Source organism: Streptomyces sp. NPDC006879 (genome assembly GCF_042869595.1).
Lineage (GTDB): Bacteria > Actinomycetota > Actinomycetes > Streptomycetales > Streptomycetaceae > Streptomyces.
In genome coordinates, this window is sequence record NZ_JBIAGC010000002.1 from 224,411 (window position 1) to 277,526 (window position 53,116).

Below are 53,116 nucleotides of genomic sequence, written 5' to 3' on the forward strand. Positions count from 1 at the left end.
GCGCTTCTTCTCGCCCTTGCGGGACTTCTTCTTGGCCTTGGGTCGCGGGTACTCCGGGAACTTCGGAGCGCCCTTCTTGCCCCAGTTGCCAGTCGCTCGCGTCTGCTGGTTCAGCGCGTCGTAGAGGTCGGCTGTCATGTGGCGGTCGACGCCCCAGCCGAAGTGGTCCCTGCCGCCCGACGCGAGGGCCATGGTCAGGGAGGTGTCGGGCAGCCTCCGCACCAAGAGGTGGACGAGTGCGGGCGAGGGGCCCCGACCGTCCACCACGTCCACGAGGTTGATCCCGTAGTAGTGGAGGAGGTCGGGGTACAGGCCCTCGCCGTACTCATCGATCAGGTGCGCGAGGCTTAGGCTTCCCCCGCCTGAGTGCCCGAGCTGTAGGTCTCGAAGACCTGGGCCAGGAGCGCGAGGTCGCCGTCGATGTTGTCGATCAGCTTCTCGGCGACCTTCTTGTCCTTGGCCACCAGGCGGATCGCGTCCGCCAGGACGTCGGCCTGGTCCTTGTCGCTGTCGCCGTCGAGGTTGTCCTGGAGCGCGGCCAGCTCGTCGCGCTCAGCCTTGGACAGACGCAGGGGGTTGCGGAGGACGACCGTGGTCTTGTCGTCGAGGGCGATGTCGGTCGAGCCGTACTTCGCGTCGGCGGCGGCGCGGATGTCGTCGAGAGAGAACTGGGCCATGGGGTGCGGACCTCCAGGGGGTAAGGGGTGAAAGGAAAGGGGGCGGACCGTCGGGGAAAGGGCCTCCGCAGGGGAGGCCCCCAGCGCGTGAGGAGGTCCGCACCACTCGCGCGCTGGGGGAGCTGGTTAGAGCGCTTCGCCGGCCTCGAAGGAGTCGCCGTCCCAGTAGGCGTGCGATCCGTCGCCGAGCACGACGTACTGGCCGGTGGTCCAGGCGGTCGCCGGGGACGCGGTCAGCTCGACCAGGTCAGCCAGGTCGTACGGGGTGGCTGCGCCAGCCGGGGTGAAGGAGCCAGGCGTGCCGGCGGTCGCGCCCGTCGCAGCGACGCCGCCGAGCGGAGTGATCGCGTAGGACCAGGAGTTGGCGCCGTGCGGCATCGGCTTCACCGACAGGGGCAGGCCGGCGAGGGACTCGGTGTCACCGAAGGATAGGTCGTCGCCTCGGTAGATCTCCGCCTTCGGGGCGTAGAAGGCGAAGTGGTTCTCACCGTCCACGAAGACGGCGAGGAAGGCCGCGGTGGTCGGGATCGGGTCGGTCGGAACACCAACGCTTCCGTCCGGCAGGACCGGGGCGTTCGAGCCGTAGTAGAGCTTGAGGCCCTCGACGTCGAACTGCTGGAGTGTGAAGCCCATCGACTCAGTTCGCGCGCTGTACTTGGTGCGCAGGCTCTTGTTCTGGAGCGAGCCGATGGTGGTGGCCTCGCCGCCCTCGGAGGTGATCGAGAAGATCTCCTCCAGCGACGTGTGACCCACGGCCTCCCACGGGGAGAGGGGGGTCAGGAGGTCGGCCGGCAGTTCGGTCCCGGTGGGGGCGGTCAGGTAGTTGCCACTACCGATGACGAGGGTTGCGGCATCGTTCAGTGCCACGAGCGTGTCTCCTTACTCGCGGTGTGTCTCACTATCACATCGAGCTATGGGGTGGTGGGGAGGGGGAAGGGCTTGGTGCGCGGCTTGCGGATCTCGACGTCGTACTGCGTCTCGTAGCGCCACACTCCGGTGGGCAGGTCCGCGTACTGCACGGGTCCGGTAGCCGTGGCCCAGTCGGTGGCCCGGCGAGGGGCAGAGGCCAGGTCCACGCGGGTCAGGTGACCCCGGCCGGGATAGACCTTCTGCTTCAGCCAGGCGTCGCGCATGACCACGCGGACCGCCTCGGCGAGGATCGCCGCGTCGGCGTCGCCGTCCGGGTCCTCGCAGAAGCACTGCACCACCACGCGGGCGGCGTCGGTGAAGCGGGTGTCGCCCGACCAGACACCGAAGCTCGGGTCACGGCGGACGAGGACGAACGGGAAGTGCTGGTCTTTCTCGATGAGGGACTGCACCTTGATGCCCGGCAGGCCGTCGCGAAGGACGGCCAGGAGCAGGTCTTCGACGGGGGACAGCTCGGCGAGCGCCTTAATCTCGGCGGGAAGCCCGGCCACTGGCGCGACCCCCCTTCTTCATGCGGATCTTCACGCGGCGCTTCACGCGCGCTCCGCCCTTGTCCTTGCGAGGGAGTCGGGCCGCGTCGGTCAGGATGTGCAGGCCGTCCATGGCGCCGACCGTGTACTCGTTGACGACTTCGCCCTCGGGGTTCAGGAGCGTCACGTCGTAGGCGTTGCGGCCCTTCTCGATGGCGAGCGCCGAGTTCGGGTTGCCGCCCTGTCTGCTGGAGGAGGTGTCCTCCAGGACCACGTAGCGGTCGATGCGGCCACGCTCGGCCTTGATGTGCGCCCGGCTCAGGTCGATGTCCTGGTTCTTCGCGAGGCGGCTCTTGGCGGCGTTCAGGTTCTCCTCGGCGCGCACCAGGATCTTGAACTGGGGCACTTCGAGGTAGCTCTGGACGCCGTCCATGCGGGCCAGGAATTCCTCGATCTTCAGGCCCTTGACGTTGTCTTCCCAGTCGACGCTCACGGGCGCTCCCGGATGTCGATGGACCAGTGCCTCGTCTTGCGGGTGCCGTGGTGGTAGGCCGGCGGCGTGACGATGTCCCACTGGGTGCCGAGCACCTCGACGCGCGACCAGAGCGTGACGCCCGGCATGTCGGCATCGACGATCATGCGGGTGATGTTGATCTGCTGCTGGCCGGGGACCTCCGCTTTCGAGGACCGCTGAGGGATGAGCGCACAGCGCACCTCGATGGGGCCCGCCGGGTCGGCCACGAGCACCTTGTTGCCCCGGCTGTCGATGTGCTCGACCGTCTTCCAGACCTTGGCGGATACGCCGCGTCTGCGCTGAAGGCTGCTCACCAGGGCTCCTGTTCGTCAGCGAACAGGGGGAAGTCCTTGCCGTGCTCGGTCGGCACGAGGCCGGCAGAGACGGGGCGGAGGACGGTCTGCCAGGCGACAACGCCCGCGGAGTAGAGGCCGGTGGATCGGCCGGCCAGGGAGGCGAGGAGCTTGATCTCCTCGTCGGTGAAGTAGACGGTGCCGGCGTTCTCGCCTGCTGCGTCGTTCCAGCCCAGGGTCTCGTCGCCCGCGCGGGACTGGGTGTAGCCGTCCGGGTTGGACATGTACCGCTTGCACGCCTTCAGGACGAGCGTGCGGACCATGCGGGGGACGGTGTCGTCCGGCCAGTCACGCCCGTAGTGGGCGGCCAGATCCGAGGCGTCCTCCAGGGCGGACGTCGCGATGCGCTCCTCGTCAGCGTCGAGCGTCCAGTCGAGTCGCCCCTTCAGGTCGTCGAGGGTGGCGTAGGCCACGGTGTCTCCTTACTCGCCGGGGCGAGCCAGGGCAGGGCGTGTCTGTTTATCACACCCTGCCCTGGCTCAGTGGACTCGCTTACGCGCCAGCGCCGTCAGCCGGACCCGCGATGCCGGTGATCGCGGCCAGCTCCTGAGCCTTCGCGTCCGGGCCATCCGGGTCGGGCAGGACGTCCTCGGTCGCGTCGAGGTCGAGCTTGATCGCGCGGACGAAGTGCTCGTGCTCGGAGACGAACGCCTGGCGGGTGCCAGCGTCGCGGCCGATGAGCGTGTCCTGGACGATGCGGAAGCCCTTGTAGGTGTTCACGATCGAGCGGTCCGTCATGCGGGTCGCGTCGTAGTCGCGAATCCAGCGCAGCGCCACCCCGTTGTAGGACGCGGCAGCACCGAACGGGACGGACTGCGGGACGGACGGGGCACCGGTCGCGAAGATGAACGCGGAGCCGACCAGAGCGACGGCGAAGTCGGCCGGCAGCTCGTTCGAGACGACGATGTTGAAGCCGAACCGGCGGCCGATGGTGGCCTCCTTCAGCGCGGAGACAGCCTCGGCGTCACCCACGTTGGAGGCGAGGTTGAGCTTGTCGTCCGACAGGAGAGCCGTCTCCCAGCCGGAACCGACCAGGAGGGTGCGCTGCTCGGCGGGAACGCGGAGCTTGTTCATGACCTCGCGGGCCCGGATGAGGGTGCCGCGCAGGTCGCGGCCGGACTTGGCGCCGGCCAGGGTGATCTCGTACGGGGCGTCGAGCAGGTAGTCGACGGCCTGGTACTCCAGACCCTTGCCCACGGCTTCGGTCTGCTTGGCCATGAGCTTCGCCCAGCCGTTGAGGTCGAACGCCTCCTGCTCGTCGGTGAGCTGGACGGCCGAGTAGATGTCCCCACCGAAGGTGACCTGGACGGTCTTCTCGCTGTAGGTGTCGAACTGGATCTCGGTCGACCGGTCGTTCCTCCAGCCGTAGGTCCGGAAGGGCAGGACGCCCTCGACCTTGACGTTGATCGCGTCGCCCTTGGCGCCCTTGAACTGGTCGACGCCCTCACGCTGGAAGACGGCAGGGACGACGAGGGACTCTTCGAGGGCGACCGCCGCGGTCGCGGCGAGCTTCTCCGGCTTGATGACGTCGTGCGGGGTGTAAGCCACGGGGGTGGTTCTCCTGTCAGTTGAGGAAGGGGGGGAGGCTCGGCGTGTCTCACTTACACACCTGGGCCAGAAGGAGTTGCTCAGTAACTGCGCCTGCGCGCAGCCCGAGCGGCCTTGACCGGGTCGAAGTCGTCGTTGCCGTCAGGCGGCGTCAGACCTCCACCGAGGGAGTCGGGGGCAGCCGGGGCGATGAGCTTCTGAAGCTCCTTCGCGTCGGCGTCCAGCTCCTCGGGAGTGGCGCCCGTCAGGCGCTTGGCCAGGGCCTCGGGCAGCTCGTACTTGGCTGCCACACTGTTGAGCAGGATCTGCCGCTCCAGCGCCTCGTTCTGCGCCTTCAGCTCGGCGACCGCAGCCTCGAACTCCTCGGTCGTCTTGGCGTCAGCGAACCGGGCCTCGACCTCACGGAGCTTGGTGCGGTAGTTCGCCGCCTCGGCGTTCGCCTCGGTCAGCTTCTTACGCAGCACGTCAGCCGGGACCGACTCATCGGCCGGCGTCTGCTCCGTCTCCTCGCCCTTGGGGGCCTCGCCCTCCGGGGGCGTCTCGACGGTCTGCTCGGTCTCGGTGCTGGGGGTTTCCTGCTCGGGCACGCTTACGCCTCCTGGACGCTTGGGGATGTCTGCCGCGCCTCCTGGGCTGCGGCCTTCTGTTCTTGCCGGATGAACCGGCGCCAGGCGGATACAGCCGCCTTGCCGGACAGGCCGCGTGTGACCTTCGGCCACAGCTCCTCGTACCGGCGGTTCAGCTCGTAGAGGTCCGAGCTTCCGTACTGCTCGCGCGAAAAGATCGGCTCGGCGTAGCAGTTGCAGTTGTCGTGGTACTTGTCGCCGTCCGCGTAGTCGCCGGACTCCAGGTCAGCGAGGGACGGGCCGGCCTTCTTCTGCGACCGGTAGACAGCGCCACGAGAGATGAGCATCGCGCACCACCCGCAAGGGGTACCGGTGCGCGAAAGTCTGATGTAGCCGACGACTCGGCGGTCCTTGCCCATGTGGTTCCACACCGCAGAGCGACCACCGTTGTTCACGATCCGCGCAGCCGCCGCGGCCTGCCTGGCGCCCGCCTGCCGGTGGGCTTCCTCGCGGGCCTGGTCGACGTCCTTCGCGGCCTTGCTCTCGTCGAGAGCTGAGGTCTTGCGCTCCAGGTTGGCCGGGCCGAGAAGGTCGAGGATGGTCCTCGCCTCGTCCTCCGCCTCGCGCTCGATCCGCTCCTCGTCCTCACGAAGGCCGGGCAGCTCCTCGACCAGGATCTGGTCGTCAGTCAGGTCGTCGTCGGCCTCCTGGGCCGAGTCGTCCTGGCCCTCCTCGCCGACTTCCGCGGACGCGCCGCTCGCGGCCGGCGAGGAGGTGTTGGGAGCGGGGGGCGCCGAGTCGGACCGCTCCTCCAGGGAGCCGTCTTCGGCATCTCCGACCAGCGCGGCGAACTCTCGCCGCAGGACGTCCAGAGTCACGTACGTGGGCTCTGGGTGGTACGGGTCAGCAACCGTCGTGCCGGTCCGCAGCGCGCGGACCAGACGGTAGTAGGCGCGGGCAAGGTCCCGGCTCATACGGCGCCGGGTCATCACCAGCGTGATAGCCCGGCGCAGCCACGCCGTGGATGTGGCGGCCCTCGCGGTAGCGGGGACCGTCTGCCACAGCTTCAACGCCTCCTCGACGGTGCCCGCCCCGATCTGGGTGAGCGCCGTCTGGAAGGCGACGGATGCGCTATCAGCCTCAGCCTGTCGGGCTGGGGTCGTCACGCGGCGACCACCTCGGGATCAGGGGTCGCCGGCACCGACGTCACGGACGGGGTGGCCCGCGTCAGCGCGGTAGCGAGCTGGCCCACGGAATCCTCGTCCTCCGCCATGTCCAGCCAGTCCTCATACTCGGACTGAGTGACGCCGGGCACGCGCTTCCACAGACCGCGCTTCGGGATGCCGAGCTGGTCGGCGAGCTTGCCGAGAGCGTCAGCGGCCTGCGCGAGGGAGCGCGACTCCATGTCCCGCCACTGCACTTCACCGTGGAAGTCGTCGGCGGAAGAGGCGTTGCCCTCCAGCTCGGCGGCCAGGCGGAAGACCCTCTCCCAGGACTCGCCGAAGGCCGAGCGGAACTCGGCGATCTTCCGTGCGAGCGCGGTCTCAGCAGCCAGGAGGGCCTCCGCGGAGAGGTTGGCGATCTGCCCCAACATGTGGTGCGGCGGGGTCTGCGAGATCGCGGCCCAGTGCCGGATGGACATGTCGATCGAGTCGATGAACCCGCCGAGCGGGGTCTCGTCGAGGGAGCCGAACTTGACGTCGGGGTCCTCGGCGAAGAGGAAGCGGCGCGCGTTGTGGAAGACGGCCGCAGGAACGGGGTTGCCCTGCTCGTCGAGCTTCACCGTCGAGCCGACGATCTCGCCGTTCTCGACGACGGGCTCGGTCTGCATGGGCGGAGCCATGCCGGTGACCGTGCGGACCTTCACCGAGGCGTAGGTCTGGGCCACGAGCAAGTCGAAGATCGTCTGGTTGATGCGGTTCTGGAGCGGGATCATCGGCTCGACGACGCCGACCGTGCGACCTTCGAGGTCGACAGAGGCGGCGAACCGGGTAACCGGACACTCGCTCGCACCGTGCGCCTTGCCGGCCGCAACACGTATGCCGTCCGGGTCCGTGAGCGACTTGAACGACACCGCGTACTCGCGCTTGCCGTCCCACATCCGAGCCTTGCCCGGCACGTCGGGCTTCGCCCAGGCCGTGATCGTCAAGGCCGCATACGGCGTCTCATCGTTCGCGGGGTCCTCGTACAGGGCTGCCGTCTTCTTCGCCGACAGGCCCTTCGAGACGACACCGCGCTTGGTCTTCTCCGTCAGCACGAAACTGTGCCCGTACGACAGGGCGCCCCGGTAGATCGCGGCCTGGCGCGCGTCGAGACGCGAGCGCTGCCAGTGCGACCACTCCACCGACGTGGAGGCCGGCGCGGTCGGCAGCTCGGAGTCGCCCTCGCCGGGGCGGAAGCCGTCAACGTACAGCGCCTGCGCGGGCGTACCGATCAGCAGGGGCATCCAGTTGGACACCGCCCGCTTCGCGAGCATCTTGTACTCGTCGTCAGCCTGGGGCGGCATGTACGGGTCGTCGTGCTTCCCGTGGACGTAGTTGTCGATCCGTTGAAGCCGATGCTCGTCACGGTCGAGGATGGCGAGGAGTTCCTTCGCCAGCGATGCTGGGCTGGTGTCGGCCATGCCTCACCACCTTCCTGTCTGTCTATCACACTGCTACATGAAGTAACCACGGCCCGATCGCTGCCGGACCTTCTTGCCGCGCGCACGCAGGTCGTACAGCGCCTCGTGCGCGAGCATCAGGGCCGCGTACACGTCGACCTTGCGGGGCGACTCGCGCGACTCCTTGCCGAAGCTGATGCCGTAGTTGTTCGTCCGGCGCCGGGCGTTCAGCGTGTGCCGGCGCAGCGCGAGGTCCCCGTCATAACGGAGCTTGCGGTCGAAGATCGAGCGCATCAGGCGCTCGTGCGCCATCGTCGAAGCCTTCAGGCTGGAGCGCATGTCCCAGCCGATCGCGTCCTTCGAGGCTGGCGACTTCACGCCCAGGCCCTCGCCGTACGTCTCCGACCACTCGGAGATGTAGCTCTCCCACAGGGCCACGTCGGCGTAGAAAGCCCGCACGTTGTGCACGCGGAAGGCGTCATGGACAGCGGAGTCGACCTCGGCCCGAGGCACCGACCAGCCCTCGCCGCGAGGACCGTCCGGCTTCTCCCACAGGCCCAGGACGAACGCGCACATGTCCTTGATCCGGATCGCGACCAGTGCGGTCGCGTCGTCCGTCTTGCCGCCGTCGAAGCCCATGACGATCTCGTCGCCGGGCGCCAGGACGGCACCCTCGTGCAGGATGTCGGCGAGCTGCTCGGGCCCGTACAGGGCGTCTTCCTCGGCGACGATCTGGTTCAGCCACATACGCCGCGACCGCGAGGCCGAGATCGTCGTGTCGAGAACCGACTGGATGATCGTCTCCGCGACCAGCCAGACCGCGTCACCGCGAATCTTCGGCAGCACGATCCGCAGCGCCTCGGGCGACAGCGGAGTCTTCGGGTGCGCCTCGATCGAGTCGTAGAGGAAGCCGATGTCGATGGCCTTGCCCTCGCGGATCTTCTCGAAGGCTTCACGCATCCGCTCGGCGACGGAATCCTCGCCGGGCAGGTAAGCGTTCGTGATCGCGAGGTAACGACTGTCCTGCTTGGTCGCGTTACCGTCGATCGTCTCGTACATCTTGTGGCCGGCGTTCCCGAGCACCCAGTGATGGGTTTCGTTGAGCAGGACGAACGTGGTCCGCTTGCCCTCCAGGGCGCGGTACGACGACGTCACGGCTTCGAGCCGGCACTTGCCACCGTTGGCGCGGATCAGGACCGCGCCGTCCTTGATGTTGTACTTCGCCTTGAACTCGTCGCTCATCAGCGACGGGATCAGGGCCATCGTGTTCGTGGTCTGCGACTGGTTGACGGCCGTGACCTGCACCCATGCGCGCGGGTGGGCCACGCCGACCGGCTCGCCGTTCTCGTCCCAGTGGGAGAAGCGCGACGGCCCACACAGCTCGACGAGGCACAGCACAGCGAGGAGGGGGTCCTTACCGGGGTAAGCCCCAACCCTTCATGCGCTGGAGAACGCCCTTGCGGTTCGTGAACCGCCCGTTCTCGTCTACGGCGTACCAGTGGAGGACGAAGCGGAGCTGCTCCTTGGTGAACTTCCAAGGCCCACCGTCTTCAGCACGCAGCCACTCCGCGGACCAGCCGGCGATCTGCCAGCCGAGCGTCTTACGCGGGAGCAACCACATGCCGTCAGGGGTCTTCTGCCACGTCGGGCCGATGAAGTCGGGCTCCAGGGCCTCGATGTCTTCCAGGGTCAGGGTTGAGACGGGACTCACCTCCTCTCACTCACCGGAGGCGGGCCCGAAGTCAGAGCCCGAGATCCTTCTTGTAGTCGGCGATGGCCAGGACCGCGGTCGGCGTCTCGTCCGGCTCGGGCTCCTGAAGTTCGATGCGCACACGGCGCCTATCGCCCTCGGCGACCAGGAGGCGCTCGAAGGCTGAGTAGATGGTCTGAAGCATCTGCCCGGACCTCTTGCCGGACTTCTTGTAGTGCGACAGGTCTTCGCACAGCGAGTACGCGAAAGCCCAGTCGGAGTTCTGGTAGAAGTCCGCTTGCCCGGAGGACTTCAGCGAGTCCCACAGCCGGCGCGCGATGGGGTGCCAGTCGCGATCCGCGTTGGGGATCTTGACCGGCTTCATCTCGCCTCTGGTCACCGACTGCTGATCGGTGCCCTTGCGCGACCGGGGGCGCGCGAGGTCTTCTTCACGGTTCGGGACGGGGCCACGAGCGCCCACCGGTCACCTCCTTTCATCGCAGGACGCTGAGCGCGTCCTGGAGTGAAGAACCGAGGAGTGCGCCGAAGCGCCTTACCTCCTCGCCATCCCGCTCGATGACGACGGTGGGCACTGCCACAACGTCGTAGATGGTGGCCGTATCCATGCCGGCCCCCGTTGATACGTCGATCTTCTCGGCCTCCACGCCGAGCGCCTCCAGCTCGGCCAGGAGCACGGGGCCGAAGCCCCGGCACGGCCGGCACATGGGGGAGGTGAAGTAGAGGATGCGCGTCACACCAGGCCGCCCGTCAGGAAGTGCGCGGACAGCCATGCCATGAAGGCGAGCAGAACAAACCGCCGCACACGCACTGAACCGGTAGCCGGCGGTCGCTTCTCTCCTGTTCGGCCGACGCCGAACCACTTCCAGACGTGCTCGGAGAGGGTGTCTCCTCGGTCGTCTCTGACAAGGGCTACTCCTTCGATGACTGCGAATAGCCCGAGCCACCCGACCCAGAGCCATGACCAGATATCCATGCACGCCCGGCAGGAGTCGAACCTGCTGGCTGCGGCTTTGGAGACCGCGCCGCGACCACTCGCTCGAACGCTCCTCAGCCCGCCGTAGCGGGAAGTCGAGCCCCTCGGGGTAGCGGTCCGAGGGGCGAGGCACGCGCCAGGGGAGAGGAGGCCCTGGGGGTGCCGGCTGGCGCTCTACGAGTAGGGGGAGGAACTCGGAGCTGCCAGGCTCACGTGAGGCCCGGATGGGCCTCGTCGCGTCGGAACCGCGCGTTGATCTGCCGGCGCTTCTTCGCGCTGGCCGCGGCCCCTTCTTGCGATGACTTCCGCTGGTGATGCCATCCGCAGAGCGATCTCAGGTTGGCTTCTCGATGATCGTCACCAGCGATGATGTGATCCACGTCCGTGGCCAGCTCGTCGCACCGCTTGCCGTACTGGTCTCGCGCGGTGCACTGGTGGCCGTCTCGCCGAAGGACTCTCGCCCGTATCCGCTCCCAGTCCTTCGGGAGCCGGGCTCGTCGGTCGGAACCTCGCCACTGGGGCAGGCGATCACCCCCTGAACGTGGAAGCTGATCCCCTCGACGACGTCCTACCTGAAGAGGTAGCTGCTTGAAGCTGTCGACCCGAGGGGCAGTCTGTAGGAGTACGTGGCTGCGTTCAGTGGGCGCTTCGCGCCCCAACTGCCAAGCCCGAACTACGTCAGTCGGAAGCGACTGGCGAGGCCCGACAGGGCCTCCAGCCTGCTAGTTCGCCTAGCCACTGACGCTTACATATATATACGGAAGATGATCTTGGTTATTTGCGGAGCATCTGGCGTGACCCCTGTCACACTTACACATGCCTGCCGGTTGACGACTGCGCCGCCTCGCGGCGGCGGTCCAGAGCTGGACTCGGCGGCGAGAAGATTCAGTGCGGCGAAGCCGCGGTGGCGCCCTACCGGGCGCGCTGAGCAGTGCCGGCTGACGAGGCTGGGGGCGGCGGAGCCGCCCGTGTAGAGCTGTCCGGCTGTACGGCCTGGCGCCGCGCGGCGGCGCAGTGATGCAGCCACTCTGTGCAGCGCTCGGGAGCGCTCTGCGGCGCCCTGATGCCAGCCCTGGCCTGCGCTGTAGCGCTCCGGGGCGATGCGGCCGGCACCCCTGATCGACCTTGAAACCGTGGCGCGATCTTGGCTGCTATCACAAGGCGATCGGGGTCCTCATGCGTAACGGGTCCTCCCCCACCCCACCCATTACCTTCGAAGCTAAAGACTTCAGCTCGCCGACGCTTGCGCACGCGGACTGTCTCGCCGCCGAAGAGTTCAACGCGAAAGTCTTGAGCCAAAGGCCAGGCAGGGGGGCGGCCAGCGGCCAGCACAGCGGCCAGCGCGGGCAGACAAGGGGAACGGGCCAGCACTACAGAGAACGACCCGGAGAGCGGCACTCAGACCCCTTCTGACCAGCGCAAACGCACGGCAGCACGGGCCAGGGACGGGCCGAACGTGAGAGACAGACCAACCAGGCCCGTGAATCCGGACAAGCCAGGACAGAACCAACGGTCTCGTTTCGGTAACGGTCGATGGACACAACCGGCCTAACCGGACACGCATAGGGCTATGTGACCGGCGTCACATTACTAGGTATCAGCGCAGGTCAGAGCGTTGCGGATCAAGGAATCCGGCCCGAATCCAGGCCGATTCCAAGGCATGGGATAGACAGACGAACTCAGCCCATGCTTTCGTTCTCCCATCACACCGACCGGCACGGAGCCGGACGGGACGGACGCAAGGGAGGCAGGACATGAACGCGACACACAGCCGCTACACATACGGGCCCGGCCCGTAGCGCACTCCGCACCGGAGTGATGCCGGGCCGGATGGGAGCCGGGGTGCCTTCCTAGGGGTCGAGTCCTAGGGCGCGTAGACGACTACGTGTGGCGGATGGCGAACGGACTAGCCAGCTTCACCAGGAAACGGAGCCTTGCGGCACCCGTGCGCGTCATGGCGGCGGGACACGTATGGCAAGCGAAGCAAAGGGGCGTCCCGTCTTTAGGGGCGCACCGATGGGGTCGACTCCCCGGATGCCTAGCTTCACCCATGCAGCCAACTAGGAACGGTCGTTTCCCGCTCCCCAGGGAGTGCCTTACCGCCCCTACGGAAGGGAGGTAGCCAAAGGGTCGACAGTCGGCCCCATGGCGGTAAGGCACTCCCTAGGGGGCGGGCACGGGGCCTAGTCCACCCCGTTCCGAAGAACGGACCGCAGTACCTAGCACCACCCGAATACGCACCACCCGCGCCCGGTAGGCGCACGCCGAATCTCTGACCACTGCCCGACGACGAACACGAGCGCGTCACTTCCCGATCCGGGGAGGTACCGCCGTGCTGCGCTCTGGGGACACGTTCACACCACGGCTTCTGTCGACCTACCGCACGCATCCGGTCGGGGCGGGGAGAACGGGACACACGCTGTGTTGCCGCCCCCGCCCCTGTACCGGCACGCCTTCAGGCTGGCCGGCCTTCGGCCAGTCCGAAGGGTGCCCGTACCCGAGCACCCCCTACGTTCCTGGGAGGAACCATGCCCGTTTCCCTGGACAAGGCGAGCGACACGCTCTGTCTGTCCGATGCCGCCCGCGAGTTGGGCGTCACCCGTGCGACCGTGACCAACTGGCACCAGCGTCGCGCCGACTTCCCGCACGTCGAGTCGCTCGGCGGTATGCGGTACGTCAACCGCACCGCGCTGTACCAGTGGCTCGACAAGGGCGACCGCTGGACCAAGATCCGTGCGGCGCAGGCCAAGCAGGCACCGGAGGTGCGCAAGCCGCGCGTCCGCCGTGACGTCGCCGAGCTGCGCCGTCTGATCGCCGAGCACGAGGCTGCCCTGGTGCGCCTGCACCGCGAGCTTCGCCGCTCGCTCGATGTGTGATAGACTTCCAACCAGAAAGCGAGACCATGCGTAAGCCGCACCACGAGTACGTGACCGTCGAGTTCGTCCACAGCTACGACGTCACCCTGTGGCACGAGGAATCCGGCGTGACCCTGAAGTTCGAGGACGTCACCCGTCGCCGCGCCGCTGAGCTTCTGCGGAACGGCCGTAAGCGCGGGCTGACCGTGCAGCTCGTCCACTTCGACGACTGGAAGGTCCGCTCCGAGGAGATGTGCTTCGGCTGCCTCGCACGGCCGGTGACCTGGGAATACGACTGCGATGGTCTGCTCCCGACCGCCTCGTGCGACTCCGATCAGTGCGACTGGTGGGCCAGTGTGAGGGCCCGCGAAACGCAGACCCTAGTGTGATAGTCGGACGAAGTCAGGCAGGACGTGAGTAGCCACCCCCCCTGGTGCGAGTCCGGGACATCCACCCAACACAGAACAAGTGTGATAGACTGACAACGGTTCGGAGGAACCCCTGATGATCCGCCTCACCAGCTCCGCCCGCTACAAGCTCGCCCTCCGCACGGCCCGCGCTCGCTCTGGGCGCATCGCCGACGCAACCTCGAAGCCCGAAGAGATGCCCGACGACGCGCGGTACTACCTGACCGCCGACGCCGAGTCCGGCTTCGGAGTGACCCCGGACGGCACCCTTATCGGACTGTTCTCCCTGCCGAAGGGCAGGGGTACCGCCCTGGTTCAGGCCGCCATCTCTCGCGGCGCCTACCTGCTCGACTGCTTCGACGGCTTCCTGCCGACGTACTACCGCACCTTCGGATTCGTCGAGACCGAGCGCGTCGCGAACTGGACGCCCGGCGAGCCCGACGTCGTCTTCATGGCCCTGTCCGCCGATCACGCGGTCGCGGCGTAACCCACTGCCCCATCGGGAGACCGGCAGACACCAGGCGTTCGAGTCCCTGGCTCCCACTGCCTCTGCACACACCGGGTGTGATAGAGTGACTGAAAGGAACAACACGATGACCGTCTCCTTCGAGAAGGCCGCCGTCCCCACCGCCCAGGCCGTCGACGCCCTGGAGATCGAACTCCGCCAGGTTCGCGACGCCTTGGAGCTGACCACTCACGACCGCGACAACGCGCTCCGTCAGCTCGGCTCCCGCGACGCGATCGTCTCCAACCTTCGCGACGCCCTGGAGCGCGAGCGGGGCGAGGCGTACGCCGCCCGCGAGAAGTACGGCAAGCTCCGCGCCGACGCTCACGAACTCCTGCGTGACCTGGTCGAGGAGTACGACCTCGACACCTACCGGGACGAGATCTCCCGCAAGGCTGAGGAGATCGGCCTCGACTCCTTGGAGTACAGCTACCGGGGCAGCATCACCGTCCGCTTCGACTTCGAGGGCCTGCGCAAGCGCGACGGGTCGGAGGTGACCGAGGACGACGTCCGCGAGTACCTGACCGGCATCCTCCAGGCGGGGGGCGGCCTGGAGCTGGAGGACTACGAGTCCCTGCCCGGCGACATCGACCTTGAGCTTGAGTGAGTGTGTAAAACAGACCGCCCGTAGGCGGTAGGGAGAGCGGCACACACCGAGCGTTCGAGTCCTCGGCTCCCACCGGGACGGCAGGCATCGCCGCCAGTCCCTCACCCCACCCAACCCACCCTGAAGGGACACCCATGTCTTCCCTCGACCGCGACACCCTGACCGAGATCGCCGAGCGGTGTCTGACCCGCCCGTCCGACGCGCTGTTCTTCGACGACCGCCTCTTCACCACGCACGGCGCGATGTTCTCCTGGGCCGAGCTGGGCGACGACATCCTGGAGGAGTCCAACTACCTCTCGGCCCTGTCGTTGATCGAGGGCGCGGCCGGCGACTTTGCGGACACCCATGTCATCGACGGCACGTCCCGTCACTTCGCCTGCGGCAGCCTGCGCACCATCTACGTCCAGGTCTATGAGACGTACGAGGAAGAGTGCGAGTGCGCCCCGACCTGGCAGCACGAGGACGAGTGCGAGCGGGACGAGGACTCCTGGTACTGCCAGAGCTTCTGCCTGAACGAGTGCGACGGCGAGCAGTGCCTGCCGGATGAGCGGGAGTTCACCCCCGCGTTCATCGAGGCGGCCGAGCTGGCGTACGGGCTGCTCGACTACCCGATCATCGACGAGTCGGACTACTCCGAGCGCGAGTCCGAGCGCTTCTGGAAGAACATCCAGGAGGCCATCGACGACGCGCACCGGGGTCACTGGGAGGACTCCGACGCCGACCGCGAGGCGATCTTGGAGCGCGCGGCCGAGGAGCTGAACGAGCTGTACGGCCACGAGGCGAACGCCGGGGTGTCCTGGTCCCGCGTTGCGGAGATCTGGAACGAGCACCGCGACGCCTACTTCACCGAGCGCGGCAACGAGGCGTGGAACGCGCCCCTGCCCGGTCAGCTTCTGCTGATCGCGGCGTGATAGTCGGACCTACCCAGGGTGAGCGGCACACGCCGGTCGTCGAGGTCCCCCTGCCCCTGCCCGAAGAGGACAGCGCGGAGCGGGAGGACTGGGAGTACGACCACCTGTTCACGCACACCGGCACCGGCCGGACCGGCGGGGACTCCTGGTGCGACGTCGAGATCGTCGAGTCCACCGCCCCTGAACTGCTCGGCCTGACCTTCGAATTCGGCTACTGAGCCAACCCCCTCACACGCAGGAGCACAACCATGCTCAAGCCTGGCTACACCACCCTTGACCCCGACTGGCTCGCCCCACTGCGCGAGCACGTCACCACCGAAGCGCCCGACGCCGACTTCTACGTCTACGTGGACAGCGTGAACCATCTGGCCCTGGCGAAGATCGTCGTACCGCGCGAGAAGCGCAACCAGGGCATCGGCACGCAGGCCATGACCCTGCTCACCGCCGAGGCCGACCGGCAGGGGATAACCATGTCGCTGACGCCGACCCGCGAGTTCGGCGCAACCAGCCTTGACCGCCTGCGCCGGTTCTACCGCCGGTTCGGTTTCTCGATGAACGGAGGGCGCATCAAGGACTACACCACCAGGCAGGCCATGCTTCGCCTGCCCGCCGGATCGCAGGAGGGCGACCAGTGACTCCCGTACTGGCCGACCGCATCTTCGAGTCGCTCACCGACGAGAACGTGCAGGACATCATTGACACCGCCGTGTACGGAGGGATCACGTACTGGGCGATCGAACCGAGCCCCGCGGACCGCGCTGGCCTGCCCCCCGACAAGCAGTACGTCATCGTCGAGGGCGAGGACGAGCGATGGTGGGGTGGGGATCGTGAGGTCGAGGCTGTCCATTACCTGAGCCGCGACCAGATGCGGGCCGCGTACGCCAGGGTCCTGGACCTGAACCAGCGGTACGTGAATCGCGAGTACCACGGTTATGTGATCCAGTCTTGGATCGACCGCGACGACAAGCGCGGCATCGATACCTGCATGATCGACGCGGGCACGGCCGACATCCTGGTGCAGGTCGCGATCTTCGACGACGTTCGTTACGGCTAGATGTGATAGACATACTCGCGTGATAGGTTGGCTAAGCCAGCCCAGGGAGACCGGCAGACGCCGGGGTTCGAGTCCCCGGCTCCCGCCATCGCGGACAGCCCGCGAGCAGTGGCCCAAGGGGCGTAGCAGATGAGTACGACCTTTCCCTCGACGACATACGGTTCGCGGTCAACCAGGGCGCGGACCTAGTCCTGGAAGGGCTGGACCTGGGCGACAGGGACAGCGACCTGATCAACCTGGTCGTCAACGCGATCGTGACGGTGGCCGAAGACCCCGACGTGGATGGCCTCGACGCGGTCATCGAGACCCAGTACGACGAGTCGCCCGAGGACGTCCGGAACTGGTGGGACTGGTAGGTCGACTGTCCAACCGCCGTTGCAGATGACCCACTTGAGAGGAACAAGCGCAGTGAAGATCGAGCGCGAGGCGTACGAGTACGAGATCGGGGACGGCACGATGTACGTCGTCATCGTGTCGGCCCACCGTGAGCACGACTGGCGCCGGAACGAGGTGATCCAGCCCCGCGTCCTGATCGGGACCGACCCCGAGTTCAAGGCCGAAACCGAGCTGGGCCACGTGAAGATTCGCGGCCGGAAGTACGCCGTGGAGCACACCTACAAGCGCCTGCCCGACAACGAGGGACGCCTTACCCAACACGGCGTCACCATGCAGTGGACCACCGACACCAGGACCTACAACCGAGGCTTCCGCAACGACAAGGGGAAGCAGATCGACTGGGACTCGAAGGCGCACGGCGTGCTCACTGAGTGGGAGATCGAGGTGCTGAGGCGCTTCGAGGAGGACGTCCCCGACTGGCAGACGCAGAGCATCCTCCGCTTCGAGCAGGAGCGCGACGGCCACGACTCCAACGCCCGGCGGCTTCGCGAACAGGTGGCCAAGGAAGAGATCGAGGCCGCGAAGTGGCAGGCCCGCATCGACGAGCTGACCGCCTGATCTCTGACCGACTGATGGCAGCCATGACTGTGGAGGTATCACAACGATGAGCAATGAGAACCCGAGGATAGCGACGATCAAGGCGCTCCTAACCAAGGCTGAAGACCCGGCCGCCCACCCGGACGAGGCGGAGGCGTACTTCGCGAAGGCCGCCAGCCTGATGGCCAAGTACGGGGTCGAGCAGGCGATGCTCGCCGAGGCCCGCCCGGAGTCGGACCGCATCACGCACCGCGCCTTCGACGTCAAGGGCAAGTACGTGGCGGACCGCTCGGCCCTGCTGTTCTCCATCACCCACGCGCTCGGCGCACAGAACGTCTACTGGACACTGACGGACACGCAGACCGGCAAGCGCTACCGCAAGGTCCGGGTCTATGCCCACGAATCCACGCTCGACCGGATCGAGATGCTGTTCAGCACGCTCCAGCTCCAGGCCCTGAACGGCATGAAGCGGGCTCGCCCACAGTGTGGCCAGTCGGTCACCGCCTACCGCAAGAGCTGGATGGCTGGCTTCTCCAGCTCGGTACGCCGCCGCCTGGACCAGGCCGAGGAGTCCGCCGTCCGCGAGACGACCGAGCAGGGCGGCGTCGGTGCCGAACTGGTCCTGGTCAAGCGCGAGGCTGCCGTCGAGCAGTTCTTCAAGCAGGCACATCCCAAGCTGAAGATCGCGCCCCGTCGTCGACTGACCGGCACGGGATGGTTCGACGGCAAGGCGGCGGGAGAGCGCGCCGACTTGGGAGGCAACCGCCTCGGCGGTGCCCGTAAGGCACTGGCTGGCTGACCTGACCGACTGACGGGAGCGGGGCCGAGGTGAGATCGGCCCCCCTCCCTGCCCCCAACGATACGAGAGGACTTCCCAAGGTGGGACGCATGAAGGACATCGCCATAGACCTGATCAGCTACGAGGCTGACGAGCTGGAGATCGACGAGATCGTGGCCCTGTTCGCCACACTCATCCGGAGCGGTATGGCCTGGACCCTCCAGGGACACTACGGACGGACCGCCCAGGCCCTGATCGACGAGGGCATCATCAGCCCAGAGGGCGAGGTTCTGGAGGAGCTGATCCCCGCATGACCGCCCCGAGGCAGCTCGCCGCCCGAGTCGACGCCGGCCTGGCCCGAGCCATCCGAACCCTCGCCCCGACCGGCCTGACCTACAGCGAGATCGTGAAGCGCGCGGTCACCCAGTTCGCCGAGATCTATCAGGTGGCCGTGGACAACGGAGTCGCCCGGCCCCACGAGATTCCGACCCTGATCGCCTACCGCTACCAGCTCCCGCCCCCGCCGCAGCCGCCCAGAGTCGGAGCCCTCAACCTCCCCCGCCTGAAGCGCCCGACCGCAACCGGCATCGGATACGCGGCCGACCTGTTCGATCCCGACACGGAGGACCCGAAGTGACTGACGCACTGCTCGTAGGGCTGGCCGGCTACGCCCGGTCCGGCAAGGACTCGGCCGCACAGGTGCTCGTCGAGGGAGGCTGGCGACGGGACGCCTTCGCCGACCGCCTGAAGGCGTTCCTGTACCGCCAGAACCCGCTCGTCACCACCTACCCCGATGTCCCCCCGGTCCGCCTGATCAACCTGGTCGCGGCGTACGGATGGGACGGGGCGAAGGAGAAGTTCCCCGAGGTGCGGCGCCTGCTACACGCCACGGGCACCGATGCCGGCCGCGTGACGCTGGGCGAAGACGTCTGGGTCGACGCCCTGCTCCGCGACTACGAGCCCGAGCGTGAGGCTCTGGTCGTGAGCGACGTCCGCTTCCCCAACGAGGCCCGAGCCATCCGCGCACTGGGTGGCGTGGTCATCTGGATCGACCGGCCCGGCGTCGGCCCGGCCAAGGACGCCAACGGCCTGACGTTCACCTCCGAGGTGGCGCTGAGGAACTGGCAGTTCGACGCCACCCTCGTGAACGACGGAGACTTCGACGACCTGCGCGACCGGCTGCTCGGTGTGACCGTGCTCGCCGATCACTTCGCCTCCGCAGCCTGATCGAGGTGTGATAGAGTGACAACAGTCAAGCGGATCGCAGACCTCGACGCACTGCCCGAAGGCACAGTCGTGGTCGGCCTCGACCCCCAAGCCACCGTCGTACACAAGCGAGACGGTCACTGGATCGACCTCCGCAAGCCCCCCGGCACCACCTGGAACGTCCGCACATACGTCATGGCTCGACGCTGGGGTATCCGCGTCGTCGCCGAACCCGAGAGGAACCCGAAGTGAGCAACCCCATTGAGACCCTGACGCAGGCCATCCGCGAGCAGGTCAGCAACGAGGAGCAGGGGCTGGCCGACCAGCTTCAGACCCTGATCAACGAGTACCAGGCCCGCGAGGACGAGCGCCAGGCCGAGATCGACGCCTGGTTCGACGAGAGCGGCGACGTGAAGGATGGCGACTACGACGGCTACGACGACACGAAGTGGAACGTGAACGAGGCCGGTCACGAAGACCTGGTGGGCCTCCTTGCCGAGCTGGCCGGCCTTCTTCCGGACCAGGTGTGATAGACGTACCGTGAGGATCACCCCCCGCAAGCACGAGGTGCAGGCAATCGTCGACATCCTGACCGACCCGACGTTCGAGAAGCCCGAGGACATGGCCAAGGCCGTGCTGAAGGAGTCCGCCTCGATCGTTCAGATGCGAAACCTCTGGGTCCTCACCCACCGATGGGCGGACGGGTCGAAGGGCCTAAACTACGGGCCCTTCGGCTCCACCGCGGAGGTCGAAGCCTTCGCCAAGAAGATGAGCTTCGGCGGCACGGGTCGAGCCATCCCCCTGACGTCCTCGGGGATCGCCCTCGCCAACCATGACGGCAAGGCCGGCTGGCCCGGCTACTGCCACAACCCGCAGTGCGGGCATCCCCCGTTCACACACTCGGCGGCCGGCGCCGCCCGCGGCCTGTGTCAGCTCACTGACTGCGACTGCGAGAAGTTCGTGAAGGACCCACCCAAGACCAAGAAGTAAGGAGCACCACCGTGACGCACAGGACAGTCGACTTCCGAGCTTGCGAGTGCGGCGTGAAGCGCGCGTTCGCCTCCCGCCACGACGCCGAGAAGGCCATGGGCAGGGCGCAGGCCAAGCGGACCCGCAAGGCAGACGCCAGGGGCATCCGGCGCGGTCTGAAGGTCGAGGGTCGCACGTACCAGTGCGAGCACGGTGCATGGCACCTGACGAGCATGTCCCGCAAGCAGTACGAGGAGGTCGCAGCGTGAAGATCCGCAACGGATGGGGCTGGGTTCGAGGGTTCGGATTCGCCAACGGCACCCCGGAGCGCAGCATCCTGGAGCCCATCGACTACAAGGCCCTCTACGAGGACGCGACCGAGCGCCTGGCGCAGGTCGAGGAAGCCCTGAACGACGCCCCCACCTACGAAGGTGCGGTCACCGCGGCGTACGACGTCCTCTATCAGGACCAGGTGTGATAGTGAGAGCCGCTTCGATCCTCGCCGCCCTCGTCCTGCTCGCCGGCCTCCTGGCTGCCACCCCCGCTCACTGAAAGGACCCCCACCCGTGACCATCACGACTCGCTCGGACATCACCGTCCAGCCCCTTCGCACCAGCGCCATGGACTACGACGTCGTCCAGGCCGCCCGCGTCAGCACCAAGGGAGCCGAGGCCATCGACTCGGATGGCGCGACCGAGGGTCTGATCAACTTCCTGATGCGCGACCGCCACGGATCGCCCTTCGAGCACAACTCCATGACGTTCTACGTCGAGGCCCCGATCTTCGTGGCTCGCGAGTGGTTCCGTCACAGGGCTGGCTGGAGTTACAACGAGGAGAGCGCGCGCTACAAGGAGTTGGCGCCCGTCTTCTACCTCCCGGCCGGCGACCGCAACCTGGTGCAGGAGGGCAAGCCCGGCGCCTACCGCTTCACGCCTGGCACCTTCGCCCAGTCCGTCGTCGCCCAGGCCGAGGCCGCGGAGTCCTACCGCAAGGCGTGGAACGCCTACCAGTCCCAGCTCACCTCGGGCATCGCCCGCGAGGTCGCGCGCAATGTCCTACCGGTCGGCATCTACACCAGCTTCATCGCCACCTGCAACGCCCGCTCGCTGATGCACTTCCTGAGCCTGCGCACGCAGCGCGAGAACGCCAAGGTCCCGAGCTTCCCCCTCCGCGAGATCGCCATGGCGGCCGAGCAGATGGAGGCGCACTTCGCCCGCTCCTTGCCGGTCACGCACGCAGCCTTCGAGGAGCACGGCCGGGTGGCCCCGTGAGCGCCCAGTACCCGCAGGTGCGGGCCGAGTGGCGCGAGACCGAGTGGAGCAGGGAGAAGCGGACCCGCTTCGCCGCGATGATGCTCCGCCTCCTCGCTGATGACGATGACGACGATAAGGATAGAAAGACGTAAGACGTAGCAGATCCACCGCATCGTAGGTTAGATTTACACACACCCCACGGAGGCATCCCAGCACGGGGTGCCTCCGTTCCGTGATAAGGAGACCCATGAGTAAGACGATCCTGCCTGGTCGGAGGGTTCATCGGCGCATACGCGTAGCCATCTACCGCCGTGTTAGTACGACCAAGCAAGTCGACGGCTTCGGTCTCGACGCACAGGACGACCTGTGCCGGCGCTGGCTGGACCTGATGCTCGGGGTCGGCAACTACGTGGTCGTGGATGTCTACACGGACGGCGGCGTCTCCGGAAAGCTCGCCGAGCGCGCCGACCTGGACCGCATGAACCGGGACATCGCCGCCAAGAAGATCGACCTGGTCATCTTCGGCAAGCTGGACCGCATCGGCCGGACCATGAAGAACATCCACCGCTGGGTGTACGACACCCACGACATCGAGGTGGAGAAGAACCGCACGGTCCGCATCGTCACCGCGGACAACCGCATCGACTCCGAGTCCGACATGTTCGGCGTCACGCTGGCGCTCCTGGCCTACATGGCAGAGATGGAGCACGCGCTGATCCTGGAGCGGACCATGTCCGGCCGGATTCAGAAGGTCATGGCCGGTGGCTGGCCGCACGGCGGCATCCCGTACGGCTACATGATCGACCCCGAGACCGGGGACGTCGTGGTCAACCCGCTGGAAGCCATGGTCATCGAGAAGGCGGTCGAGTTCCTCGTCGACTCCCCCGAGTACCTGACGCGTGGCGAGGTGGCCAGGAAGCTGAACGCCCTCGGCTACCGCACCCGCAAGGGGCACCTGTGGGACGGCAGCAACCTCGCGCAGCGAGTGAAGAAGGCGCTGACCGGGTTCGTCGAGTTCACCTTCGGCGCCGGCACCGAGGACGAGCAGGTCCACGTCCTCACGCTTCCCCAGATCATCCCCAACGAGCGCGCCCTGGCCACGCTGGCGGCGTTCGAGCGGTCGGCAAAGACCAAGAGCGCCTCGAACGACTACCCGCTCTCGACGCGCCTGATCAGCCTGTGCGGCGCGGGCATGGTCGGCGGCATCGACAAGCGCAGCGGCACCCGGAAGTACCGGTGCCAGAAGGTGCGCGAGGGGGCGGACTACGAGCACGAGTGCCAGAGCCTGTACGCGGACGACGTCGAGGCCGCCGTCATGGCCGAGGTGACCGGCCTGGTGGCCGACCGGGACAAGCTGCACGCCCTGATCAAGGAGGCGCTCGGCACCACCCCGATGCGGCTGGAGTCCTACCGGCGACGGCTGACCGAGATCGACGAGACGCTGGAGAAGAAGCGCAAGACCCGCAAGAAGGCCCTCGCCCGGCTCGTGGCGGCCGTCGAGATCGACGACGACGAGGACGACGACTTCGCCGAGGAGATGCGGCAGGAGATCGAGGAGCTGAAGGCCCGCTACAAGGAAGAGGAGGGCGACCTCCTTCAGGAGCGCGAGCGGGTCGAGGCGTGGATCGCGGACGTCGAGAGCGAGGAGGAGCGGGCCCTTCAGGTGCTGGCCGCTGCCGACAAGCTGCGGACCAAGATCGGGAAGCTGACCAAGCGCGAGCAGGCGGACCTGATTGAGATGCTCGACATCCGGGTGCAGGTCGAGGGCACCGCGAAGGTCCACCGCTCCGGGAACGTCGACCCGATCTCGAAGTGGCACTGGGAGACCGGCACGGAGGTGCCGGCCCAGCTGACTGACGAGATGTGGGAGAAGGTCTCGTCGATCATCTCGAACACGCAGAAGTGGAAGGACGTACGCGGCGGGTTCGACGTCCTGCTGGAGAAGGTCCGCACTGGGCGCACCTGGATGGAGTACGACAAGCACGAGCGGTTGGGCGGACGGTCGTACGGGACGCTGATGCGGACGATCCGGCGCTGGGATGAGAGCGGCGAGTACCGGGCGGCCCTGAAGGCTCTGGAGGGGTACCGCAAGGTCCCGGCTGCACCGCAGTTCTCGCTCCCGCCGATGCGGATCACGGGCACCATCGACTCGGGCCAGGGGAAGGTTTCCGCAGGTCAGACAGGGGATGTAGCGAATAGAGAACTGGGAGACGTTGACGGCCGGGGTTCACGGACTCCTCGGTGATGGATCTGATCCAGACCAAGCTGCCGAGCGCCGCCAGCGAGGACTGAGACCGCTCTGCCCCGCACGAGTGGGGCAGAGCGGTCGCGAAGGGCATCCGGTCAAGCGCGCCGGGTGCCCTTCGGGCGTTTCGCGGCTGCTTCGCCGTCCCCCGCGGGCAGCGCGTCGTCCCTGATGCAGCGCGCTGATCCAGCAGGGGCCACGTCACAGCCCTTAGAGTGAAGATCACCGAATACGCCCTGGCGTGAGCCCTGTAAGGTAATAGGAACGTAAAGAGATACTCATGGGTGCGCCGGGAAGTCTGGTCGGCAACTGCTCCGCCATGCCATCGACTTCCGGAGGTCCGCACCCGTGGCTGCGCCCACTCCCAGCACCAACCGCAAGTTCCTCGGTCGCCTCTCCCTGCCTGAGCGCCAATACGTAGCCGACGCGCTGCGCGCCGAAACGGTGGGTGGCGTCCTGCTCCTGGTCGCCGCGGTCACCGCGCTCCTCTGGGCGAACATCCCCCCGCTGGCGGACAGCTACAGCAGTGTGCGCAACTTCCACATCGGGCCCGCGTCCCTCGGGCTCGACCTGTCCATCCAGCACTGGGCCGCCGACGGCCTCCTCGCGATCTTCTTCTTCGTGGCTGGAATCGAGCTCAAGCGCGAACTGGTCGCCGGTGACCTGAGCGATCCCAAGGCCGCCGCTCTCCCCGTGATCGCGGCGATCAGCGGCATGGCCGTACCCGCCCTGGTCTACGCCCTGGTCAACACCTTCGGCGGCGGCTCCATGGACGGCTGGGCCGTACCCACCGCCACGGACATCGCCTTCGCACTGGCCGTGCTCGCCGTCATCGGCACCTCCCTGCCCTCCGCGTTGCGCGCCTTCCTGCTCACGCTCGCCGTGGTCGACGATCTCTTCGCCATCCTGATCATCGCCGTGTTCTTCTCCCACGGGATCAACTTCGCCGCCCTCGGGGGTGCGGTCGCGGGCCTGGCGCTGTTCTGGTTCCTGCTGCACAAGGGCGTACGGGGCTGGTACGTGTACATCCCGCTGGCCTTGGTCATCTGGGGGTTGATGTACAACTCCGGCATCCACGCCACCATCGCCGGCGTCGCCATGGGCCTGATGCTGCGCTGCACCCGCCGGGAAGGTGAGGAGCACTCCCCCGGCGAACACATCGAACACCTGACCCGACCGGTCTCCGCCGGTCTGGCCGTACCCCTGTTCGCCCTGTTCTCCGCCGGTGTGGCCATCTCCGGCTCAGCCCTCGGCGACGTCTTCACCCGGCCGGAGACCCTCGGTGTCGTCCTCGGGCTGGTCGTCGGAAAGACCGTCGGCATCTTCGGGGGTACCTGGCTGGCCGCCCGCTTCACCCGTGCTGAGCTAGGCGAGGACCTGGCTTGGCCGGACGTGCTGGCCGTCGCCTCACTCGCCGGCATCGGGTTCACCGTTTCCCTGCTCATCGGCGAGCTCGCCTTCGCCGGTGACGAGCTCCTGACTGACGAGGTCAAGGCCTCCGTCCTGGTGGGTTCGTTCATCGCCGCCGTGGTGGCCTGCGTGCTGCTCAAACTGCGCAACCGCAAGTACCGGGCGCTCACCGATGCCGAGGAACTCGACGAGGACCTCGACGGGATCCCCGACATCTACGAGCAGGACGACCCCGAGTACCACCTGAGGATGGCGAGGATCTGCGAGGAGAAGGCAGTGGAGCACCGCCGCAGGGCCGCGGAAGTGCGGGCCGCCACGGGCAGCGAGAGCAACGGTCCGGCATGATCTGACATCAGATCGCGGTATCCGACCCAGAGGGAGAAACCGATGACCGCAGTGGACGACGGGGTGCAGGGCGCCGAGCGCACGCTCGGACAACTGGTCGCCTCGGCCACCGCCGAGATGTCCGCGCTGGTGCACGATGAGATCGCGCTGGCCAAGGCCGAGCTCCGGCAGGACGTCAAGCGGGCGGGAGTCGGTGGCGGTGCGCTGGCGGTCGCCGGAGTACTGGCCCTGTTCTCGCTGCCCGTGCTGAGCTTCGCCGCCGCCTACGGAATCCACAACCTGGGTCTTGGCCTGGCCTGGTCCTTCCTGATCGTCGGGGTGGCCTTCCTCCTCATCGCGGGACTGGCGGCGTTCCTCGCGGTGACCAAGTTCAAGCAGGTCAAGCCGCCGGAGAAGTCCATCTCCTCCGCCAAACAGACCGCCGCCGTGCTCGGCACGGTCAAGCCGCATCCGCGGCCGATCCACGGTACGAGCGCGGCTATGGGACGCTCGTCTTCATGACGGTGCCCGAGTCCGAAGCCACCCCGAAGAACCCTCCCCGCGCGTCCACCGGGCCGTCGAGCCCGCTGCCACCGCCGACCGCCGCCTCCGCGGTACGGCTGGACGGGCCGTGGACCCATCGGGACGTGGCGGCGAACGGCGCCCGCTTCCACATCGCTGAGATGGGGGACGGGCCCCTGGTGCTGCTCCTGCACGGGTTCCCCCAGTTCTGGTGGACCTGGCGGCACCAGATGGCCGCCTTGGCCGAGGCCGGCTACCGAGCCGTCGCGATGGACCTTCGAGGAGTGGGCGGCAGCGACCGGACTCCCCGCGGATACGATCCTGCGAACCTGGCGCTGGACATCACCGGCGTCATCCGCTCCCTGGGCGAACCAGACGCCGCGCTGGTCGGACACGACCTCGGTGGGTACCTGGCGTGGACGGCCGCCGTCATGCGCCCGAAGCTGGTACGCCGGCTGGCAGTGTCCTCGATGCCGCATCCGCGGCGGTGGCGCTCAGCGATGCTCTCGGACCTCGGACAGACCCGTGCGGGGTCCTACGTATGGGGCTTCCAGCGCCCCTGGGTCCCCGAACGTCAGCTGGTCGCTGACGAGGGCGCGCTGGTGGGCGAGCTGATCCGGAACTGGTCCGGGCCTTCCGGGATCGACGATGAGGCCGTCGCGGTCTACCGGCGCGCGATGTGCATTCCCTCCACGGCGCACTGCTCGGTGGAGCCCTACCGTTGGATGGTCCGTTCCATGGCCCGCCCGGACGGACTCCAGTTCGGCCGACGGATGAAGCGGCCCATCCGGGTACCCACCCTGCACCTGCACGGTTCCTTGGACCCGGTGATGCGTACCCGCAGCGCGGCCGGCTCCGGCGAGTACGTAGAAGCACCGTACCGATGGCGGCTCTTCGACGGGCTCGGGCACTTCCCGCACGAGGAGGACCCGGGGGCCTTCTCCACCGAACTGGTCAATTGGCTCAAGGATCCGGAACCGGATCGCTGACGCTGCGTGAGCAGCACCGAACGACTATCTGACGAGCAGCCAATTGCCTACCGCATAGGCCGATTGGCCGCACACCGTGCGGTTACCGACCTTGGGCCACGGGCACAGGTCGGGGTATGGGCTGGACGCACGACTATGGTGACTCGGCACGCAACCGGCGCTCGGCGACCTCGCCGGGCTCGCACGAGAGGGGCGGCTCCGCAGGCCGGGGGCACGATCCCCGCCTCGGGATCCCGCTCATCCTCCGCAGGCGGGCCCGCTGGGTCTCGGCCCGGTTGAGGCATCCACGCAACTGAGCGGGTTGGTCCGGAGCCGCCGGGCGGTTCCGGACCAACCACTCACAAAGCGCATCCCTGGCTGTCGACGCGTTCCGTGGCGGACTTCCCGAACAGGATGTCGTCGCGGACCTCGTCCGCGGTGAGGGCGTAGCCGGTGTTGGGGTCATCGAGGGACTTGGCGAAGACCACCCCGTAGACCTGCCCGTCGGCCGTCAACAGCGGGCCACCGGAATTGCCCTGGCGAACGGTCGCGAACAGCGAGTAGACATCGCGCCGCACGGTGGTGCGGTGGTAGATGTCCGGCCCGTTGGCGTTGATACGGCCGCGGACCCGGGCGGGCCGCACATCGTAGGCGCCGTTCTCCGGGAAGCCTGCGACGATGGCGTCGTCACCGCTACGGGCGTCCTCGCTGGCGAACTTCAGGGCCGGCGCCTTCAGGTTCGGTACGTCCAGGACGGCGATGTCCCGCTCCCAGTCGTACAGGACGACTTCCGCCTGGTAGCGCTTGCCCTCACCGCCTATCTGCACGGTCGGCTCGTTGACCCCGCCCACCACGTGCGCGTTGGTCATCACCTTGTGCGGGGCGAAGACGAAGCCGGTGCCCTCCAGAACCTTGGCGCATTCGCTCGCCGTGCCCACGACCTTCACGATGGAACGCTTGGCCCGCTCGGCGATCGGGCTGGCACTGAGCGTCGGGTCCGGTGCCTGGACCTCGGTGATCGGTTCGTTCGAGAAGGGGCTGAAGACCTGCGGGAAGCCGTTCTGCGCCAGTACCGAACTGAAGTCGGTGAACCAGGTGTTCGCCTGGGCGGGCAACACTCGCGAGACCCCGAGGAGAACCTTGGAGTTACGGACCTCCTTGCCGACCGTGGGCAAGGAGGTGCCGGCCAGTGCAGAACCGATCAGCCAGGCGACCAGGAGCATGGCGACCACGTTCACCAGGGCTCCGCCGGTGGCGTCCAGGGCCCGGGCCGGCGACCAGGTGATATGTCTGCGCAGTCTGCTGCCCAGGTGCGTGGTGAACGCCTGCCCGATCGATGCACAGACGATGATCACGATCACTGCGACGATGGCGGCTGAAGTCGACACTTCGGAATTGTCCGTCAGCCACTTCCACATCAGCGGGAGCAGCGACACCGCGATCAGTCCACCACCCAGGAAGCCGATCACGGACATGATGCCCACGACGAAACCCTGGCGGTAGCCGACGATCGCGAACCATACGGCCGCGAGCAGCAAGAGGATGTCCAGCACGTTCACGAAGGTCACCGTCTCATGTGCGCCAGTCGAGCGGGACCGTCCGTGTACGGTCCCAGGGGCGCTCCCACCCGGCGAAGTACATGATCCGGTCGATCACTCCGGCCGTAAAGCCCCACACCAGGGCCGACTCGACCGTGAACGCCGGGCCTTTGTGTCCGCTCGGATGCACACACATGACACGGTTGGCGGGATCCGTGAGATCGGACACGGGCACGGTGAAGACCCGTGCCGTCTCCGCCGGATCCACCACCCCCACCGGGCTCGGCTCGCGCCACCAACCCAGGACAGGGGTCACCACGAACGAGCTGACCGGAATGTAGAGCCGCGGCAGCACCCCGAACAACTGCACGCCATCGGGATCGAGTCCGGTCTCCTCCTGCGCCTCCCGCAGCGCGGCACGCAACGGGCCGGTGGTCCCCGGGTCGCCGTCCTGCGGATCCAGGGCGCCGCCAGGGAAGGAAGGCTGCCCGGCGTGAGAACGCAAGGTGCCCGCGCGCTCCATCAGGAGCAGTTCGGGGCCGGCGGGACCCTCACCGAACAGGATCAGCACGGCCGACTGTCGCCCGGCACCGCTCTCGGGCGGCAGGAAGCGGCTGAGCTGCCGCGGCTGTACGTCCGTGGCGGCGCGCGCCACCGGCTCCAGCCATTCGGGCAGCCCTCTGTCGGTCAGCTCAAGCTCCCCGCCTTGAAGCGGCCGGCTCAGGCTCCCGTGCATCTGTGTCATCGGCACCCCTGTCGTCCCGTCCACGGGGACAACGCGACCGTGCCCCCGATTCGTTCCACCCCCATCAGGGCCCGTCACCCGGCGGCACCCTGTGGGGCCGCGGGGGCTCCGGGGTAGTCCGGGGGCGGACTGAGGCGCTGCCCGGGCTGGCCGCCCAGCTCGTACTTCAGGAGCTTCTTCGCCTTCTCCGGATCGGTCTCGCCCTCTCCGTAAGCCGGACACAGCGGAGCGATGGGGCAGGCGCCGCACGCCGGTTTGCGGGAGTGGCAGATCCGGCGCCCGTGAAAGACCACCCGGTGCGAGAGCATCGTCCACTCGCTCTTGGGGAAGATCGCGCAGATCTCCGCCTCGACCTTCTCCGGATCCTCCTGCTCGGTCCACTTCCACCGGCGGACCAAGCGGCCGAAGTGGGTGTCCACGGTGATGCCGGGGACACCGAAGGCGTTACCCAACACCACGTTGGCCGTCTTGCGACCCACGCCGGGCAGCGTGACCAGGTCTTCTATACGCCCGGGGACCTCACCACCGAACTTGTCCCGCAGCGCCGCGGACAAGCCGAGCAGGGAGCGCGCCTTGGCCCGGAAGAAGCCGGTCGGTCGGATGAGCTGTTCCAACTGCTCCGGGACCGCCGCGGCCATGTCCTCCGGCGTGGGGTACGCGGCGAACAGCGCCGGGGTGGTCTGGTTCACCCGCAGGTCGGTGGTCTGCGCCGAGAGCACGGTGGCGACCAGGAGCTCGAAGGGATTGCGGAAGTCCAGCTCGGGGTGGGCGTACGGATAGAGCTCGGCCAGCTCCCTGTTTATCTTCCGGGCCCGACGGACCATGGCGAGCCGGGATTCGGGCTTCGGGGCGGACTTGCTGGACTTCCGGGAAGCGGTCGCGGACCTCTTCCCGGATCCGGGGGAGGCCGTGCGCGCGGTCCTCTTCGACGGCTCGGCTCGGCCGGGTGACGGCTGATCGGACCCCTGTTCGCCCACAGCGGAACCACCCGCACCGGTCACCCGGCCGGGGCCCGTGGACTGTGCTCTCACCGGCGTATTGGACACCCGGCCAGCCTAAAGCTCCCCACCGACATCCGCCTCGATGATCCCCCAATGACGCCACGATTGCCCCCTGGCCACACAGCACACCCGTTCGTCCGGCATCCTTGTGATTGATCGCACTGTTTTGAGCGTCCGGCAAAATGGGGACCACGGTCCCCTGAGCTGGTCGACATAGGAGAGAACTCGTGGACGACGTTCTGCGGCGCGCCCCGCTCTTCGCGGCGCTCGATGACGAGCAGGCCGCGGAGCTGCGCGCCTCCATGGCCGAGGTGACCCTCGCACGCGGTGACGCCCTGTTCCACGAGGGCGACCCCGGGGACCGCCTCTACGTGGTCACCGAGGGCAAGGTGAAGCTGCACCGCACCTCCCCGGATGGCCGGGAGAACATGCTGGCCGTGCTCGGCCCCGGCGAGCTGATCGGCGAGCTGTCCCTCTTCGACCCGGGTCCGCGCACCGCGACGGCGACCGCGCTGACCGAGGTCAAGCTGCTGGGCCTTGGCCACGGCGACCTCCAGCCCTGGCTGAACGCCCGCCCCGAGGTCGCCACGGCCCTGCTGCGCGCCGTGGCCCGCCGGCTACGCAAGACCAACGACCAGATGTCCGATCTGGTGTTCTCCGACGTACCGGGCCGGGTCGCCCGCGCCCTCCTGGACCTGTCGCGCCGCTTCGGCGTGCAGTCGGAGGAAGGCATCCACGTGGTGCACGACCTCACCCAGGAAGAACTGGCCCAGCTGGTCGGCGCCTCCCGGGAAACGGTCAACAAGGCACTGGCGGACTTCGCGCAGCGCGGCTGGCTGCGCCTGGAGGCCCGCGCGGTCATCCTGCTGGACGTGGAGCGCCTCGCCAAGCGTTCACGCTGAGTCCCGCTGCACCCGGGCCACCCGCCCGGCCCGGCATCCCGGCGCCGTACGGATGGCGCCAGGATGCCGGGCCGGGCGCCGGACCCAGGTCCGGGGGCACCCGAGGCACAGTGGAGTCATGCGAAGCAAACAGGCACCCGGGAACCACGGACGGCGGGGACTGGACAGCCTGGGCTACATCGAGCGTGAGGGATCCCTGGGCCTGGTCCAGGAGGCCTTCCACCCCGTGGTCTCGGCCTCGCGCGAACGCCTGGCCCAGGCCTTCGCCCATGACCTGCACAGCGCCTACCTGTACGGATCCGTCCCCCGGGGGACCGCCCGCCCCGGCGTCAGTGACCTAGACCTCCTGCTCGCCCTGCACCACCCGCCCACCGAGGCGGCTCGCGCGCTGGCCCGTGAGGTCGGCGACGGGCTGGACGCGGACTACGCGGTGATCGACGGCGTGTCCGTCCTGGTCCACGGCAAGGCGGAGTTGCTCAGTGAGGCAGAGCGGTACGACACGGGCTGGTTCCTGGCCTGTCTGTGCACTGCGCTGCTCGGGCCCGACCTGGCCGAGCACCTCCCCCGCTACCGGCCGGACGAACGCCTGGCCCGGGAGAGCAACGGCGACCTCCCGCTCCTGCTGCCCCGCTGGCGGGCGCAGGTGGCCGCGGCCAGCGGGCCGGCCGAGCGGCGCTCGCTGAGCCGCCTCTTCGCGCGGAAGCTGGTCCGTAGCGCCTTCACTTTGGTGATGCCCCGATGGGGCGGCTGGACCAGTGACCTCACCCGGTCGACTGAAATCTTCGCCGACTTCTACCCACACGAACCGGCAAGGGTGGCGGAACTACGGAGGGCTGCGGCCGTCGCCCGGAATCCGAGCCCCGACCCGGCGGTGCTGACCGAGTTCACCGAGGACCTCGGTCCCTGGCTTGCCGCCGAGTACACGGCGGTGCTGGGCGGACGCGCGCCGCGCCCTTGACCGCGCCGCGGGGCCCGGGCGCCCCTCAGATCCGTGGCAGGGCCTCCACAGCCTCCTTGGCCTCCTTCAGACCCGCTCCGGTCAGCTGTCGATAGACCTTGATCGCCTCGATGCTCTTGCCCTCCGCAACCAGGGCCTGCACCCGGTCGAGCCCCGGTATCGGTGGTTCCTCCAGCCCGAGGTGGTCCATGATCAGGTCGAGGCGGCGGTCCAACCGGTCCAGGCGCCGCTCCAGGGCGGCGGCCCGGCTGCTGGTGACGGACTGCACCCAGGAGGCGCACGAGACCAGGATGAACAGGGCGATGATCACGAGTTCCATGGACCGAACCTACCCGCCCGGACCGGGTCTCCCTCAGGTCTTCTCGGGAATCAAGCCATGCTCGCGCAGGTACTCCAACTGGGCCCGGACCGAAAGCTCCGCCGCGGGCCACAGCGACCGGTCCACGTCCGCGTAGACCCGGGCCACCACCCGTGAGGGCGTCAGGAACCCTTCCTCCACGGCGGTCTCGACCTGGGCGAGCCGGTGTGCACGGTGTGCGAGGTAGAACTCCACTGACCCCTGCGCATCGTCCAGCACCGGCCCGTGGCCCGGGAGCACCGTGTGGACCCCGTCGTCGACGGTCAGCGAACGCAACCGCCTCAGCGAGTCCAGGTAGTCACCCAGCCTGCCGTCCGGATGCGCCACCATCGTGGTCCCGCGCCCGAGGACGGTGTCGCCGGTGAGGACTGCCCGGTCGGCGGGCAGGTGGAAGCTGAGGGAGTCCGCGGTGTGCCCCGGAGTGGGTACCACGCGTAGCTCAAGTCCACCGGTGGTCACCACGTCGCCAGCGGCCAGCCCCTCCTCTCCCAGCCGCAGCGCGGGATCGAGGGCCCGCACCGAGCTCCCGGTGAGTTCCGCGAAGCGACCCGCGCCCTCGGCGTGATCGGGATGGCCGTGCGTGAGCAGGGTCAGCGCCACCCGTTGACCCGACTCCTCGGCCACGGCGACGACCCGGTTCAGGTGCGCCTCGTCCAGTGGACCCGGATCGATCACCACGGCGAGATCCGAACCCGGCTCGGAGACGATCCAGGTGTTGGTGCCGTCCAGGGTCATCGGCGAGGGGTTGGGGGCCAGGACGTTCACCGCGCGTGCGGTCGCGGGCCCCGAGACCACCCCACCGCGAGGCTGCCCGGGGAGATCGCCGGCCGAGGTCACGAGGCGGCTCCGTGGTCGTTCGCACCGGGCATCCGCTTGGTGAACTCCTCATGCCCGGGCCAGCTGAGCACCAGCTCCCCGCCCTCCAGTTGGGCTTGCGCCAGTACCGGCGTCAGATCCCGCGCCGGCGCCGCCGCCAACGCTTCGGCGGCCGTCGCGAAGGGCTCGATCGCCCGCAGGGTGGAGATCGTGGGCGGCATCATCAGCAGCTCGCCCCGGTCATACCCGGCGGCTGCCTCGGCCGGTCGGATCCAGACGGTCCGGTCGGCCTCGGTGGAGGCGTTGCGGGTGCGCTGGCCGGCAGGTAGGGCGGCCACGAAGAACCAGGTGTCATACCGGCGGGGTTCGAACTCGGGAGTGATCCAGCGCGCCCACGCGCCCAGCAGGTCGGAGCGGAGCACCAGATCACGCCGGTCCAGGAACTGCGCGAAGGACAGCTCACGCGCGACCAGCGCACGCCGGTCGGCCTCCCAGTCCTCGCCGGTGGTGTCCTGGACCACCGTGTCCGGGGTGGGGCCGGCGAGCAGTACGCCCGCCTCCTCGTAGGTCTCGCGCACCGCGGCGCACACGATGGCCTGCGCGGTCGCGGTGTCGGTGCCCAACCGTGCCGCCCAGTCCGGGAGGGCCGGCCCGGCCCACCGCACGTGCAGATCGTGGTCCCGTGGATCGACGCCACCGCCCGGATACGCGTACGCGCCGCCGGCGAACGCCATCGAAGCACGCCGGCGCAGCATGTGTACGTCCGGGCCGACCGCGGCGGCGCCGGGCGCCGCATCGCGCAGCAGCAGTACGGTGGCCGCCCGTTTGGGGGCTACCGGGGTGAGCTCACCGCTCGCCAGGGCGCGGATCCGGTCGGGCCACTCGGGCGGGTACCACTGACCATTCGACATGGCCGGATGCTACGACCATCCGCCGGGATGTTCGAGGGGCAAGGCGCTGACCTGCGCGATCTGGTCCCTCGAACCACCCTGGATGGAGGCCCCGCGGGGACGGCCGCCGGGCCCCGCCGTCCTGGCGGCAGGGGGCCGCGTGGCGAACGGCGACCCGCACCTGACGGGTCGGGCGGGGCCGCCCGCGTCACCCGGAACACGTTCCAAGCTCTGTCCCGCGATGCCCAGTGGGGCAACGAGCGGCGTCAGGTGCGGTGCGTCGCCAGGCGGAGGGTCGCCTTCACACCCGGGCGCATTCGGGCGATTCGACCACGCCGCGAGGCGCCGTAGCTGTCGTCGCGCGCCCGCCGGGTGGTGCGGGACAGGCCTTAGCCCTCGACGAGCTCCACGAGAAGTTCGACCTCGACCGGCGCGTCCAGCGGCAGGACGGTGACGCCAACGGCGCTGCGGGCGTGGACGCCCTTCTCGCCGAGGACCTCGCCGAGCAACTCGCTGGCGCCGTTGAGGACCGCGGGCTGACCGGTGAAGTCGGGAGCGGAGGCGACGAACCCCACGACCTTCACGACCCGGGCGATCCGATCCAGGTCACCGACGACCGACTTCACCGCCGCCAAGGCGTTCAGCGCACAGGTGGCCGCGAGGCTCTTGGCTTCCTCCGGCGTCACCTCGCCGCCGACCTTGCCGGTCAGCGGAAGCTTGCCGTTCACCATCGGCAGCTGCCCCGCGGTGTACACGTACGCGCCGGAGCGCACAGCCGGCTGATAGGCCGCCAGCGGCGGGACGACATCGGGCAGGGTCAAGCCGAGCTCGACGAGCCTCGCCTCCACCGCGCCGGCGCTCATGCCTTCTCCCGCTTGAGGTAGGCCACCAGCTGCTCGGGGTTGTTCGGCCCGGGCACGACCTGGACGAGCTCCCAGCCGTCCTCGCCCCAGGTGTCGAGGATCTGCTTGGTCGCGTGGACGAGCAGCGGGACCGTCGCGTATTCGTACTTCTTCATGGAGGCGAGGGTAGTACCTGCCACCCGGACCCCACGCCAGAAGGACGCCCCACCTCGTGCGTACCGGAGCGGCCCACTGGTTAGGCTCGCATACGTGAGCAGGCTCCAGGTGGTCAGCGGCAAGGGCGGTACCGGGAAGACCACGGTCTCCGCCGCACTCGCGCTCGCCCTCGCGTCCGAGGGCAAGCGCACGCTTCTGGTGGAGGTCGAAGGCAGGCAAGGCATCGCACAGCTCTTCGGTACGGAGGCCCTCCCGTACGAGGAGCGCAAGATCGCCGTCGGTCCGGGCGGGGGTGAGGTGCACGCGCTGGCCATCGACGCCGAGCGGGCGCTCCTGGACTACCTCCAGATGTTCTACAAACTCGGTTCCGCCGGGCGGGCGCTGAAGAAGCTCGGCGCGATCGACTTCGCCACCACCATCGCCCCCGGCCTGCGGGACGTCCTGCTGACCGGGAAGGCCTGCGAGGCGGTGCGGCGCAAGGACAAGGCCGGGCGGTTCGTCTACGACCACGTGGTGATGGACGCACCACCGACCGGTCGCATCACGCGGTTCCTCAACGTCAACGACGAGGTGGCGGGTCTGGCCAGGTTCGGCCCGATCCACCATCAGGCCCAGTCGGTGATGAAGGTCCTCAAGTCCCCGGACACGGCAGTGCACCTGGTGACGCTGCTGGAGGAGATGCCGGTACAGGAGACCGTGGACGGCATGGAGGAACTGCGCGCCGTGGGGCTTCCGGTGGGCCCGGTCGTCGTCAACATGGTCCGCCCGCACCACCTGGACGAAGAGGCCCTGGAGTCAGCCGCGCAGCGACGCACCGAGGTGGCCGCCGCACTGGCTCGGGCCGGCCTGACCGGGCTGGGAGTGGGTCCGCTGGTCGACCCGCTGCTGGCGCAGGCCGCTGAGCACGCCGAGCGGGTCCGTCTGGAGCGCGAGCAACGCTGCGTACTGGAGGGCCTGGGCGTCCCGACGTACGAACTGCCCCTCCTCGGCGAAGGGGTGGACCTCGCCGGCCTGTACGAGCTGGCGGGCGAGTTGCGCAAACAGATCGCGGACGTGTGAGGACAGGAGACCCCATGGCTCTGGACACGGCGCCCCGGCTGGAGGTCGATCCGCTGTTGGACGACCCGGGCACCCGGATCATCGTGTGCTGCGGGGCGGGCGGAGTGGGCAAGACCACGACGGCCGCCGCGCTCGGAGTGCGAGCGGCCGAACGCGGACGCAAGGTGGTGGTCCTCACCATCGACCCGGCGCGCCGCCTCGCCCAGTCCATGGGGATCGACTCGCTGGACAACACTCCCCGCAGGGTGGCGGGCGTCGACGGCGGCGGCGAGTTGCACGCGATGATGTTGGACATGAAGCGGACCTTCGATGAGATCGTCGAAGCGCACGCGGATGGGGAACGGGCCCGCGCGATCCTGGACAACCCCTTCTACCAGTCCCTGTCGGCCGGTTTCGCTGGCACACAGGAGTACATGGCGATGGAGAAGTTGGGGCAGCTGAGGGCCCGCGAAGAGTGGGACCTCATCATCGTCGACACGCCGCCGAGCCGTTCCGCGCTGGACTTCCTGGACGCGCCGAAGCGTCTGGGGTCCTTCCTGGACGGGAAGTTCATCCGGGTGCTGATGGCCCCCGCGAAGGTGGGCGGGCGGACCGGCATGAAGTTCCTCAACGTCGGCATGTCGATGATGACCGGCACCCTCAGCAAGTTGATGGGGGCTTCCCTGCTGAAGGACGTTCAGACCTTCGTGGCCGCGATGGACACCATGTTCGGAGGCTTCCGGACCCGCGCCGACGCCACCTACCGGCTACTTCAAGCTCCGGGCACGGCCTTCCTCGTGGTTGCGGCGCCGGAGCCGGACGCACTGCGGGAAGCCGCGTACTTCGTGGAACGTCTGGGGGCGGAGGACATGCCGCTCGCGGGACTCGTGCTGAACCGGGTGCACGGCAGCGGCGCCACCCAGCTGACCGCGCAACGAGCCCTGGCCGCCGCCGAAGCACTCGGCGAGGACCCAGCCGAGTCATCCGGTACTCGCGAAGCAGAGGCCACAGAGAATCTTGTCGACGCCGGCATTGTGGATCAGAGAGCCGGGAAGGCTGGTCTCGGCGAGCCGGGCCACAGCGCCGATCCCCACACCGCGGTCGATCCCGAAACGGCAGCGGTGACAGCCGGATTGCTGAGGCTGCACGCCGAGCGCATGCACGTGATGTCCCGTGAGCAGCGCACGCGGGACCGCTTCACCTCGCTACACCCCGAGGTCGCGGTGACCGAGGTGGCTGCCCTGCCCGGCGATGTGCACGACCTCGCCGGGCTGCGGGCCATCGGAGACCGGCTGTCAGCCGGCGGAACCGTCGGGGTCTGCTGAAGCCACAGGCGGGCCGCACGCATGGGTCGCGCGCGGAACCGTCGCTACTGCCTGCCGCCCCCAGAGCGTCTACCCCGCGGCGGCGTACGACTCGTAGGCGACATCCTCGTCGACGTCCACTTCGGTGTCGACGGTGAGGATGCCCGTACTGCGCTCATACTCCGTGCGAGCGGTTTCGAGCAGCCGCCGCCACGAAGTGACGGTGGGACGCCTGCGCAGCAACGCGCGCCGCTCCCGCTCGGTCATACCGCCCCATACTCCGAACTCCACACGGTTGTCGAGCGCGTCGGCCAGACACTCGGTCCGCACCGGACAGCCGGTGCACACCGCCTTGGCCCTGTTCTGTGCTGCACCTTGAACGAACAGTTCATCCGGATCGGTAGTGCGGCAGGCTGCCTGCGCACTCCAGTCGGTTACCCAGCCCATGCCGGCGCCGTCCTCTCCCGAATCGAGGCTCCCCCACGGCGGCAGCGGCATATTCACCGCTACCAGTTGAGGACGTTACGGAAGGTAGACACAGCGCAACACCCCCGACGGGCCCAATCTTGAATGGTCCGAACGGACTATGCGTAAGCGGCAGATCACCCGACGGAGTGATCAGAAGACATGGCCGACCAAACAGGCATTTCGGGGTGGTTCGGGCGACTGGGAACACACCCAAAGGGTGAATGTCCCTCAGGGGGGTTGAAGTCACACCCCCACTGCTGTGACAGTTGTGATCAGCTTAGGCCAAGGCATGCGCACGTGTCCGGCGAATGAGAACCTAGGGGCTGCCCCATCACCCCCGTGGGCCGGTGCACCGCATCTGGTGCCGCGCCGCCGCAAGGCGGACAAGCGCCCCGCACCAGGCACTTGAGGACGGGCGGCCGACGCGGCCAGTCACTGACTCCGCCGTGGCACGCCCGTCGGGACGATGCCCGCGGGGCACTCTTTTGACGCCTCACATCGCTCCTCGTTCAAGGCGGCACGCCTCGCGGGTGGGGGCAATCCGACGACTCCGCCCGGCTCGGGGGAAAACCCGACAGGGCGGGGGCGCCGCCGCGCCGGCACTTCCCCTCACCCGTCCGTCACAAGCGCCGCCTCCTGGATGAACAATGATTCCAGCCAGCCCGCTTGGTGAATTTGTTCGAAGAATTCTGGCCGAATGATTCCGGCCCCAATTCGGGTGACAGCCGCCGTCACACCACATCGACTACACCCCCCTTCGGAATGGCCCGTGTCCACCCGCCCGGCGCCAGGGGTGCCACCGACCGCACGGGACAACCGCAGTGACACGGAGCCCGAAAACGTGACCGTCATCACCACGAGCTCCCCGCCGGGCGATCGACACCGAGACCTCAACGGGTCGACTCCCCCCGGATGTCACGGTCTGGTACTCGAACGCTCCGAGAGGCCCCCGCTCCTGCGGTTCGCACATCACTACGGATTAGGCTGCCCCCATGGCAAAGAAGCGCTCGGGCGGAGGTCTCACCGGGACCCAGCAGGCCGCCAAGTTCCTCGGGGTCGCCGTTCTCTCCGGAGTCGTGCTCGCCGGAATCGCCCTCCCCGGTGCCGGAGCACTGGGGCTCGCGGCGAAGGGCACGGTCGAGGGGTTCGACGAGATCCCGGCCAATTTGAAGACCCCGCCGCTGAGTCAGCGCACCACCATCCTCGACGCCGAGGGCGGACTCATCGCCACGGTGTACTCAAGGGACCGTAAGGTCGTACCACTGACCGCGATCTCCCCGTACATGCAGAAGGCGATCGTCGCCATCGAGGACTCGCGCTTCTACGAACACGGCGCCATCGACCTCAAGGGCATCCTGCGCGCAGTCAACCGCAACGCCCAGGAAGGCGGCGCCGCCCAGGGCGCCTCCACCCTCACCCAGCAGTACGTGAAGAACGTCTTCGTCGAAGAAGCCGGCGACGACCCGGAGAAGGTCGCCCAAGCCCAGGAGAAGAGCCTGGGCCGCAAGGTGCGCGAGCTGAAGTACGCCATCCAGGTCGAAGAGGAACTCGGGAAGAAGAAGATCCTCGAGAACTACCTCAACATCACCTTCTTCGGCCAACAGGCCTACGGGATCGAGTCCGCGGCACAGCGCTACTTCAGCAAACCCGCACGCGACCTGACCCTGGACGAGTCGGCACTGCTCGCCGGCATCGTCCAGTCACCGAGCCGCTACGACCCCGTCAACGACACCGAAGAAGCAGCCCAGCGCCGCAACATCGTGCTCCAGCGGATGGCGGACATCCGCTACATCTCACAGGCCGAGGCCGACGAAGCCAAGGCCAAACCGATCAAGCTGAAGGTCACCCGACCCAGAAACGGCTGCATCACCGCCGGAAGCGGAGCCGGGTTCTTCTGCGACTACGTCCGCGCGGTCTTCCTCTCCGACCCCGTCTTCGGCAAGACCAAGGAGGACCGCGCCAAGATCTGGAACCGCGGCGGCCTGACCATCCGCACCACGCTGGACCCGCAGTCACAGGACGCCGTCAACGACTCGATCAAGAAGCGCGTCTACCAGGACGACAAGGTCGCCGCCGCCGTGACCCTCGTCCAACCGGGCACCGGGCGGATCCTGGGCATGGGCCAGTCCAAGCCCTACGGCTTCGGAACCAACGAAACCCAGATCAACTTCTCCGTGGACAAGGCGCTCGGAGGCTCCAACTTCGGCTTCCAGATCGGATCCACCTTCAAGCCCATCGTGGCCGCCGCCGCGCTGGAGCAGGGCATGGCCCCGTCCAAGACCTACCGCTCCCCCTACCGGATGGAGTACCCCAGCCCGGTCCAGCTCTGCAACGGCAAGCAGTGGATCAACACCGAGGGCACTCCGGTGACCAACGAGACGAAGTCGGAGGTGGGCCCCTACTCGCTGCGGAAGGCGATGGAGAAGTCCATCAACACCTACTTCGTCGAGATGATCAGCGAGATCGGCGTCTGCCCCGTCACCGACCTCGCCGCCAAACTCGGCGTCATCGAAGCCAGCGGCAAGCGGCTCAAGCAGGTCCCCTCGATCGCACTCGGCACCGGCGAGATGTCCCCGCTGACCATGGCCAACGCCTACGCCACCTTCGCCAACCGCGGCACGTACTGCTCCCCCGTGGCCATCGAGTCGATCACCAATGCCCAGGGCAAGGCGATGCGCGTGCCCAAGAGCAAGTGCGAGCAGGTCATGTCGGAGCGGACCGCCGACACGATCAACACCCTGCTGCGCGGCGTGGTCGACTCCGGCACCGGTGAACGGGCCGGCCTCTCCGACCGCGACAGCGCCGGCAAGACCGGTACCACGGACGAGCGCAAGAACGCCTGGTTCGTCGGCTACACGCCCAACATGGCCGGCGCCGTGTGGGTCGGCGCGGGCGGCCTGAAGAAGGTGCCGATGGAGGACATCACCATCGGCGGCCAGTACTACCCGAAGGTCTTCGGTGGCGGTCTGCCCGGCCCGATCTGGAAGGGCGCCGTCTCCGGCGCCCTGGAAGGCCGCGAAGTACAGAGCTTCGTCACCGTGGGCATCCCCGAGCCGGTGCAGACGCCGCAGCCCGACGGGAACAAGAACGGGCGCAAGCGCAGCGACCGCGACGACGCCAAGCCCGGTCGCCGCACCTCGACAGGCGGCACCAGCACCGGCACCGATGGCGGCCGTTCCGTTGGCGGAACCGACAACGGCAACGGCGGCGGAAACGGAAACGGGAACGGAAACGGTGCCGTGGGAGGCGACTTCGGAACCGGCCTGCCCGACGTGATCGGCGGCGTTGAAGGCCCGTAGAGCGACCCGTGAGGCGTACAAGCCAGGGGCCCGGAGATGACCTTCCGTCATCTCCGGGCCCCTCCGCCGTACACCCCGGCCGCACCCCACCACGCCACCGAAACAGCCCGGCGCACCGCCGTGCGACAGCGCGAACCAGAAACGAAACCCGGCTCCAACGCCGGTGGAGCGGTCAGCGCACGGACAGGATCAAGAAGCCAGCAACTGCTTCACCACAGCGGCCACCCGACCGCCCTCCGCGAGGCCGGCCACCTTCGGATTCACGATCTTCATCACCGCGCCCATCGCCCGCGGCCCCTCAGCGCCAGCAGCCCTCGCCTCACTGACGGCCTGCTCCACGATCTCGCGCAGCTCACCGTCCGACAGCTGCTTGGGCAGGTACTCGGCGAGGATCTCGCCCTCGGCGGTCTCCCGCGCGGCCTGCTCCGGCCGACCACCCTCGGCGAAGGCATCAGCCGCCTCACGGCGCTTCTTCGCCTCCTTGGCGATCACCTTCAACACCTCGTCGTCGGAGAGGACACGCGCCTGCTTGCCCGCGACCTCCTCCTTCGTGATCGCGGCCAGGGTCAGCCGGAGGGTGGAGGAGCGCAGCTCGTCCCGCCCCTTGATGGCAGCGGTGAGGTCGTCCTGCAGCTTGGTCTTGAGCGTGGTCATAGGTCGAGTCTGCCAGGTGGCCGAGGCTGGACGCTCCTGCGTTTGCGACCGGCACAGAAGCGTTCACGCCCCGCGCAGCGCAGGCAACTGCCACGACCGCGCCTCGCCAGCGCTGCCAACGACCCCGGATCACCGGACGGCCTTAGGTCGCTCGGCGCCAGTCTGCGACGATGGACAGATGCGCGCGCGTAACGGAGTCCCGCTGAAAGTCACCGCATCCCTCGCTGCGGTCGGAGCGGCCGGCGTCGCCTACGCCGCCGGCTTCGAAGCCCGATCCTTCCGACTGCGACGGGTGACCGTCCCCGTCCTCCCAGCCGGCATGCGCCCCCTACGGATACTCCAGGTCTCGGACATCCACATGGTCGGCGGACAGCACAAGAAGCGGCGCTGGCTTCAGTCACTGGCCGGGCTCCGCCCCGACTTCGTCGTGAACACCGGCGACAACCTCTCCGACACCGACGGAGTCCCCGAAGTCGTCGACGCCCTGGGCCCCCTGATGGAATTCCCCGGCGTGTACGTCTTCGGCTCCAACGACTACTACGGCCCGCGGCTACGCAACCCCGGCCGCTACCTGATCGAGAAAGTCCAGGGGCGACACGGACTCAACGGCAACAAGCCCGTGGTGGGCGCCGTCCACAACCCCTGGGAAGAGCTGCGCGACGCCTTCGACGCCGCCGGCTGGATCAACCTCACCAACACCCGCGGCCGTCTCAAGATCGACGGGCTGGACCTCGCCTTCACCGGGCTGGACGACCCGCACATCAAGCGGGACCGGTACACCCACGTCGCCGGCGGCCCGGACGCCACCGCCGACTTCTCGATCGCCGTGGTCCACGCCCCCTACCTCCGCGTCCTGGACTCCTTCACCGCCGACGACTACCCGCTGATCCTCGCCGGGCACACCCACGGCGGGCAGCTCTGCATCCCCCTCTACGGCGCACTGGTCACCAACTGCGACCTGGACACCGACCGCGTCAAGGGCCTGTCCGCCCACGAGGTCGACGGCCACCGCTCCTACCTCCACGTCTCCGCGGGCTGCGGCACCAACCGCTTCACCCCGGTCCGCTTCGCCTGCCCACCGGAAGCGACGCTGCTGACCCTCACCCCCAGGGCTTGATCAACGCCCGGGCCCGGCCGGGGATAACCGGATTTCGTCTCCGGCCACGGGTCCGCTAAAGTAATCGATGTCGCCACGGCACATGCAAGAGCCCGGCGGCGATCGGGGTGTAGCGCAGCTTGGCAGCGCGCTTCGTTCGGGACGAAGAGGTCGTGGGTTCAAATCCCGCCACCCCGACAGAGTTAAGACCAGGTCAGGGGCCTGATCCGCATCGCGGATCAGGCCCCTGAGTGGTTTCCGGGGTCTCGGGGAGTGGCGCGGGGAGTGGATCAAGAAAACGTCGCGTCGTGATCCACTCCCCGCACTCCCCGGCGGGTGACTACCACTCCCCCGCACGCAAAGAAGTTGCCCTGCCTCCGTGGAGTCGGAGACAGGGCCTTCGGGCCTACCTACGAACGCTCAGCAGCGCATCTAGGGTCGGAACCCGTGATCGCGGGGAGAGAGCCAGCCTCGCGGCCAGCGACTCCTCCCACTGCTCGGTGAGGCCGTCCATGAGCCTCTTCCTCATTCCCTTCGTGATGTGGGTGTAGCGGGCCTGGACCGAGCCGTCCTCGTGCCCCATCCGTTCGTCCATGAGCTTCGGCGGGGTGCCGAGCTCTTCCAGGACCGTCTTGTGGGTGTGCCGGAGTCCGTGCGGGGTGAGGCCTCGGGCGATGGGCAGCCAACAGGCCTCCGCTCGCCCGGAGGCGTTGCGCCCCCGGACAGGGACGCCAGGCCAGGAATCGGCCGACAGCGGGACCGGGTGGGGTTCGTACGGGGCCTTCTTCGGATACCAGCCGGTTGCTGCCGGCTGGAACAACCAGGTGGCGTATCCGTTCCGACGCCAGTGCGCCGCCGTCTCCCCGACGGAAGCACCGCGGACGTACCCGAGTTCGGCGATCGCCGACTCGACCTTGGCTCGGGTCGCCTCCGCCACTGCATCCGGCCGGTTGAGCACGTTCGAGACGGTTCCGGTCGAGACTCCGGCGTGGCGGGCGACGTCGACCAGCTTGACGCCGGAGCGACGAGCGGAGTCGTTGGCTACGCCATAGCCGCTGAACACATGTGCCCGTCCGTGGCAGGCACAGGGCTTCGGCTTCGTGCGGGCGATGTGGCCCAGATACAGGCTGGACAGCCACTCCGGAACGTCGATGTCACGATAGGAGTCGTCTTTGGGCGGACAATGGTGCAATTCCCCCGAATCCAGCTCGTACAGCTGCCACTCAACCCGCACCTTCTCAGGTCGGGCAAACTTCGGCTCCAGGCCGACGATCTCGCCCCAGCGCAAGCCGGTGTAGCCCTTCAGGACCGTGGCCACGAACTCGTCGTCCCGGCCCGAGAGCAACGATGCCCGCTCGGCGATGAGCAGGATGCCGAGGGCATCGGTCACCACCTTCTCCGGAGCCCGGTTGCGCGAGCGGCCGGCCCGCTTGCCCCGGCCTCGCCGCTTGGTGGCGGGGTTGGAGTCCCGCAGCCCCTCGTCCACCGCATCACTGAGGATGAGGTGGAGTGTGCCGCGCCAGGTCTTGACGCTGGACGCCGCGTAGAGGGGCTTCTCCTTCTTCTCCCAGGTGTCGATGTCCGTCCGCTGGATGTCGGCGACGGCCTTGTCCTCGAACTCGGGGAGGAGGTGTTCCTCGATGTGCCGCTTGTAGTTCTGCATCGTGGACGCGGCGAGGTCCTGTGCTTCGTACCAGCGGTTGACGTAGCTTCCGAACGTCTCCTTCTCGGCTTTCGTGTCCTTCCAGGTCCCCTTCCTGACCTCGGCTTCAAGGTCGTTCGCCGCCTTGGCCGCCTCACGCTTGGTGGTGAAGCGGATCGTGTTGCCGTCGGCGTCCTCGACGGTCCGGAGGACGCCAGGTGCGATCCAGTACCGGCCGCGGTACCAGTCGCCACGCTTCTCGCCGTATCCCAATGTTCCTCTCCTTCGTGACTGTCAGACGCTGGCGAGTTGGTGATCAACGCGGGCTGCTCTGCGTGGTTGCTTGGCCCGGAGCTGCGTGGCGACGACGGGAACCGCGCGGCTACGGCGCGAGCGCGAGGCAGGCGCCGTCTCAGGGACGGGCGGCTGCGCCCGCACCGGCCGCTGTTCGAAGACGCGGATGATCTCCGCGTAGTGCTCCGCCGTGAAGCGGTAGGCGCCGCCGGTCCGAATGAACGGGATCCGCCCGCGTCGGGCCTGCTCCTTCACCCACCACTCGGAGCACCCGAGGGCCTGGGCGACGGCCGCCGGGCGGTAGAGGGGCGGCAGCGTGACTGCGGTGACACTGTGACGGCTGTGACTGGTCATGCCTGTCCCCCGTTCTCGGACGGCACGATGTAGCCGCCGTCCTTCCTGATGAGCTGGACGTCCTTGGCCATCCGCGAGCAGGTCTGCCGTACGAGGTCGGACGTCAGCCCGGTCCCCTCGGCGATCTGCTTCGGCGCCACCCCGGGGTTCTCGCGGACGTAGCGCAGGATCGTCGCGCGGCTGTCGCCGATGGTGTGGTCGGCGGCGGGGCCTTCGAGGAGCTGCCAGGCGCCGGCCTCTGCGTAGAAGCGAAGCGCGTACTCTGCCTCGTCGACGTCACGGCCGGTCACGTGGAGAACGCCGTCGGCCTGGCCGCGGGCGCGCTTCAGGACGAGCGTGGCGTCTGCCGCTCCCGCGAGGCCGTTCGTGCCGGAGACCTCGGCGAGGAAGTCGTCCGAAGCGGCCTTGCGCACGTGGTGGACGAGGACCATGGCGACGCCGTAGTGGTCCGCGATCCGCTTCGCGTGACCGACGGCCGCGTAGTCGGCGTCATACGCCGAGGCGCCCGGGGCCGAGTTGCCGCGCATCTTCGCGAAGACGTCGATCACGACCATCCGCGCCTCGGGGTTGCGGTCGAGCCACTGGGCGATGGCCTCGTTCCCGCCCTGCGGCAGCGGCGGGCACGAGGTGGCCAGGGTCAGCCCCGACGGCGCACGGTTGCTGCCGAGGATCTTCCCCATGCGGGTCTGGAGCCGCCGCGGGGTGTCCTCCAGGGCGAGATACAGCACCGGTCCACCCTGGACGGGGATCGTGTCCATAGCCGTGCCACCGGCCGCGACCGAGAGAGCCAGGCCGAGGGAGAGCCAGGACTTGCCCACCTTCGGCGGACCGGCGAGCAGGTTGACGCCCTCGGAGATGATCCCGGGGACGGCCCACTTCGGCTCCGGGAACTCGGTGGCCATCAGCTCGTCGGCCGTCCAGGCCGTGCGGATGCGCTGCTGGGCGGGCTGGAGCGGGCGCGGCTCCGGCGGCGGGGTGGAGTAGAGGTGGGGCATGTCGTACGGGGTGTCGTTCACTTCGCCTCGTCACTCTCAGGGGTTTGCGCGGCGATCCACTTCGCGGCGGCGGAGCAGGAGGTGAAGCCCTCCTGAGCGCGCGACCAGCGGAGCGTCCTGACCCCGTACTCGCCCTTGGGCGACGGCAGAGCGGCGGCCGAGAACCGCTTGCCGCCGCGCGGACCGCGTCCCTCGTGGATCTCGCCGACCACGTCCGCCGCCGTCAGCCGCTGCGGCCTGGCACTGCTGACCAGGAACTCGTGCGGCTCGTCGTCGAACCAGGGCTGCCCCGGCCACAGGTAGAGGCCAGCCACCTTGCGCGGGGCCTCGCCGAAGCCGGTCGCTCGGGTGCTCGTGCTCCGGCTGCTGCCGCTCTCGCCCGTGACGACATGGGCGACGTGGCAGGCGAGGCAGACCACTCGCACCGTCGTGCGGGGATAGGAACCGCTGTGGTCGCAGTCCTCGTTCGGGCAGGCGTGCCGCTCGGTCGCGCCGCCGTACGACGAGCGGTAGTGCTCGTCGTCGCGGAGGTCGACGGTCCACGACGGCCGCGGGCAGTCTGCCCCGTGGGTCAGATCGCGCCAGCCGAAGTAGACGTCCTGAACGCTGAGGTTCATGCGGCCCTCCTCTCGATGATGCGGGGCTTGCGGGCACCGGCGCGGAGACCGGAGGCGACGGTGCGGCGGGCGTCCGACTCGTCCAGGGCCTTCCCCACGGCGGCGGCGACGAGCTTCGCCGTCACGTCGCTCTCGGCCAGCTCTCCACCGGCGACGAGCTGCCCGAGGGCCACGGACGCCTGATAGAGGGCGTTGTTCCGGTTGCCCTGGACGGCCCGCTCGACCCGCTGGATCTCTCCGGCGACGGCCGCCCCGAGGTAGCGGCCCAAGCCCTCGATGGCGAGTAGGGACACGTCCAGCGGACGCTGCGGCGGCAGCGCTGCCGGAGCTAGGAGCTTCGCCAGCCAACGCGGGAGCGGCACTGGGGCCGCCTCGTGGACGACCTGGTAGGGCCGCCCCTCGACCGTGCTGCCCGCGCCCACGACGTAGCCGCCGTTCGCCCGGGTGTCGATCTTCCAGCCGAGCTTGCCCGCCGTGTTCCGCAGAGCGGCGCCGGCCGGGGCCATGAAGTAGAGGTGAAGGCCTCCGCTGCCGCTCCGGACCGTGTACGTGTCGCTCGGGTACCGCTCGCCGTGTTCCTCGGCGAGCAGGCCGAGGGTGTCCGCGCCGTCGGTCACGCCTGCCGGGGTCCCGGCGGGCGGACGGTCCTCGTCTCTCTTGGGCACGTCCAGGTCGACGACGACCAAGCGCGAGGGGCCGGTGGCGATGCCGAGGTTGTAGGCGCCGGCCGACCAGCAGCGGGTGAGGCGGGCGGAGTCGGTCGTGGCGCGGGTCTCCCACGAGCGGACGGCCGGACGCTTGCCGCCCTGCACGAGCGGGAAGACGTGCCAGCCCCGTTCGGCCGAGTGCAGGACTGCCGGGGGTGGGGTGAAGTGGTGCATCCTGATAGCACCTCCTGATTCCTTGGATGGGGTGGGGAGGACCGGGGCAGCGGGCTTCGTTGGCCCGTCGACCGCTGCCCCGGGTCGATTCAGTGGTTCTGCGTGAGCAGCCAGGCGTGGTACTCCTCGCGGACGTACGCCTGGTGGTCGTCGGACGCGAACAGGTCGTGGCCCCTGAGGCTCAGCCCGCGGTGCTCGATGTCGTGTACGACCAGGCGATCGGCAGCGCCGAGCGCGGCCAGGACGAGCGGCACGACCGCGCCCTGGAGGGCGAGGCGGTCGAGCAGCGCCGCCTGGCGGAGCAGGAACTCACGGCTCGGCTCGAACCCCGGATCACCGGTGCACGCCCGGAGCCATGCCAACTCGTCGTCCAGCGCCGGAGCATCCGCGTAGGCGGCGCCCAGGTTCTCGGTGTTGGGCAGTTCAGGTGTCACGCCTTCTCCTAGTCGTTGGCGGTCAAGTGGGCGACGTAGCCCGGGCAGGCGGTCTCGGGACAGTCGCAGCCGTCACACTCAGCGCAGATGTCGCCGGAGCACTCGTCACACAGCTCGTGGCCGGGACAGTCGTAGCTGGCGCACTCGTCGCAGTACTGCTCGTCGTGGAACATTCGGTGGAGTCCCCTCTGGATCACATGTCAGGGATGGCGTTGGCGAGCGCCGCCATGACCTGGTCGATGGCCGGCGCGGCCGGGGTGTGGGAGAGGTGGTAGCCGAAGAGCACGGCGACGACGGCCGACACACCCCCGACGGACTTCGAGCGGATGAGCATGAAGAGCAGGAGTCCGAAGAGGAGCAGGGCGGAGATCGTGAAGGTCAAGATCAGTCCTCCGTTACGGGAGTTCGGGCGATACGGTCGGCCGGGGCGGCTGCGGCTCGTTGGCGGGGCACGAGGTGGCCGAGCAGCAGACTGAGCAGGGCGAGGTGTACGAGTCGGCGCACGGCGGTCTCCTCGTCAGCGGGTGCCGTCGTGGTGGAGCCGGACGGCGAGGTTGTAGAGGCGGCGTCCGACCCGGACGCGCTGCCCGTAGCCCTCGCAGCGACGGCAGTCGCGCCCGCGCTTGAGCCGCCCGCTGAAGCGGGAGACGTGGACCTTGGCACCCCAGCCCCTGCACTTGCGGCAGGCGCCGAGGGGGCTGGCCGCGCACAGGGCGGCGTAGCTGAGCGTGAGGAGCAGGAAGACCGTGGCGAAGTCGAACCACAAGGGCATGGAAACCCCTCTCAGGGCGGGATTCTGGGCTTGCGCAGGGAGTGGTGCTAGGCGCTAGTTCGCAGCTCAGAGGCCACTGACGCCGCTAGCGGAGGTGCTAGACCTAGCGGGGTGGCCCGCTAGGTCTAGCGGCACGGAGGGCTAGGCCGCGGCGGCTCCGCCGTCACGTTCGGCGACGGCTTGAGGAGATCGGCGCGCTTGATGCCGCGCCGGTTCGCGCCCTTGCCGTCCTCCGCGGTGCCCCAGACCTGCCCCGTGCGGACGCCGTACGGCTTGAGCGCGAGGGTCAGTTGCTCGCCCGTCCACTCGCCGTACACGCCGGGCCGCAGCTCGGCGAGGGCGGCTACCGCCACCTCGTTCCAGACCTTCTGGCTGCCCTCCGGGATGGCGGCGAGGAGATCGGCGAGCAGCTCGTACGTCGGGGCCCCCTCGGCCTCCGGCTGCTCGCCGGCTGCGTGGCCCGCGAGCGTTCCGGCGCGCTCGCGCAGGACGCGGGCTCGAAGGGCGATGCGGTCGGCTTCCACGGCGTCGATGAACGCGGACCGTACGATCCGGGCGTCCGCGCCTTCGCCGAGGAAGTAGCTGACGCCCTTCTCGGACCAGGCGAACAGGGTGGCACGTACGCCCCGCTTGTAGGCACCGGTCCCGAGGACCATGTCGTTCTCGACCTGGCCCATGACCTTGAGGCACCAGCGGGCAGAGGCGTTGGCGCTGATCGCCTTCGGGATGCTGTCCTTGTCCGGCCGCTGCGTCGCCTGCAGCAGCACGATCCCGGTCGCGGGGCCGCGCTTCACGAGGTCGACGCAGATCTCCTCGAACTCCGCGCCGTACTTGTCGTGTTCGAACCAGACCTGACACTCGTCGACGCCGATGACGATCGGGTGCAGGCCGAGCGAGCGCTTCGACGCCAGCTCGGTCGTCACCTTCGACTCGGGGCAGAGGTCCTTGGGCAAGGACCGGATGGCCTTCGCCCGCCGTCGCATCTCCTCGCGGACCGCTCGGAGGTCGGCAATCGCGTACTCGATGTCCGCGTCTTCCTCCCCGGCCCGGTGCCGGTAGCCGACCCGGTCCCCGACTGCGTCCAGGTCGCCAGTGCCCTTGAGGTCGTACGTGTGGATCTCCGCCCGCACGTCGAGGGCGGCGATGAGCAGCAGGAGGCGGAGGAGGAAGGTCTTGCCCATCCGGGGGATGGCGCCGATCACGCCCGCGATGAACATAAGCGTGATGCCGACCCAACGGCCCCGCTGGTCCGTCCCCCAGTCGATCGGCCGGAAGAGGTCCACCGTCCCCGACTTCGCGAGCGGCCAGGGCGCCTGCCGGGTCTTCGACAGGTCCTGGTCACCGACCCACAGCCGGAGGCGCCCGGTGTGCTCGTCTGCCGTGGCTTCCGGCCAGACGCAGCCGAGTGGGCGGCGCAGACCGGAGGCCAGGCGCTCGCGCCGGTCGGCGACGTCGGTCACGGTCACGCCGTACGGGAGATCCCCCTCGGCGAGCCAGCCGGGGCCGTCCCGGGTGATCGGGGCGGTGAAGGTGAAGCCGGGGCCGCCCTTGGCCTGGTCCTGGTTGATCGCCGGAATGCCGAGGGAGCCCAGGGCCCGGAGGACGATGTCGCTCGTGAGCTTGGTCGCCTTCGGGATTTCCACAGCCCTGTTGATGACCGGAGCGTCGGCCGACTGTCCGAGCCGACCGAGCATCATCACGCCGACCGCCGTAGCGAGCACCGTCAGCCATGTCGGGGCGACGACGTACAGGGCTGCGGCAACAATCGGGCCGACGCCGGCCGCGACGATCGAAACGAGAGTCCGCCATCGGACCCGTCGGTCCCGCTGCCGGGACAGCTTGAGGTAGTCGCCGACGTCTTCGCGCCTGGCGGCGTCCAGCCGCAACGGATCCCCCTCCGCGTCCGACACCCACCGCATCGAGTTACCGAGGAATCGGGCGGCGCCGAGCGGCGCCTGTACGGTGAGCCGGAGTGCGTACCAGGGCGTTCGTACAGCGTGATAGGCGGCGACGTGCCAGGCATACGCCGCGACACCCTTCCCCGCGGTCTTGAACTCGGCCCAGGATCGCGCCCACGCGGGGATGACCGGGCGCCGCTTCGAGCCGAGGACGCGATCCATGAGGCCGAGGCCTGACGGTCCGCCGGGGCGGTCCACCATGGTCACGGCGGTCGGGTCAGCCGACTCGTCCGGTTCGACCGGAGCCGACTCAGCAGGACGGCCGGTACCCGACTCTCCGCCCTCCGGGCCGGATGCCGACTCCGGGGAGCCAGCATCGATCTCCTTCTCCAGGCGCGCGAAGAGTTCGTGCTCGTGAGCGTCACCGCTCTCGTGTTTCACTGACATTCCTTCCTGAACGGGGGCAGCCGGGCCTCGGCCCTACCCGCCAAAGCAGCGGCCGGCCCGGCGAAAGAGGTGGGGCGGTCTTCGTCGTCAGACGCCAGCCGGGTCGGGCAGCATCTGTTCCTCGCGCTCAGTCCTGAGGACGTCCCGAAGCTGACGGGACCGGTCCTGGCTGCACCCGACGGCCTTGCGGATCCGCTCGGCGTCCAGGTGCTCGTAGGACCAGTCGGCCGTTAGGGAACGGGCCTTGGTGAGCACTTCGTCCCAGCTCATGCGGGGACTGTTCTTGTCTCGTGCGGCATGGCGTCGTGGCTGGGGCTTTGGAGGCTCGGTCTCCTCGTGCTCGTCCTGGGCCGCTTCGCGGTCGAGTTCGCCCATCCGGAGAAGTACGAGGTCACGGCGCGGCGCCTTCGAGCGCCACCGGCGGCCGTACTGCTCGCGCAGCTCGGCGCGGGCCAGCAGGCGCCTCTTCTCCTCGTGCAGGGCCTCGCGGTAGTCGGTCAGCTCCCAGAGCACCATGCGTCGCCAGAGGGCGAGCGTCGCGCGGGGCGCGAAGAGCCAGCGGGAGCGCCGGATGCGTTCCATCCGGCGGCCGGTGGCCGCGCCGATCCGTACGGCGTACCCGTGGGCGACGATCTCGCTGAGGACGACCCAGAGGAGCGGCATCGTCCCGTGTGCGATCCGGGCGGAAGTCGACGAACCAGCCGCGATGTTCAGCCAGCAGGTGACGAGGGTCAGCGCCCACGGCACCACACGGACCCAGGCCAGCGGCATACCGAACCGGATGAGCAGAAGGTTCGCCGCGGTGAAGACGGGGATCGCGAAGTCGATGCCGATCGGGAGCATCCAGGGCTGCGTGAAGCCCCAGCGTTCCGCCGCCCCCGAGACGGAGTTGAACGAGGAGGCCAGGCCGAGGCCGCCGACTCCGGCGCCGGCGCCGGCGGGGGCGACTGTGCCGAGGAGTACCCGCTCGCTTCTCGTGAGGGGCGGGAGCTGAGTAAGCGTCGCGGTGTGCGGGTCGGGCTTGTTCACGCGGCCTTCCTCGACCACGGAGCCCGGGGCTTCACGGCCCGGTTCTTCAGCGGCACCACGCTCATCAGCTGCTCGGCGTAGAGCGTGTTCAGCAGCGACACCTCGTCAGCGTCGCTCGACTCCCGCAGCTCCGCCAGCACGTCACGGGCGGCGGCGAGCCGGACGGCCTGCTGCTCGTCGGTCTCGTCCGGCATGCCGAGGAACAGTTCGCGGAAGTCCTCGGGCATCGGGACGTCGAACTCGAACCCGTAGGCGAGCTCGCTGAATTCAAGGGTGTTCACGGCCTCCTGGCCGCCAACGTACGTGCGCATCGGTCTCTCCTGAGTCCGGGATGGGATGGGAGAGCCGAGGGCGGTGGGCATCGTTTGGCCCGTCGACC

Annotated in this window: 68 protein-coding genes, 1 tRNA gene and 1 pseudogene (1 of these 70 only partly in view); 33 read left to right on the forward strand and 37 right to left on the reverse strand. The window is 68.5% G+C overall.

The genetic code is table 11. The annotated features are described in order from the left end of the window. The 15 genes from ACFYMC_RS02630 to ACFYMC_RS02700 all read right to left on the reverse strand — a co-directional run. Nucleotides 1-273, reverse strand: partial view of a hypothetical protein gene (locus ACFYMC_RS02630; protein ID WP_388517637.1) — the 5' portion only. It extends 48 nt beyond the left edge of the window; 273 of the gene's 321 nt are visible here — the first part of the coding sequence; it begins with the start codon at nucleotides 271-273; the stop codon falls past the left edge of the window. A 74-nt stretch (nucleotides 274-347) separates the two neighbouring features. Next, nucleotides 348-677 (reverse strand): phage tail assembly protein, encoded by a 330-nt coding sequence (locus ACFYMC_RS02635; protein WP_388517640.1) that lies wholly within the window; start codon nucleotides 675-677, stop codon nucleotides 348-350. A 126-nt stretch (nucleotides 678-803) separates the two neighbouring features. After that, complete coding sequence (locus ACFYMC_RS02640) at nucleotides 804-1,544, reverse strand: hypothetical protein (RefSeq protein WP_388517643.1); 741 nt, start codon at nucleotides 1,542-1,544, stop codon at nucleotides 804-806. Between the two features lie 44 nt (nucleotides 1,545-1,588). Continuing rightward, on the reverse strand, nucleotides 1,589-2,095 hold the full coding sequence (locus ACFYMC_RS02645; RefSeq protein ID WP_388517646.1) for a hypothetical protein: 507 nt from the start codon (nucleotides 2,093-2,095) through the stop codon (nucleotides 1,589-1,591). Continuing rightward, on the reverse strand, nucleotides 2,070-2,567 hold the full coding sequence (locus ACFYMC_RS02650) for a hypothetical protein (RefSeq protein WP_388517648.1): 498 nt from the start codon (nucleotides 2,565-2,567) through the stop codon (nucleotides 2,070-2,072). The genes ACFYMC_RS02645 and ACFYMC_RS02650 overlap by 26 nt, the downstream gene beginning before the upstream one ends. Further along, entirely contained in the window at nucleotides 2,564-2,902 is a 339-nt protein-coding gene (locus ACFYMC_RS02655; RefSeq protein ID WP_388517651.1) for a phage head-tail adapter protein, read from the reverse strand. Before ACFYMC_RS02655 ends, ACFYMC_RS02650 begins: the two co-directional genes overlap by 4 nt. Next, nucleotides 2,899-3,354 carry a hypothetical protein gene (locus ACFYMC_RS02660; protein WP_388517653.1) on the reverse strand — a complete coding sequence of 152 codons (456 nt, stop codon included), beginning with the start codon at nucleotides 3,352-3,354 and terminating at the stop codon, nucleotides 2,899-2,901. The genes ACFYMC_RS02655 and ACFYMC_RS02660 overlap by 4 nt, the downstream gene beginning before the upstream one ends. A gap of 79 nt (nucleotides 3,355-3,433) precedes the next feature. Then, nucleotides 3,434-4,489: a hypothetical protein gene (locus ACFYMC_RS02665; RefSeq protein WP_388517656.1), complete on the reverse strand. Its 1,056-nt coding sequence runs from the start codon at nucleotides 4,487-4,489 to the stop codon at nucleotides 3,434-3,436. 80 nt (nucleotides 4,490-4,569) lie between these two features. Beyond that, a complete protein-coding gene (locus tag ACFYMC_RS02670; RefSeq protein ID WP_388517659.1) occupies nucleotides 4,570-5,076 on the reverse strand; it encodes a hypothetical protein in 507 nt (168 codons plus the stop codon). A 2-nt stretch (nucleotides 5,077-5,078) separates the two neighbouring features. Beyond that, a complete protein-coding gene (locus ACFYMC_RS02675) occupies nucleotides 5,079-6,221 on the reverse strand; it encodes a hypothetical protein (protein WP_388517662.1) in 1,143 nt (380 codons plus the stop codon). After that, entirely contained in the window at nucleotides 6,218-7,678 is a 1,461-nt protein-coding gene (locus tag ACFYMC_RS02680) for a phage portal protein (protein ID WP_388517664.1), read from the reverse strand. Before ACFYMC_RS02680 ends, ACFYMC_RS02675 begins: the two co-directional genes overlap by 4 nt. A gap of 33 nt (nucleotides 7,679-7,711) precedes the next feature. Then, entirely contained in the window at nucleotides 7,712-9,055 is a 1,344-nt protein-coding gene (locus tag ACFYMC_RS02685) for a terminase (protein WP_388517667.1), read from the reverse strand. A gap of 16 nt (nucleotides 9,056-9,071) precedes the next feature. Next, nucleotides 9,072-9,368, reverse strand: coding sequence for a hypothetical protein (locus ACFYMC_RS02690; protein ID WP_388517670.1), 297 nt, complete (start codon nucleotides 9,366-9,368; stop codon nucleotides 9,072-9,074). Nucleotides 9,369-9,399: 31 nt separating this feature from the next. Continuing rightward, nucleotides 9,400-9,828, reverse strand: a complete 429-nt coding sequence (locus ACFYMC_RS02695) for a hypothetical protein (RefSeq protein WP_388517672.1) — start codon at nucleotides 9,826-9,828, stop codon at nucleotides 9,400-9,402. A 13-nt stretch (nucleotides 9,829-9,841) separates the two neighbouring features. After that, nucleotides 9,842-10,138: a thioredoxin family protein gene (locus ACFYMC_RS02700; RefSeq protein WP_388517675.1), complete on the reverse strand. Its 297-nt coding sequence runs from the start codon at nucleotides 10,136-10,138 to the stop codon at nucleotides 9,842-9,844. A 553-nt stretch (nucleotides 10,139-10,691) separates the two neighbouring features. Here ACFYMC_RS02700 and ACFYMC_RS02705 point away from each other — a divergent pair. The 26 genes from ACFYMC_RS02705 to ACFYMC_RS02830 all read left to right on the forward strand — a co-directional run bounded on the left by ACFYMC_RS02705 (nucleotide 10,692) and on the right by ACFYMC_RS02830 (nucleotide 27,605). After that, nucleotides 10,692-10,880, forward strand: coding sequence for a hypothetical protein (locus ACFYMC_RS02705; RefSeq protein WP_388517677.1), 189 nt, complete (start codon nucleotides 10,692-10,694; stop codon nucleotides 10,878-10,880). A 1,989-nt stretch (nucleotides 10,881-12,869) separates the two neighbouring features. Continuing rightward, a complete protein-coding gene (locus tag ACFYMC_RS02710) occupies nucleotides 12,870-13,217 on the forward strand; it encodes a hypothetical protein (RefSeq protein ID WP_388517680.1) in 348 nt (115 codons plus the stop codon). A gap of 26 nt (nucleotides 13,218-13,243) precedes the next feature. Further along, nucleotides 13,244-13,585 (forward strand): hypothetical protein, encoded by a 342-nt coding sequence (locus ACFYMC_RS02715; protein ID WP_388517683.1) that lies wholly within the window; start codon nucleotides 13,244-13,246, stop codon nucleotides 13,583-13,585. A 115-nt stretch (nucleotides 13,586-13,700) separates the two neighbouring features. Beyond that, a complete protein-coding gene (locus tag ACFYMC_RS02720; RefSeq protein WP_388517686.1) occupies nucleotides 13,701-14,090 on the forward strand; it encodes a hypothetical protein in 390 nt (129 codons plus the stop codon). 106 nt (nucleotides 14,091-14,196) lie between these two features. Continuing rightward, a complete protein-coding gene (locus ACFYMC_RS02725; RefSeq protein WP_388517689.1) occupies nucleotides 14,197-14,715 on the forward strand; it encodes a hypothetical protein in 519 nt (172 codons plus the stop codon). Nucleotides 14,716-14,849: 134 nt separating this feature from the next. Next, nucleotides 14,850-15,626 (forward strand): hypothetical protein, encoded by a 777-nt coding sequence (locus ACFYMC_RS02730; RefSeq protein WP_388517692.1) that lies wholly within the window; start codon nucleotides 14,850-14,852, stop codon nucleotides 15,624-15,626. Continuing rightward, on the forward strand, nucleotides 15,623-15,844 hold the full coding sequence (locus ACFYMC_RS02735) for a hypothetical protein (RefSeq protein WP_388517695.1): 222 nt from the start codon (nucleotides 15,623-15,625) through the stop codon (nucleotides 15,842-15,844). Before ACFYMC_RS02730 ends, ACFYMC_RS02735 begins: the two co-directional genes overlap by 4 nt. Before the next feature lie 30 nt (nucleotides 15,845-15,874). Further along, on the forward strand, nucleotides 15,875-16,261 hold the full coding sequence (locus tag ACFYMC_RS02740; RefSeq protein WP_388517697.1) for a GNAT family N-acetyltransferase: 387 nt from the start codon (nucleotides 15,875-15,877) through the stop codon (nucleotides 16,259-16,261). Then, complete coding sequence (locus tag ACFYMC_RS02745; protein WP_388517699.1) at nucleotides 16,258-16,680, forward strand: hypothetical protein; 423 nt, start codon at nucleotides 16,258-16,260, stop codon at nucleotides 16,678-16,680. The genes ACFYMC_RS02740 and ACFYMC_RS02745 overlap by 4 nt, the downstream gene beginning before the upstream one ends. Nucleotides 16,681-17,088: 408 nt before the next feature. After that, the gene (locus tag ACFYMC_RS02750) at nucleotides 17,089-17,634 is read left to right on the forward strand and encodes a hypothetical protein (RefSeq protein WP_388517701.1); all 546 of its coding nucleotides are present in this window, start codon (nucleotides 17,089-17,091) and stop codon (nucleotides 17,632-17,634) included. Nucleotides 17,635-17,680: 46 nt separating this feature from the next. Next, nucleotides 17,681-18,412, forward strand: coding sequence for a DUF2786 domain-containing protein (locus ACFYMC_RS02755; protein WP_388517704.1), 732 nt, complete (start codon nucleotides 17,681-17,683; stop codon nucleotides 18,410-18,412). Between the two features lie 89 nt (nucleotides 18,413-18,501). Then, nucleotides 18,502-18,705 (forward strand): hypothetical protein, encoded by a 204-nt coding sequence (locus tag ACFYMC_RS02760; protein ID WP_388517707.1) that lies wholly within the window; start codon nucleotides 18,502-18,504, stop codon nucleotides 18,703-18,705. Beyond that, nucleotides 18,702-19,028 carry a hypothetical protein gene (locus tag ACFYMC_RS02765; RefSeq protein WP_388517711.1) on the forward strand — a complete coding sequence of 109 codons (327 nt, stop codon included), beginning with the start codon at nucleotides 18,702-18,704 and terminating at the stop codon, nucleotides 19,026-19,028. Before ACFYMC_RS02760 ends, ACFYMC_RS02765 begins: the two co-directional genes overlap by 4 nt. After that, the gene (locus ACFYMC_RS02770) at nucleotides 19,025-19,618 is read left to right on the forward strand and encodes a hypothetical protein (protein ID WP_388517713.1); all 594 of its coding nucleotides are present in this window, start codon (nucleotides 19,025-19,027) and stop codon (nucleotides 19,616-19,618) included. The genes ACFYMC_RS02765 and ACFYMC_RS02770 overlap by 4 nt, the downstream gene beginning before the upstream one ends. 15 nt (nucleotides 19,619-19,633) lie before the next feature. Next, entirely contained in the window at nucleotides 19,634-19,849 is a 216-nt protein-coding gene (locus ACFYMC_RS02775; protein WP_388517716.1) for a hypothetical protein, read from the forward strand. Next, a complete protein-coding gene (locus tag ACFYMC_RS02780) occupies nucleotides 19,846-20,127 on the forward strand; it encodes a hypothetical protein (RefSeq protein ID WP_388517719.1) in 282 nt (93 codons plus the stop codon). Before ACFYMC_RS02775 ends, ACFYMC_RS02780 begins: the two co-directional genes overlap by 4 nt. Before the next feature lie 10 nt (nucleotides 20,128-20,137). Next, complete coding sequence (locus ACFYMC_RS02785; RefSeq protein ID WP_388517722.1) at nucleotides 20,138-20,587, forward strand: hypothetical protein; 450 nt, start codon at nucleotides 20,138-20,140, stop codon at nucleotides 20,585-20,587. Nucleotides 20,588-20,598: 11 nt separating this feature from the next. Next, entirely contained in the window at nucleotides 20,599-20,835 is a 237-nt protein-coding gene (locus ACFYMC_RS02790; RefSeq protein WP_388517725.1) for a hypothetical protein, read from the forward strand. Then, nucleotides 20,832-21,044 carry a hypothetical protein gene (locus ACFYMC_RS02795; protein ID WP_388517728.1) on the forward strand — a complete coding sequence of 71 codons (213 nt, stop codon included), beginning with the start codon at nucleotides 20,832-20,834 and terminating at the stop codon, nucleotides 21,042-21,044. Before ACFYMC_RS02790 ends, ACFYMC_RS02795 begins: the two co-directional genes overlap by 4 nt. A 142-nt stretch (nucleotides 21,045-21,186) precedes the next feature. Further along, nucleotides 21,187-21,837 (forward strand): FAD-dependent thymidylate synthase, encoded by a 651-nt coding sequence (gene thyX / locus ACFYMC_RS02800; RefSeq protein ID WP_388517954.1) that lies wholly within the window; start codon nucleotides 21,187-21,189, stop codon nucleotides 21,835-21,837. Then, complete coding sequence (locus tag ACFYMC_RS02805; RefSeq protein ID WP_388517730.1) at nucleotides 21,834-21,971, forward strand: hypothetical protein; 138 nt, start codon at nucleotides 21,834-21,836, stop codon at nucleotides 21,969-21,971. The genes thyX and ACFYMC_RS02805 overlap by 4 nt, the downstream gene beginning before the upstream one ends. Nucleotides 21,972-22,066: 95 nt before the next feature. Further along, nucleotides 22,067-24,064 (forward strand): recombinase family protein, encoded by a 1,998-nt coding sequence (locus tag ACFYMC_RS02810; protein ID WP_388517732.1) that lies wholly within the window; start codon nucleotides 22,067-22,069, stop codon nucleotides 24,062-24,064. A gap of 348 nt (nucleotides 24,065-24,412) precedes the next feature. After that, nucleotides 24,413-25,819 carry a Na+/H+ antiporter NhaA gene (gene nhaA / locus ACFYMC_RS02815; RefSeq protein ID WP_388517735.1) on the forward strand — a complete coding sequence of 469 codons (1,407 nt, stop codon included), beginning with the start codon at nucleotides 24,413-24,415 and terminating at the stop codon, nucleotides 25,817-25,819. Between the two features lie 42 nt (nucleotides 25,820-25,861). Continuing rightward, nucleotides 25,862-26,320 (forward strand): phage holin family protein, encoded by a 459-nt coding sequence (locus ACFYMC_RS02820; protein ID WP_388517738.1) that lies wholly within the window; start codon nucleotides 25,862-25,864, stop codon nucleotides 26,318-26,320. Continuing rightward, entirely contained in the window at nucleotides 26,317-27,309 is a 993-nt protein-coding gene (locus ACFYMC_RS02825) for an alpha/beta fold hydrolase (RefSeq protein WP_388517741.1), read from the forward strand. Before ACFYMC_RS02820 ends, ACFYMC_RS02825 begins: the two co-directional genes overlap by 4 nt. Nucleotides 27,310-27,425: 116 nt before the next feature. Then, the gene (locus ACFYMC_RS02830) at nucleotides 27,426-27,605 is read left to right on the forward strand and encodes a hypothetical protein (RefSeq protein WP_388517743.1); all 180 of its coding nucleotides are present in this window, start codon (nucleotides 27,426-27,428) and stop codon (nucleotides 27,603-27,605) included. A gap of 42 nt (nucleotides 27,606-27,647) precedes the next feature. Here the strand turns inward: ACFYMC_RS02830 and ACFYMC_RS02835 are convergent, their stop codons facing one another. From ACFYMC_RS02835 to nth, 3 genes are all read right to left on the reverse strand, one after another. Beyond that, nucleotides 27,648-28,847 carry a MarP family serine protease gene (locus ACFYMC_RS02835; protein WP_388517746.1) on the reverse strand — a complete coding sequence of 400 codons (1,200 nt, stop codon included), beginning with the start codon at nucleotides 28,845-28,847 and terminating at the stop codon, nucleotides 27,648-27,650. Nucleotides 28,848-28,860: 13 nt separating this feature from the next. After that, a complete protein-coding gene (locus ACFYMC_RS02840) occupies nucleotides 28,861-29,562 on the reverse strand; it encodes an NUDIX hydrolase (protein ID WP_388517957.1) in 702 nt (233 codons plus the stop codon). An 83-nt stretch (nucleotides 29,563-29,645) separates the two neighbouring features. After that, on the reverse strand, nucleotides 29,646-30,617 hold the full coding sequence (gene nth / locus ACFYMC_RS02845) for an endonuclease III (protein ID WP_388517749.1): 972 nt from the start codon (nucleotides 30,615-30,617) through the stop codon (nucleotides 29,646-29,648). Between the two features lie 182 nt (nucleotides 30,618-30,799). On the opposite strand from nth, the gene ACFYMC_RS02850 reads away from it, so the two are divergent. Together ACFYMC_RS02850 and ACFYMC_RS02855 are read left to right on the forward strand one after the other, a co-directional pair. Next, nucleotides 30,800-31,474: a Crp/Fnr family transcriptional regulator gene (locus ACFYMC_RS02850; protein ID WP_388517752.1), complete on the forward strand. Its 675-nt coding sequence runs from the start codon at nucleotides 30,800-30,802 to the stop codon at nucleotides 31,472-31,474. A 118-nt stretch (nucleotides 31,475-31,592) separates the two neighbouring features. Beyond that, nucleotides 31,593-32,432 (forward strand): nucleotidyltransferase domain-containing protein, encoded by an 840-nt coding sequence (locus ACFYMC_RS02855; protein WP_388517755.1) that lies wholly within the window; start codon nucleotides 31,593-31,595, stop codon nucleotides 32,430-32,432. 25 nt (nucleotides 32,433-32,457) lie between these two features. Here the strand turns inward: ACFYMC_RS02855 and ACFYMC_RS02860 are convergent, their stop codons facing one another. The 5 genes from ACFYMC_RS02860 to ACFYMC_RS02880 form a co-directional block, all read right to left on the reverse strand. After that, complete coding sequence (locus ACFYMC_RS02860; RefSeq protein ID WP_388517757.1) at nucleotides 32,458-32,751, reverse strand: ribosomal protein L7/L12; 294 nt, start codon at nucleotides 32,749-32,751, stop codon at nucleotides 32,458-32,460. A 33-nt stretch (nucleotides 32,752-32,784) separates the two neighbouring features. Then, nucleotides 32,785-33,627, reverse strand: coding sequence for an MBL fold metallo-hydrolase (locus ACFYMC_RS02865; protein ID WP_388517759.1), 843 nt, complete (start codon nucleotides 33,625-33,627; stop codon nucleotides 32,785-32,787). After that, nucleotides 33,624-34,517: an NUDIX hydrolase gene (locus ACFYMC_RS02870; protein ID WP_388517762.1), complete on the reverse strand. Its 894-nt coding sequence runs from the start codon at nucleotides 34,515-34,517 to the stop codon at nucleotides 33,624-33,626. The genes ACFYMC_RS02865 and ACFYMC_RS02870 overlap by 4 nt, the downstream gene beginning before the upstream one ends. A 368-nt stretch (nucleotides 34,518-34,885) precedes the next feature. Next, entirely contained in the window at nucleotides 34,886-35,359 is a 474-nt protein-coding gene (locus tag ACFYMC_RS02875; RefSeq protein WP_388517765.1) for a RidA family protein, read from the reverse strand. Beyond that, the gene (locus ACFYMC_RS02880) at nucleotides 35,356-35,514 is read right to left on the reverse strand and encodes a DUF4177 domain-containing protein (RefSeq protein ID WP_388517768.1); all 159 of its coding nucleotides are present in this window, start codon (nucleotides 35,512-35,514) and stop codon (nucleotides 35,356-35,358) included. Before ACFYMC_RS02880 ends, ACFYMC_RS02875 begins: the two co-directional genes overlap by 4 nt. Before the next feature lie 94 nt (nucleotides 35,515-35,608). On the opposite strand from ACFYMC_RS02880, the gene ACFYMC_RS02885 reads away from it, so the two are divergent. Both ACFYMC_RS02885 and ACFYMC_RS02890 read left to right on the forward strand, forming a co-directional pair. Then, nucleotides 35,609-36,574 (forward strand): ArsA-related P-loop ATPase, encoded by a 966-nt coding sequence (locus ACFYMC_RS02885; protein WP_388517771.1) that lies wholly within the window; start codon nucleotides 35,609-35,611, stop codon nucleotides 36,572-36,574. A gap of 14 nt (nucleotides 36,575-36,588) precedes the next feature. Then, nucleotides 36,589-37,878, forward strand: a complete 1,290-nt coding sequence (locus tag ACFYMC_RS02890; RefSeq protein WP_388517774.1) for an ArsA family ATPase — start codon at nucleotides 36,589-36,591, stop codon at nucleotides 37,876-37,878. 69 nt (nucleotides 37,879-37,947) lie between these two features. On the opposite strand, the gene ACFYMC_RS02895 is transcribed toward ACFYMC_RS02890, so the two are convergent. After that, nucleotides 37,948-38,304: a WhiB family transcriptional regulator gene (locus ACFYMC_RS02895; RefSeq protein WP_388517777.1), complete on the reverse strand. Its 357-nt coding sequence runs from the start codon at nucleotides 38,302-38,304 to the stop codon at nucleotides 37,948-37,950. Nucleotides 38,305-39,317: 1,013 nt separating this feature from the next. Here ACFYMC_RS02895 and ACFYMC_RS02900 point away from each other — a divergent pair. Then, nucleotides 39,318-41,624, forward strand: a complete 2,307-nt coding sequence (locus tag ACFYMC_RS02900) for a transglycosylase domain-containing protein (protein WP_388517779.1) — start codon at nucleotides 39,318-39,320, stop codon at nucleotides 41,622-41,624. Nucleotides 41,625-41,813: 189 nt separating this feature from the next. Here ACFYMC_RS02900 and ACFYMC_RS02905 read toward each other — a convergent pair whose 3' ends face one another. Next, nucleotides 41,814-42,278 (reverse strand): GatB/YqeY domain-containing protein, encoded by a 465-nt coding sequence (locus ACFYMC_RS02905; protein ID WP_388517782.1) that lies wholly within the window; start codon nucleotides 42,276-42,278, stop codon nucleotides 41,814-41,816. A 178-nt stretch (nucleotides 42,279-42,456) separates the two neighbouring features. Between ACFYMC_RS02905 and ACFYMC_RS02910 the strand changes: the two genes are divergently transcribed. Together ACFYMC_RS02910 and ACFYMC_RS02915 are read left to right on the forward strand one after the other, a co-directional pair. Further along, complete coding sequence (locus ACFYMC_RS02910) at nucleotides 42,457-43,395, forward strand: metallophosphoesterase (RefSeq protein ID WP_388517785.1); 939 nt, start codon at nucleotides 42,457-42,459, stop codon at nucleotides 43,393-43,395. Between the two features lie 103 nt (nucleotides 43,396-43,498). Further along, nucleotides 43,499-43,572 (forward strand) — tRNA-Pro (locus tag ACFYMC_RS02915). A gap of 208 nt (nucleotides 43,573-43,780) precedes the next feature. Here the strand turns inward: ACFYMC_RS02915 and ACFYMC_RS02920 are convergent. The 12 genes and pseudogenes from ACFYMC_RS02920 to ACFYMC_RS02975 all read right to left on the reverse strand — a co-directional run bounded on the left by ACFYMC_RS02920 (nucleotide 43,781) and on the right by ACFYMC_RS02975 (nucleotide 53,048). Then, a complete protein-coding gene (locus ACFYMC_RS02920; RefSeq protein ID WP_388517788.1) occupies nucleotides 43,781-45,289 on the reverse strand; it encodes a LacI family DNA-binding transcriptional regulator in 1,509 nt (502 codons plus the stop codon). Between the two features lie 21 nt (nucleotides 45,290-45,310). Then, nucleotides 45,311-45,664: a DNA-binding protein gene (locus tag ACFYMC_RS02925; protein WP_388517791.1), complete on the reverse strand. Its 354-nt coding sequence runs from the start codon at nucleotides 45,662-45,664 to the stop codon at nucleotides 45,311-45,313. After that, nucleotides 45,661-46,680, reverse strand: a complete 1,020-nt coding sequence (locus tag ACFYMC_RS02930) for an AAA family ATPase (RefSeq protein ID WP_388517793.1) — start codon at nucleotides 46,678-46,680, stop codon at nucleotides 45,661-45,663. Before ACFYMC_RS02930 ends, ACFYMC_RS02925 begins: the two co-directional genes overlap by 4 nt. Continuing rightward, nucleotides 46,677-47,276, reverse strand: a complete 600-nt coding sequence (locus ACFYMC_RS02935) for a hypothetical protein (protein ID WP_388517796.1) — start codon at nucleotides 47,274-47,276, stop codon at nucleotides 46,677-46,679. The genes ACFYMC_RS02930 and ACFYMC_RS02935 overlap by 4 nt, the downstream gene beginning before the upstream one ends. Next, nucleotides 47,273-48,157: a bifunctional DNA primase/polymerase gene (locus tag ACFYMC_RS02940; protein WP_388517799.1), complete on the reverse strand. Its 885-nt coding sequence runs from the start codon at nucleotides 48,155-48,157 to the stop codon at nucleotides 47,273-47,275. The genes ACFYMC_RS02935 and ACFYMC_RS02940 overlap by 4 nt, the downstream gene beginning before the upstream one ends. Before the next feature lie 89 nt (nucleotides 48,158-48,246). After that, nucleotides 48,247-48,591 (reverse strand): hypothetical protein, encoded by a 345-nt coding sequence (locus ACFYMC_RS02945; RefSeq protein ID WP_388517801.1) that lies wholly within the window; start codon nucleotides 48,589-48,591, stop codon nucleotides 48,247-48,249. Between the two features lie 8 nt (nucleotides 48,592-48,599). Continuing rightward, nucleotides 48,600-48,764, reverse strand: coding sequence for a hypothetical protein (locus ACFYMC_RS02950; RefSeq protein ID WP_388517804.1), 165 nt, complete (start codon nucleotides 48,762-48,764; stop codon nucleotides 48,600-48,602). A 20-nt stretch (nucleotides 48,765-48,784) separates the two neighbouring features. Beyond that, nucleotides 48,785-48,973, reverse strand: a complete 189-nt coding sequence (locus tag ACFYMC_RS02955) for a hypothetical protein (protein WP_388517807.1) — start codon at nucleotides 48,971-48,973, stop codon at nucleotides 48,785-48,787. Nucleotides 48,974-49,108: 135 nt separating this feature from the next. Next, on the reverse strand, nucleotides 49,109-49,363 hold the full coding sequence (locus ACFYMC_RS02960; RefSeq protein WP_388517810.1) for a hypothetical protein: 255 nt from the start codon (nucleotides 49,361-49,363) through the stop codon (nucleotides 49,109-49,111). Between the two features lie 141 nt (nucleotides 49,364-49,504). Beyond that, a pseudogene (locus ACFYMC_RS02965) lies at nucleotides 49,505-51,702 on the reverse strand (cell division protein FtsK). Nucleotides 51,703-51,795: 93 nt separating this feature from the next. Continuing rightward, a complete protein-coding gene (locus tag ACFYMC_RS02970) occupies nucleotides 51,796-52,737 on the reverse strand; it encodes a DUF2637 domain-containing protein (protein WP_388517813.1) in 942 nt (313 codons plus the stop codon). Further along, nucleotides 52,734-53,048, reverse strand: coding sequence for a hypothetical protein (locus ACFYMC_RS02975; RefSeq protein ID WP_388517816.1), 315 nt, complete (start codon nucleotides 53,046-53,048; stop codon nucleotides 52,734-52,736). The genes ACFYMC_RS02970 and ACFYMC_RS02975 overlap by 4 nt, the downstream gene beginning before the upstream one ends. Between the last annotated feature and the right edge of the window lie 68 nt (nucleotides 53,049-53,116).

Coding starts and splice junctions, on each gene's coding strand:
- ACFYMC_RS02635 (WP_388517640.1), bottom strand. CDS start 677: ATGGCCCAGTTCTCTCTCGACGACATCCGCGCCGCCGCCGACGCGAAG.
- ACFYMC_RS02680 (WP_388517664.1), bottom strand. CDS start 7,678: ATGGCCGACACCAGCCCAGCATCGCTGGCGAAGGAACTCCTCGCCATC.
- ACFYMC_RS02700 (WP_388517675.1), bottom strand. CDS start 10,138: ATGGCTGTCCGCGCACTTCCTGACGGGCGGCCTGGTGTGACGCGCATC.
- ACFYMC_RS02705 (WP_388517677.1), top strand. CDS start 10,692: ATGATCGTCACCAGCGATGATGTGATCCACGTCCGTGGCCAGCTCGTC.
- ACFYMC_RS02710 (WP_388517680.1), top strand. CDS start 12,870: ATGCCCGTTTCCCTGGACAAGGCGAGCGACACGCTCTGTCTGTCCGAT.
- ACFYMC_RS02715 (WP_388517683.1), top strand. CDS start 13,244: ATGCGTAAGCCGCACCACGAGTACGTGACCGTCGAGTTCGTCCACAGC.
- ACFYMC_RS02720 (WP_388517686.1), top strand. CDS start 13,701: ATGATCCGCCTCACCAGCTCCGCCCGCTACAAGCTCGCCCTCCGCACG.
- ACFYMC_RS02725 (WP_388517689.1), top strand. CDS start 14,197: ATGACCGTCTCCTTCGAGAAGGCCGCCGTCCCCACCGCCCAGGCCGTC.
- ACFYMC_RS02730 (WP_388517692.1), top strand. CDS start 14,850: ATGTCTTCCCTCGACCGCGACACCCTGACCGAGATCGCCGAGCGGTGT.
- ACFYMC_RS02740 (WP_388517697.1), top strand. CDS start 15,875: ATGCTCAAGCCTGGCTACACCACCCTTGACCCCGACTGGCTCGCCCCA.
- ACFYMC_RS02755 (WP_388517704.1), top strand. CDS start 17,681: ATGAGCAATGAGAACCCGAGGATAGCGACGATCAAGGCGCTCCTAACC.
- ACFYMC_RS02760 (WP_388517707.1), top strand. CDS start 18,502: ATGAAGGACATCGCCATAGACCTGATCAGCTACGAGGCTGACGAGCTG.
- ACFYMC_RS02765 (WP_388517711.1), top strand. CDS start 18,702: ATGACCGCCCCGAGGCAGCTCGCCGCCCGAGTCGACGCCGGCCTGGCC.
- thyX (WP_388517954.1), top strand. CDS start 21,187: ATGGACTACGACGTCGTCCAGGCCGCCCGCGTCAGCACCAAGGGAGCC.
- ACFYMC_RS02810 (WP_388517732.1), top strand. CDS start 22,067: ATGAGTAAGACGATCCTGCCTGGTCGGAGGGTTCATCGGCGCATACGC.
- ACFYMC_RS02820 (WP_388517738.1), top strand. CDS start 25,862: ATGACCGCAGTGGACGACGGGGTGCAGGGCGCCGAGCGCACGCTCGGA.
- ACFYMC_RS02825 (WP_388517741.1), top strand. CDS start 26,317: ATGACGGTGCCCGAGTCCGAAGCCACCCCGAAGAACCCTCCCCGCGCG.
- ACFYMC_RS02830 (WP_388517743.1), top strand. CDS start 27,426: ATGGGCTGGACGCACGACTATGGTGACTCGGCACGCAACCGGCGCTCG.
- ACFYMC_RS02840 (WP_388517957.1), bottom strand. CDS start 29,562: ATGCACGGGAGCCTGAGCCGGCCGCTTCAAGGCGGGGAGCTTGAGCTG.
- ACFYMC_RS02855 (WP_388517755.1), top strand. CDS start 31,593: ATGCGAAGCAAACAGGCACCCGGGAACCACGGACGGCGGGGACTGGAC.
- ACFYMC_RS02860 (WP_388517757.1), bottom strand. CDS start 32,751: ATGGAACTCGTGATCATCGCCCTGTTCATCCTGGTCTCGTGCGCCTCC.
- ACFYMC_RS02870 (WP_388517762.1), bottom strand. CDS start 34,517: ATGTCGAATGGTCAGTGGTACCCGCCCGAGTGGCCCGACCGGATCCGC.
- ACFYMC_RS02875 (WP_388517765.1), bottom strand. CDS start 35,359: ATGAGCGCCGGCGCGGTGGAGGCGAGGCTCGTCGAGCTCGGCTTGACC.
- ACFYMC_RS02880 (WP_388517768.1), bottom strand. CDS start 35,514: ATGAAGAAGTACGAATACGCGACGGTCCCGCTGCTCGTCCACGCGACC.
- ACFYMC_RS02890 (WP_388517774.1), top strand. CDS start 36,589: ATGGCTCTGGACACGGCGCCCCGGCTGGAGGTCGATCCGCTGTTGGAC.
- ACFYMC_RS02895 (WP_388517777.1), bottom strand. CDS start 38,304: ATGGGCTGGGTAACCGACTGGAGTGCGCAGGCAGCCTGCCGCACTACC.
- ACFYMC_RS02900 (WP_388517779.1), top strand. CDS start 39,318: ATGGCAAAGAAGCGCTCGGGCGGAGGTCTCACCGGGACCCAGCAGGCC.
- ACFYMC_RS02905 (WP_388517782.1), bottom strand. CDS start 42,278: ATGACCACGCTCAAGACCAAGCTGCAGGACGACCTCACCGCTGCCATC.
- ACFYMC_RS02910 (WP_388517785.1), top strand. CDS start 42,457: ATGCGCGCGCGTAACGGAGTCCCGCTGAAAGTCACCGCATCCCTCGCT.
- ACFYMC_RS02925 (WP_388517791.1), bottom strand. CDS start 45,664: ATGACCAGTCACAGCCGTCACAGTGTCACCGCAGTCACGCTGCCGCCC.
- ACFYMC_RS02935 (WP_388517796.1), bottom strand. CDS start 47,276: ATGAACCTCAGCGTTCAGGACGTCTACTTCGGCTGGCGCGATCTGACC.
- ACFYMC_RS02940 (WP_388517799.1), bottom strand. CDS start 48,157: ATGCACCACTTCACCCCACCCCCGGCAGTCCTGCACTCGGCCGAACGG.
- ACFYMC_RS02950 (WP_388517804.1), bottom strand. CDS start 48,764: ATGTTCCACGACGAGCAGTACTGCGACGAGTGCGCCAGCTACGACTGT.
- ACFYMC_RS02960 (WP_388517810.1), bottom strand. CDS start 49,363: ATGCCCTTGTGGTTCGACTTCGCCACGGTCTTCCTGCTCCTCACGCTC.
- ACFYMC_RS02975 (WP_388517816.1), bottom strand. CDS start 53,048: ATGCGCACGTACGTTGGCGGCCAGGAGGCCGTGAACACCCTTGAATTC.